58 protein-coding genes and 2 tRNA genes (2 of these 60 cut by a window edge) are annotated in these 57,671 nt (G+C 38.9%); 37 read left to right on the top strand and 23 right to left on the bottom strand.

Annotation, left to right across the window (positions count from 1 at the left end; translation table 11 throughout):
- Both BLV99_RS04175 and BLV99_RS04170 read left to right on the top strand, forming a co-directional pair.
- Positions 1-733, top strand: the 3' portion of a protein-coding gene (locus BLV99_RS04175) for a glutathione S-transferase family protein (protein WP_092687993.1). 32 nt of this gene lie to the left of the window's left edge; 733 of the gene's 765 nt are visible here — the last part of the coding sequence; its start codon lies off the left edge, out of view; the stop codon is at positions 731-733.
- A 143-nt stretch (positions 734-876) separates the two neighbouring features.
- Positions 877-1,347 (top strand): Lrp/AsnC family transcriptional regulator, encoded by a 471-nt coding sequence (locus BLV99_RS04170; RefSeq protein ID WP_086164124.1) that lies wholly within the window; start codon positions 877-879, stop codon positions 1,345-1,347.
- Between the two features lie 403 nt (positions 1,348-1,750).
- Here the strand turns inward: BLV99_RS04170 and BLV99_RS04160 are convergent, their stop codons facing one another.
- Positions 1,751-2,500, bottom strand: a complete 750-nt coding sequence (locus BLV99_RS04160) for a YebC/PmpR family DNA-binding transcriptional regulator (protein WP_092687987.1) — start codon at positions 2,498-2,500, stop codon at positions 1,751-1,753.
- A 113-nt stretch (positions 2,501-2,613) separates the two neighbouring features.
- Positions 2,614-3,177 (bottom strand): 1-acyl-sn-glycerol-3-phosphate acyltransferase, encoded by a 564-nt coding sequence (locus BLV99_RS04155; RefSeq protein WP_086183430.1) that lies wholly within the window; start codon positions 3,175-3,177, stop codon positions 2,614-2,616.
- A gap of 814 nt (positions 3,178-3,991) precedes the next feature.
- Here BLV99_RS04155 and BLV99_RS04150 point away from each other — a divergent pair.
- Positions 3,992-4,068: transfer RNA gene (locus tag BLV99_RS04150), tRNA-Ile, on the top strand.
- Positions 4,069-4,727: 659 nt separating this feature from the next.
- Positions 4,728-4,952 carry a hypothetical protein gene (locus BLV99_RS04145; RefSeq protein ID WP_092687984.1) on the top strand — a complete coding sequence of 75 codons (225 nt, stop codon included), beginning with the start codon at positions 4,728-4,730 and terminating at the stop codon, positions 4,950-4,952.
- 58 nt (positions 4,953-5,010) lie between these two features.
- On the opposite strand, the gene bioB is transcribed toward BLV99_RS04145, so the two are convergent.
- Together bioB and queG are read right to left on the bottom strand one after the other, a co-directional pair.
- Positions 5,011-6,000 (bottom strand): biotin synthase BioB, encoded by a 990-nt coding sequence (bioB, locus tag BLV99_RS04140; RefSeq protein ID WP_086183428.1) that lies wholly within the window; start codon positions 5,998-6,000, stop codon positions 5,011-5,013.
- A gap of 301 nt (positions 6,001-6,301) precedes the next feature.
- The gene (queG, locus tag BLV99_RS04135; protein ID WP_086183427.1) at positions 6,302-7,396 is read right to left on the bottom strand and encodes a tRNA epoxyqueuosine(34) reductase QueG; all 1,095 of its coding nucleotides are present in this window, start codon (positions 7,394-7,396) and stop codon (positions 6,302-6,304) included.
- Positions 7,397-7,418: 22 nt separating this feature from the next.
- Here queG and BLV99_RS04130 point away from each other — a divergent pair, with 22 nt between their 5' ends.
- From BLV99_RS04130 to BLV99_RS04120, 3 genes are read left to right on the top strand one after another with little or no spacing between them, the layout of a single operon-like run.
- The gene (locus BLV99_RS04130) at positions 7,419-8,909 is read left to right on the top strand and encodes an NAD(P)H-hydrate dehydratase (protein WP_092687981.1); all 1,491 of its coding nucleotides are present in this window, start codon (positions 7,419-7,421) and stop codon (positions 8,907-8,909) included.
- On the top strand, positions 8,902-9,177 hold the full coding sequence (locus BLV99_RS04125; protein ID WP_092687978.1) for an acylphosphatase: 276 nt from the start codon (positions 8,902-8,904) through the stop codon (positions 9,175-9,177). The genes BLV99_RS04130 and BLV99_RS04125 overlap by 8 nt, the downstream gene beginning before the upstream one ends.
- Before the next feature lie 36 nt (positions 9,178-9,213).
- Positions 9,214-9,552, top strand: a complete 339-nt coding sequence (locus BLV99_RS04120; protein WP_171259147.1) for a hypothetical protein — start codon at positions 9,214-9,216, stop codon at positions 9,550-9,552.
- On the opposite strand, the gene ruvC is transcribed toward BLV99_RS04120, so the two are convergent.
- Positions 9,553-10,098, bottom strand: a complete 546-nt coding sequence (gene ruvC, locus BLV99_RS04115; protein ID WP_086183423.1) for a crossover junction endodeoxyribonuclease RuvC — start codon at positions 10,096-10,098, stop codon at positions 9,553-9,555. It abuts the gene before it with no gap.
- Between the two features lie 122 nt (positions 10,099-10,220).
- On the opposite strand from ruvC, the gene BLV99_RS04110 reads away from it, so the two are divergent.
- Together BLV99_RS04110 and BLV99_RS04105 are read left to right on the top strand one after the other, a co-directional pair.
- Positions 10,221-10,799 (top strand): FxsA family protein, encoded by a 579-nt coding sequence (locus tag BLV99_RS04110; RefSeq protein WP_092687972.1) that lies wholly within the window; start codon positions 10,221-10,223, stop codon positions 10,797-10,799.
- A 131-nt stretch (positions 10,800-10,930) separates the two neighbouring features.
- Positions 10,931-11,566 carry a LysE family transporter gene (locus BLV99_RS04105; protein ID WP_092687969.1) on the top strand — a complete coding sequence of 212 codons (636 nt, stop codon included), beginning with the start codon at positions 10,931-10,933 and terminating at the stop codon, positions 11,564-11,566.
- Here the strand turns inward: BLV99_RS04105 and BLV99_RS04100 are convergent.
- Positions 11,563-11,751 (bottom strand): hypothetical protein, encoded by a 189-nt coding sequence (locus tag BLV99_RS04100; RefSeq protein WP_092687966.1) that lies wholly within the window; start codon positions 11,749-11,751, stop codon positions 11,563-11,565. The two genes, BLV99_RS04105 and BLV99_RS04100, sit on opposite strands and share 4 nt — an antisense overlap.
- Before the next feature lie 321 nt (positions 11,752-12,072).
- Here BLV99_RS04100 and BLV99_RS04095 point away from each other — a divergent pair, with 321 nt between their 5' ends.
- A complete protein-coding gene (locus tag BLV99_RS04095; protein ID WP_086164103.1) occupies positions 12,073-12,318 on the top strand; it encodes a hypothetical protein in 246 nt (81 codons plus the stop codon).
- Positions 12,319-12,370: 52 nt separating this feature from the next.
- On the opposite strand, the gene metK is transcribed toward BLV99_RS04095, so the two are convergent.
- Positions 12,371-13,537: a methionine adenosyltransferase gene (metK, locus tag BLV99_RS04090; protein WP_086183419.1), complete on the bottom strand. Its 1,167-nt coding sequence runs from the start codon at positions 13,535-13,537 to the stop codon at positions 12,371-12,373.
- A 799-nt stretch (positions 13,538-14,336) separates the two neighbouring features.
- On the opposite strand from metK, the gene tkt reads away from it, so the two are divergent.
- Both tkt and BLV99_RS04080 read left to right on the top strand, forming a co-directional pair.
- A complete protein-coding gene (gene tkt, locus BLV99_RS04085; RefSeq protein ID WP_092687963.1) occupies positions 14,337-16,325 on the top strand; it encodes a transketolase in 1,989 nt (662 codons plus the stop codon).
- Positions 16,326-16,489: 164 nt separating this feature from the next.
- The gene (locus BLV99_RS04080; protein WP_086183417.1) at positions 16,490-16,705 is read left to right on the top strand and encodes a hypothetical protein; all 216 of its coding nucleotides are present in this window, start codon (positions 16,490-16,492) and stop codon (positions 16,703-16,705) included.
- A 62-nt stretch (positions 16,706-16,767) separates the two neighbouring features.
- Here BLV99_RS04080 and BLV99_RS04075 read toward each other — a convergent pair whose 3' ends face one another.
- A complete protein-coding gene (locus BLV99_RS04075; RefSeq protein WP_092688063.1) occupies positions 16,768-17,175 on the bottom strand; it encodes an OsmC family protein in 408 nt (135 codons plus the stop codon).
- Positions 17,176-17,488: 313 nt separating this feature from the next.
- On the opposite strand from BLV99_RS04075, the gene BLV99_RS04070 reads away from it, so the two are divergent.
- Positions 17,489-18,067 (top strand): YceI family protein, encoded by a 579-nt coding sequence (locus BLV99_RS04070; RefSeq protein WP_092687960.1) that lies wholly within the window; start codon positions 17,489-17,491, stop codon positions 18,065-18,067.
- Positions 18,068-18,605: 538 nt separating this feature from the next.
- The gene (locus BLV99_RS04065; RefSeq protein ID WP_004651643.1) at positions 18,606-18,809 is read left to right on the top strand and encodes a hypothetical protein; all 204 of its coding nucleotides are present in this window, start codon (positions 18,606-18,608) and stop codon (positions 18,807-18,809) included.
- Positions 18,810-18,921: 112 nt separating this feature from the next.
- Here the strand turns inward: BLV99_RS04065 and BLV99_RS04060 are convergent, their stop codons facing one another.
- From BLV99_RS04060 to exaC, 3 genes are all read right to left on the bottom strand, one after another.
- Positions 18,922-19,542 carry a LysE family transporter gene (locus BLV99_RS04060; RefSeq protein WP_086183415.1) on the bottom strand — a complete coding sequence of 207 codons (621 nt, stop codon included), beginning with the start codon at positions 19,540-19,542 and terminating at the stop codon, positions 18,922-18,924.
- A 69-nt stretch (positions 19,543-19,611) separates the two neighbouring features.
- Positions 19,612-20,322: a glutamine amidotransferase gene (locus tag BLV99_RS04055; RefSeq protein WP_092687957.1), complete on the bottom strand. Its 711-nt coding sequence runs from the start codon at positions 20,320-20,322 to the stop codon at positions 19,612-19,614.
- A gap of 224 nt (positions 20,323-20,546) precedes the next feature.
- A complete protein-coding gene (exaC, locus tag BLV99_RS04050; protein WP_092687954.1) occupies positions 20,547-22,058 on the bottom strand; it encodes an acetaldehyde dehydrogenase ExaC in 1,512 nt (503 codons plus the stop codon).
- 203 nt (positions 22,059-22,261) lie between these two features.
- Here exaC and BLV99_RS04045 point away from each other — a divergent pair, with 203 nt between their 5' ends.
- A complete protein-coding gene (locus BLV99_RS04045) occupies positions 22,262-23,443 on the top strand; it encodes a helix-turn-helix domain-containing protein (RefSeq protein WP_086183412.1) in 1,182 nt (393 codons plus the stop codon).
- 22 nt (positions 23,444-23,465) lie between these two features.
- Here BLV99_RS04045 and BLV99_RS04040 read toward each other — a convergent pair whose 3' ends face one another.
- Together BLV99_RS04040 and mdh are read right to left on the bottom strand one after the other, a co-directional pair.
- Complete coding sequence (locus tag BLV99_RS04040) at positions 23,466-24,434, bottom strand: alpha/beta hydrolase (RefSeq protein ID WP_086183411.1); 969 nt, start codon at positions 24,432-24,434, stop codon at positions 23,466-23,468.
- Positions 24,435-24,592: 158 nt separating this feature from the next.
- A complete protein-coding gene (gene mdh / locus BLV99_RS04035) occupies positions 24,593-25,807 on the bottom strand; it encodes an iron-dependent methanol dehydrogenase (RefSeq protein ID WP_086164093.1) in 1,215 nt (404 codons plus the stop codon).
- 576 nt (positions 25,808-26,383) lie between these two features.
- Between mdh and BLV99_RS04030 the strand changes: the two genes are divergently transcribed.
- Positions 26,384-26,653 carry a hypothetical protein gene (locus BLV99_RS04030; protein WP_086164092.1) on the top strand — a complete coding sequence of 90 codons (270 nt, stop codon included), beginning with the start codon at positions 26,384-26,386 and terminating at the stop codon, positions 26,651-26,653.
- A 237-nt stretch (positions 26,654-26,890) separates the two neighbouring features.
- Here the strand turns inward: BLV99_RS04030 and BLV99_RS04025 are convergent, their stop codons facing one another.
- The 3 genes from BLV99_RS04025 to BLV99_RS04015 all read right to left on the bottom strand — a co-directional run bounded on the left by BLV99_RS04025 (position 26,891) and on the right by BLV99_RS04015 (position 30,731).
- Complete coding sequence (locus tag BLV99_RS04025) at positions 26,891-28,969, bottom strand: TonB-dependent receptor plug domain-containing protein (protein WP_092687951.1); 2,079 nt, start codon at positions 28,967-28,969, stop codon at positions 26,891-26,893.
- Between the two features lie 175 nt (positions 28,970-29,144).
- A complete protein-coding gene (locus tag BLV99_RS04020) occupies positions 29,145-30,140 on the bottom strand; it encodes an ABC transporter substrate-binding protein (RefSeq protein ID WP_092687948.1) in 996 nt (331 codons plus the stop codon).
- Positions 30,141-30,143: 3 nt separating this feature from the next.
- Positions 30,144-30,731, bottom strand: a complete 588-nt coding sequence (locus BLV99_RS04015) for an ANTAR domain-containing response regulator (protein WP_092687945.1) — start codon at positions 30,729-30,731, stop codon at positions 30,144-30,146.
- Positions 30,732-31,180: 449 nt separating this feature from the next.
- Here BLV99_RS04015 and BLV99_RS04010 point away from each other — a divergent pair, with 449 nt between their 5' ends.
- The 13 genes from BLV99_RS04010 (at position 31,181) to BLV99_RS03950 (ending at position 46,852) form a co-directional block, all read left to right on the top strand.
- Positions 31,181-32,533 (top strand): MFS transporter, encoded by a 1,353-nt coding sequence (locus BLV99_RS04010; RefSeq protein ID WP_086183407.1) that lies wholly within the window; start codon positions 31,181-31,183, stop codon positions 32,531-32,533.
- A 35-nt stretch (positions 32,534-32,568) separates the two neighbouring features.
- Entirely contained in the window at positions 32,569-35,115 is a 2,547-nt protein-coding gene (nirB, locus tag BLV99_RS04005) for a nitrite reductase large subunit NirB (protein WP_092687943.1), read from the top strand.
- 26 nt (positions 35,116-35,141) lie between these two features.
- Positions 35,142-36,761: a nitrite reductase small subunit NirD gene (nirD, locus tag BLV99_RS04000; protein ID WP_086183405.1), complete on the top strand. Its 1,620-nt coding sequence runs from the start codon at positions 35,142-35,144 to the stop codon at positions 36,759-36,761.
- A gap of 277 nt (positions 36,762-37,038) precedes the next feature.
- On the top strand, positions 37,039-39,819 hold the full coding sequence (locus BLV99_RS03995; RefSeq protein WP_092687940.1) for a nitrate reductase: 2,781 nt from the start codon (positions 37,039-37,041) through the stop codon (positions 39,817-39,819).
- Positions 39,816-40,442: a molybdenum cofactor guanylyltransferase gene (gene mobA, locus BLV99_RS03990; protein WP_086183403.1), complete on the top strand. Its 627-nt coding sequence runs from the start codon at positions 39,816-39,818 to the stop codon at positions 40,440-40,442. The genes BLV99_RS03995 and mobA overlap by 4 nt, the downstream gene beginning before the upstream one ends.
- 133 nt (positions 40,443-40,575) lie before the next feature.
- A complete protein-coding gene (moaA, locus tag BLV99_RS03985; protein WP_086183402.1) occupies positions 40,576-41,628 on the top strand; it encodes a GTP 3',8-cyclase MoaA in 1,053 nt (350 codons plus the stop codon).
- Position 41,629: 1 nt separating this feature from the next.
- Positions 41,630-41,881, top strand: a complete 252-nt coding sequence (locus BLV99_RS03980; protein ID WP_092687937.1) for a MoaD/ThiS family protein — start codon at positions 41,630-41,632, stop codon at positions 41,879-41,881.
- Position 41,882: 1 nt separating this feature from the next.
- Positions 41,883-42,395, top strand: coding sequence for a molybdenum cofactor biosynthesis protein MoaE (locus tag BLV99_RS03975; RefSeq protein WP_092687934.1), 513 nt, complete (start codon positions 41,883-41,885; stop codon positions 42,393-42,395).
- A gap of 85 nt (positions 42,396-42,480) precedes the next feature.
- Positions 42,481-43,404 (top strand): bifunctional molybdenum cofactor biosynthesis protein MoaC/MoaB, encoded by a 924-nt coding sequence (moaCB, locus tag BLV99_RS03970; RefSeq protein WP_092687931.1) that lies wholly within the window; start codon positions 42,481-42,483, stop codon positions 43,402-43,404.
- 8 nt (positions 43,405-43,412) lie between these two features.
- Positions 43,413-44,645: a molybdopterin molybdotransferase MoeA gene (locus BLV99_RS03965; RefSeq protein WP_092687928.1), complete on the top strand. Its 1,233-nt coding sequence runs from the start codon at positions 43,413-43,415 to the stop codon at positions 44,643-44,645.
- A gap of 75 nt (positions 44,646-44,720) precedes the next feature.
- Positions 44,721-45,479: a molybdate ABC transporter substrate-binding protein gene (gene modA, locus BLV99_RS03960; RefSeq protein WP_092687925.1), complete on the top strand. Its 759-nt coding sequence runs from the start codon at positions 44,721-44,723 to the stop codon at positions 45,477-45,479.
- A 46-nt stretch (positions 45,480-45,525) separates the two neighbouring features.
- Positions 45,526-46,209, top strand: coding sequence for a molybdate ABC transporter permease subunit (gene modB / locus BLV99_RS03955; protein ID WP_086183397.1), 684 nt, complete (start codon positions 45,526-45,528; stop codon positions 46,207-46,209).
- A gap of 1 nt (position 46,210) precedes the next feature.
- Positions 46,211-46,852: an ATP-binding cassette domain-containing protein gene (locus BLV99_RS03950; protein ID WP_092687922.1), complete on the top strand. Its 642-nt coding sequence runs from the start codon at positions 46,211-46,213 to the stop codon at positions 46,850-46,852.
- A 77-nt stretch (positions 46,853-46,929) separates the two neighbouring features.
- On the opposite strand, the gene BLV99_RS03945 is transcribed toward BLV99_RS03950, so the two are convergent.
- The 4 genes from BLV99_RS03945 to cysS all read right to left on the bottom strand — a co-directional run bounded on the left by BLV99_RS03945 (position 46,930) and on the right by cysS (position 49,859).
- Positions 46,930-47,316, bottom strand: a complete 387-nt coding sequence (locus tag BLV99_RS03945) for a carboxymuconolactone decarboxylase family protein (protein ID WP_086183395.1) — start codon at positions 47,314-47,316, stop codon at positions 46,930-46,932.
- Between the two features lie 193 nt (positions 47,317-47,509).
- Positions 47,510-47,959, bottom strand: a complete 450-nt coding sequence (locus BLV99_RS03940; RefSeq protein ID WP_086183394.1) for a universal stress protein — start codon at positions 47,957-47,959, stop codon at positions 47,510-47,512.
- A gap of 338 nt (positions 47,960-48,297) precedes the next feature.
- Positions 48,298-48,373, bottom strand: a tRNA-Gly gene (locus tag BLV99_RS03935).
- 64 nt (positions 48,374-48,437) lie between these two features.
- The gene (gene cysS / locus BLV99_RS03930) at positions 48,438-49,859 is read right to left on the bottom strand and encodes a cysteine--tRNA ligase (RefSeq protein ID WP_092687919.1); all 1,422 of its coding nucleotides are present in this window, start codon (positions 49,857-49,859) and stop codon (positions 48,438-48,440) included.
- Between the two features lie 216 nt (positions 49,860-50,075).
- Here cysS and BLV99_RS03925 point away from each other — a divergent pair, with 216 nt between their 5' ends.
- The 8 genes from BLV99_RS03925 (at position 50,076) to BLV99_RS03890 (ending at position 55,805) form a co-directional block, all read left to right on the top strand.
- On the top strand, positions 50,076-51,053 hold the full coding sequence (locus BLV99_RS03925) for a KpsF/GutQ family sugar-phosphate isomerase (RefSeq protein ID WP_086164073.1): 978 nt from the start codon (positions 50,076-50,078) through the stop codon (positions 51,051-51,053).
- Between the two features lie 3 nt (positions 51,054-51,056).
- The gene (locus tag BLV99_RS03920; RefSeq protein ID WP_004651676.1) at positions 51,057-51,596 is read left to right on the top strand and encodes a KdsC family phosphatase; all 540 of its coding nucleotides are present in this window, start codon (positions 51,057-51,059) and stop codon (positions 51,594-51,596) included.
- 40 nt (positions 51,597-51,636) lie between these two features.
- The gene (lptC, locus tag BLV99_RS03915; protein WP_086183390.1) at positions 51,637-52,185 is read left to right on the top strand and encodes an LPS export ABC transporter periplasmic protein LptC; all 549 of its coding nucleotides are present in this window, start codon (positions 51,637-51,639) and stop codon (positions 52,183-52,185) included.
- The gene (gene lptA / locus BLV99_RS03910) at positions 52,169-52,735 is read left to right on the top strand and encodes a lipopolysaccharide transport periplasmic protein LptA (protein ID WP_086183389.1); all 567 of its coding nucleotides are present in this window, start codon (positions 52,169-52,171) and stop codon (positions 52,733-52,735) included. Before lptC ends, lptA begins: the two co-directional genes overlap by 17 nt.
- A complete protein-coding gene (gene lptB / locus BLV99_RS03905) occupies positions 52,735-53,481 on the top strand; it encodes an LPS export ABC transporter ATP-binding protein (protein WP_086183388.1) in 747 nt (248 codons plus the stop codon). Before lptA ends, lptB begins: the two co-directional genes overlap by 1 nt.
- 138 nt (positions 53,482-53,619) lie before the next feature.
- Positions 53,620-54,219 carry an IMPACT family protein gene (locus BLV99_RS03900; protein ID WP_086183387.1) on the top strand — a complete coding sequence of 200 codons (600 nt, stop codon included), beginning with the start codon at positions 53,620-53,622 and terminating at the stop codon, positions 54,217-54,219.
- Positions 54,212-54,829, top strand: a complete 618-nt coding sequence (locus BLV99_RS03895; protein ID WP_086164069.1) for an acyltransferase — start codon at positions 54,212-54,214, stop codon at positions 54,827-54,829. Before BLV99_RS03900 ends, BLV99_RS03895 begins: the two co-directional genes overlap by 8 nt.
- A 133-nt stretch (positions 54,830-54,962) precedes the next feature.
- On the top strand, positions 54,963-55,805 hold the full coding sequence (locus BLV99_RS03890; protein ID WP_092687915.1) for a universal stress protein: 843 nt from the start codon (positions 54,963-54,965) through the stop codon (positions 55,803-55,805).
- A 143-nt stretch (positions 55,806-55,948) separates the two neighbouring features.
- On the opposite strand, the gene BLV99_RS03885 is transcribed toward BLV99_RS03890, so the two are convergent.
- From BLV99_RS03885 to fdxA, 3 genes are all read right to left on the bottom strand, one after another.
- On the bottom strand, positions 55,949-56,614 hold the full coding sequence (locus BLV99_RS03885; protein ID WP_092687912.1) for an O-methyltransferase: 666 nt from the start codon (positions 56,612-56,614) through the stop codon (positions 55,949-55,951).
- Positions 56,615-56,750: 136 nt separating this feature from the next.
- Positions 56,751-57,455, bottom strand: a complete 705-nt coding sequence (locus BLV99_RS03880) for a D-Ala-D-Ala carboxypeptidase family metallohydrolase (protein WP_086164066.1) — start codon at positions 57,453-57,455, stop codon at positions 56,751-56,753.
- Between the two features lie 144 nt (positions 57,456-57,599).
- A protein-coding gene (fdxA, locus tag BLV99_RS03875) for a ferredoxin FdxA (RefSeq protein WP_053580096.1) crosses the window boundary here: on the bottom strand, positions 57,600-57,671 show its final stretch. Its footprint extends 252 nt past the window's final position; 72 of the gene's 324 nt are visible here — the last part of the coding sequence; its start codon lies beyond the right edge, outside the window — the gene reads right to left on this strand; it ends in the stop codon at positions 57,600-57,602.

Below are 57,671 nucleotides of genomic sequence, written 5' to 3'. Positions count from 1 at the left end.
TTTTTGTGAGAAAGCTCGCTGGTTGCTCGATCATAAAGAGTTAGACTATGTTGCACATAATTTGATCCCTGGTGTGCATCGCGCATTTGCGCAATTAAAAACAGGGCAAAATCGCTTACCTATTTTACGTGACCAAGACCATTGGATTGCAGATTCGACCAAAATTGCATTGTATTTAGATGAGGTTTATCCAGAACATTCTTTACTCCGTTCTGATGTACAACAGCGTGATTTAGCGCTAGAAATTAATGAGCAAGCGGCAGAGCTTGGCATGCATGTTCGACGTTGGGGGTTAGCGCATACTTTAACTGAAAGTGCAGAATCGCTTGATATTATGATTGGGGAAAAAGGCTATTTACGTCAGTTTGAAAAATATTCAAAACCGATTATGAAGGCAATACTCTCAAGAGGCTATCAACTTAATTCGGATAAAGTGGCTGAATCAAAACAACGCATGGATATTTTAGTTGATATTTTAAATCAGCGTCTTATTGAAAATCATGGGCGTTATTTTGTTGGCGAGCGCCTCGGTTTGGCAGATATTGCAGTGTGTTCAATGCTTGCGCCGTTGTTAGAAATTGCAGGTACGCCGTGGGAAAAAGAACGTGGTGAAAATCTATCCGATGAGTTCATGCAATATAAGGCTTTTTTGACCAACTTACCTTTAGGGCAATATGTCTTGCGTATTTATCAAACGGAGCGTAATGCCCGTGTCGACTGGCGTGGCGTTTAATATTGTAAAATAAAATACCTTAATTTCTCACTTGTAGTCGAGAGAAGGGAGTAGGTGTTTATTTTTCCTAAAAATTATGTTGAAAATATTTCTAAAGACATCGTTTGCATTATCTCAAACATATAAACATCGTGGAGCTTATGATGGAACTGGATCGTTTTGATAAACAAATTCTTGAAATTTTAACCAATGAAGATCTTAATCTAAATGAGCTTTCTGAACGCATTAATCTTTCTGTAAGTTCGGTGCATCGTCGCATTAAGCATTTGATTGAAAATAATATCATCTCTGGATTAAAGCGTGATTTAAATTATAAAAAGCTAGGTTTTAGCCTGCATGTCCTATTACAGGTTTCCTTAAGTCGGCATGATACAGATACTTTTGCCAAGTTCTTGGAAGAGTTGGAAAATATTCCAGAAGTGATTAACGCATTTTTGGTGACAGGACAATCTGCGGATTTTATTGTGGAAGTGATTGCGCGTGATATGGAAAATTACAGTGAAATTTTACTCAAACGTATTGGTAAAATTGAACACGTTGTAGCACTACATTCTAGTTTTGTGATTAAAGAATATAATGTTTTTAACTGTAGTGGTTTGCTCAGCAAGCTATAAAGTTTAATGGTTTGGGACAGTGCAGCTTAGCCGCTTTGTTTATATGGGCTTAATCAGCATACTGATTTGGCTCATAGTAGATTTCATTTATGTTCAATTAGGACAACAGTCATCACATCGTTGTTTTGATTATTTGTTGCTGATTTCTCAATATATTTTTTGGTTATGGGGAACAATACCTTTATTTAAGCATTTTTCGATTTACAAAAAATGGGTATTGCGAATGATATTGGCATGTATTCTCTGGTTTTTTTGTCTGCTATTGACAGGTGCGTTGGTGTTGTTTGTGCATGTGTATATGATTAAGGCACCTTTATAAAAAGCATAAGCTTTCATAAAACATATAAAAAAACGCACGAATATGTGCGTTTTTTTATCACAGATTTAAAGCCAACTGATTAGATTAAGCATCCAATTGTTCTAAAACTTCATCTGAGAATTCAACATTGGTATACACGTTCTGAACATCATCAAGGTCTTCAAACATATCAATCATTTTTAAAATCATTTTTGCTTGATCAATGTCTGTAATTTCAGCTTTGGTTGATGGGTTCATCACCACTTCAGCATTATCAGATTTCAATCCTGCGGCAGTTAAGGCATCTTGAACATCACCGAAGCTTTCAGGTGTGGTGATAACTAAGATTTCATCTTCACTGACTTCAATGTCTTCAGCGCCAGCTTCTAAAGCCACGTCCATGATTTTATCTTCTAAAGAAACATCTTCAAAAGTAATTTCACCACGTTTCGTAAAGAGATATGCAACCGAACCTGCTGTACCCAAATTACCATTGGTTTTGGAAAAACAGTGACGTACATCAGGTACAGTACGGTTTAAGTTATCAGTCATTGTTTCAACAATAACGGCAACACCACCAACGCCATAACCTTCGTAAGTAACTTCTTTTAAATCGTCATTATCTTCACCACCCGCACCACGTTGAATGGCACGGTTAATCACATCACGTGTCATATTTACAGATAATGCTTTTTCAACTACAGCACGAAGACGCGGGTTACTTGCTGCATCGGGACCACCGAGCTTTGCAGCTGTGGTTAATTCACGAATATATTTGGTAAAAACTTTACCACGGCTAGCATCTTGTTTTGCTTTACGATGCTTAATGTTAGCCCACTTGGAATGACCCGCCATGCGAAATATGCTCCTTGTAGATTGGCTGTATGCCTAATCGAATGTGTTAAATTCTACCATAAGCCCTTTTTTCTTAGAAAGGGCTAGCTTTTGAGTTTTTAAACAAATAGAACTTAGTTTTTAGCTTCAGGAATAATAATATCCAAATCGACCTTATCTTTATAAAGTTGTTTTAACAGTGCTAAGTCATGGTTAATCTCTGTTGGGTATATTTTCCCTAAAATTCCACCTTGTTTAGTTTTTGAATTGGCATACATTAAAACAATAGGGACATTTGCTGCTTTAGCAATATGCCAAAATCCTGTACGAATTGGACGTCGCGCTTCACCAGGCTTTGCACGTGTGGCTTCTGGGGCAATCACCAAGTTGAATTTTTCATTTTGTTGAAAATGCTCAACCATAAGCGAAACAATATCTTGATTGGATTTACGATCGACTGCAATTCCTCCCAGTGCTTTTAATAATGGTTTCATTGGCCCTTTAAATAATTCTTTTTTAATTAGGGTATGAATTTTCATATCAAAAATTTGGAACAGAGCCAGAGAAAGCACTGCATCCAACATAGATGTATGTTCAAAGCCAACGATCACTTGTTTGTTTTCAAGTACATCTGGTTCTATATGATAGTTCCATCCCGCAATTTTAAATGCAGATTCACCAATAAATTTTTTTAACATAGAAGGAAATTAGGCAATATGAAAGTGGGCTAATTTCTGCTTGTTCTGATTTAGAGTCAAGAGCATATAAGCTTAAAATGACAAATAAATACATTTGTCTAGATATGTTTGGAAAATGGCGAGACTAATTGTTTTTATATATAAATGGGCATTAATTGATATTTAAAATAAATAAGATGATATAAATTAAGACTTAATTTTGATTGAAAATGACTATCCAGATCAAAAAATACCTATTAGACTTTTGTCGAAGATAAGAGCTTTTGAACAAATTGTTCAACTTTGGCATATGTTTAATGAGGAATGAAAAGAATGATGTATTTTTCAACTTTTCTATTGGCTTTTGGGCTATTTATGTTGGTGGTTGTATGGTCTTTAATCGAAATTTGTTTGGAATCTCGTAAAGAACGTAACTTTGGTTCGTAAGTAGATAAAAAGTTAATTTTTTAATCAGCATTGTTCTACTTTTATTCTTAAAGTGCTATTTTGCATCGTTGTTGAATTATTTTATTTAGACTTTATAGGTATAATTAAATAATTGCTCTATCCGTGATTAATTTCAATACTTGGGTGGCTGAGTTGGCATTTATGATCTGTTAAATACAATAAATTTTCTTGATTAATATCAATAATACCAAGACTTAGTCTTGGAGATATTATTTTGATTTGATCAAAATATAAACGTCAAAATAAAAGTGTGAAATAATTGTTGTGTTACTGTGCAAGTGGAAACAAAAATGCTTGTTTTTTGAAACAATTTTCGTTAGTATTGCCTCGCTTGAACTTGTTGATATATAACAAATTCAGCTTATAAGGGCCTATAGCTCAGTTGGTTAGAGCAGCGGACTCATAATCCGTTGGTCGACAGTTCAAGTCTGTCTGGGCCCACCAAATAAAACAACCACTTAGGTGTACTAATCCTAAGTGGTTTTTTAATGTCTGAATTTATGTAAGCACTATGTGCAAGTTTTTGGCCTATTTTGCACTGTTTTGTTTCTCATTTTGCACTACATAATTTTTCATGAATCTACTCAAGTATTTAGCCCAGATAATTTTATTACGTTCTGAATTTCATGAGTATTGAATGAAAAATAATCTGTATTTTGGCGTTAAAAGTGCTTTTATTTTGTAATTTACAATAATAATTATTGCAAGATTGTTTGCATGATCAAAAAAATATGTTAATAAATGGGTGTGGTTTTTTAATCACAGATACATTTTAGGATGAAATGTATTTTTAGTAAGCTAAATTAAAAAACAAGCAGAAGGAAATTTAAAAGATGCTTCAATTGCTACTGAGATTATTTTGTTTACATGTTTACGAAAATGAGCACATGGAAGAAATAGGAGAACATAGGGAATGAAGGATGAGTAAAGTTAATCAATAACTTTAATTTATAGTGATAGAAAGTGAGCTTTAAGCTCACTTTTTAGTTTTTTAGGAAATAAAAAATAGTAATAATGAACATCAGCTACGATCGCTTTGTGTAACAAAGCCTTTTATAAGCATAAAAGCAATAATCTTCACCTAGCCAGATAGAAATATGTCAATGAACAAAGATTTTAAAGCACAAACTTATATTGTCGATGAGTATTTGCCAGATACATTGACGTGGTTATGTCATCATCAAGATAGTTTTGATTCTTTCACTTATGATGCGATTACTCAAGAATTGCTGGTACATCATGCCAATGGAGTCGATAGTATTCGCAGAGGTGATTATTTGAATGCAAGCTATGGTATTTTAATTACGGCACATAACTTTGTAAAATAATTAAATCAATAAAAAAAGCCCACAAGGGGCTTTTTTAAAAACGGCAGGTATGAATAACTTAGCTTGCCATAGCATCTACAGATAATTCTTGAATACGCGGTTTGGCTTTTTCAGCAATCAAACCTAACTTATCAAATAATTGTTTATCTCGACCTTCACCTGCATTCGGGGTTGTTAACAGCTTTTCACCAGAGAAAAGAGAGTTCGCACCCGCCATAAATGCCAGAGCTTGATCAGAATCAGATAAAGATTCACGCCCAGCAGAAAGGCGAATATAGCTTTTTGGCATAATAATGCGTGCAACAGCAATCGTGCGAATCCATTCTGTTACATCCAGTTTTTCAACATCTGCAAGTGGCGTACCTTCAATTGGAACCAGCATATTGATAGGAACAGATTCAGGATGAATGGCTAAAGTTGCCAATTCATGTAATAAACCAATACGATCTTGCTTGGTTTCACCTAGACCGACAATTCCGCCACTACAGACTTTCATGCCAGCTTGACGGACAAAATCTAAAGTGTTTAAGCGATCATCAAAAGTGCGTGTAGTGATAATATTTGAATAATATTCACGTGATGTATCTAAATTGTGGTTGTAGTAATCCAAACCCGCTTCATTTAAGCGTTCAGCTTGTGATTGATTGAGCATGCCTAAAGTCATACAGGTTTCTAAGCCCAATGCTTTAACTTCGCTGACCATTTCTAATACATAAGGCATATCACGTTCGTGTGGATTACGCCAAGCAGCACCCATACAAAAACGTGAAGAACCAGAAGCTAATGCTTCTTTTGCTTCTTGAATAACTTTATCTACAGCTATGCGTTTTTCAGCTTCGAGTTTTGAATCGTAACGTGCTGACTGTGAGCAATATTTGCAATCTTCAGGACATTTACCTGTTTTGATTGAAAGCAGTGTGCTAACTTGGATTGTATTTGGATCAAAGTGTTCACGATGAATGCGCTGTGCTTCAAAAATTAAATCTAAAAAGGGCTGATTATATAAAGCCTGAATTTCTTCGCGTGACCAGTCATTACGTACATTCATTGGTGAAAATCCATAATCATCATTATTTATTATTTATCATACCTAATTTATATGAAATCTAAAGGCATAAAAAACCAAATATTATAGTATCTATCGATTGGTTTTTGTCAATATTGTAAATTATGAGATTGATAATTTAGTTACAAAGTAAGGCTATTTATTGTAAATATAGTCACAATATTTTTTAGTGTTATTTGTAAAGTTGTTGTGAACTGGATGCTATTTTTTTTCTACAGTGAAAACTTTGTTGATATCTAGAAAAGATTAAAACAAAGGAAGTGTCATTTGTTTTGTTTTGAATTTAACAAAATTTAGCCAGTTGTTCTTGAATTGCCCAATCAATATGGACTTGCACAATCTCATCATATTGTTCACGTGTTTGTTGCAATGTTGCAAGTATTTCATTAGAAAAAGGGGCATTACCTAAGCCAATCGCAATATTTCGCATAAAACTTTGATAACCCGTGCGTCGTAGTGGACTCCCTTCAGTGTTGGCTAAAAAGGTGGTCTCATCCCAATGCCATAAATCCAGTAAACTGCTCTGATCTAAATCGTGTCGTGGATTAAAATCTTCAATTGTGGCTTTTTTAGCAAAACTATTCCACGGACAAATCAGCTGACAGTCATCACAACCAAATACACGATTACCAATACCACGGCGTAATTCTTCGGGAATAATGCCCTGATATTCAATGGTTAAATAAGCAATACATTTACGTGCGTCGAGCATATAAGGCTCAACAATGGCTTGTGTTGGACAAATATCAATACACGCAGTACAAGAACCACAATGCTTGGTTGTGGGAGAGTCGAAAGGTAAATCCAGTGAGGTAAATAACTCTCCCAAGACAAAAAATGAACCAGATTTTTTGTGAATTAATAAGGTGTGTTTACCCGTCCAGCCCATACCTGCATTTTCTGCTAAAGACTTTTCAAAGATGGGGGCCGAGTCTGCAAAAGGGCGTGATTCAAAATCACCCACTTTTTCACGAATTTTGCTGGCTAATGTTTTTAAACGACCACGCATGACCTTGTGATAATCCCGACCACGGGCATAGCGCGCGATAATGGCTAAATTCGGTTCATCTGGGACATAGCGAGGTTTGGGTGTTTCCACCAAATAATTCATTCGTACACAAATAATGCTTTTGGTGCCGGGAACCAGTAAGGTTGGATCAGCACGTTTTTCTAAATTTTCTTCCAAAAACTTCATATCGCCATGATAACCCCGTTTTAGATATTCTTGAAAACGTGGCAATTCTTCTTGAGCATCTGGTTTGGCAATGACACAATCACTAAAGCCTAATTCCAAAGCTTGCGCTTTAATCCATGCTTTGAGTGTCTCAGGATCATTTTGATCTAAGGGGATTTTTTGTGACGGTGTAGATGAAGCCATAATTTATAAGAAGGAAAGAACAATGCATCAACAAGTTTATCATAGCCCTGTTTATGATAGCCAAAGTATTCAAGCATGGGAGCAACGCTGGTTTGCCAAACAAAACAGTTCTTATGCCTTAATGCAGCAAGTGGCTTGGATGATTACGCAGCGTTTAGTACCTATTTTAAAACAACGTCATATACAACAGATCACTCTGTGCTGTGGGCAAGGCAACAATGCAGGTGATGGCTATTTAACCGCAAAATATTTAAAACAATTTGGTTTTGATGTAGATATTTATGCAGCTGAATTAGGTGCATCAACCGATTTACATACGGCTTATCAAGAAGCGGTAGATGCAGAAATAAAAATTTATGCTGGTTTTGAATTTCAAAAACAATATGATTGTTATATCGATGCATTATTTGGGATTGGTTTAAACCGTGCATTAAGTGCAGATTGGCAAAAAATTATTCAGCATATCAATGTTCAAACGGGCTTGAAAATAGCCATTGATATTCCGAGCGGCTTGCATGCCAATACTGGTCAGCCCTTACCATGTGCGATTAAAGCCGATTACTCATATGTTGCCTTAGGGCTTAAAGCAGGATTGTTTACAGGACAAGGGAAAGAGTTTGCTGGTCAGGTGGAAGTCATTTCCCTAATTCCTCCAGATGTGGCATTAAAACCACTCGCGCAACTTTCTAAAACCGCCATTGCACTGCCACAACGTGAGGCTTTTGGTCATAAGGGGAGTTATGGTCATGTACTTTTGATTGGTGGACATGCCGATATGGGCGGTGCGGTGATGATGGCAGCCGAAGCAGCCTTTAGCGCTGGTGCGGGAAAAGTAACCATTGTTTGTCATGAGAAACATCACACAGCTATTTTAGCGCGCTCACCCAATATTATGCTGCGTGATATCAATGCTTTGACCAAGGCAGAGATTCAATTGTTATTAGATCATGTCGATGTAGTGAGTTTTGGCATGGGCTTGGGGCGTGATACGTGGTCAGAGCAACAATATTTAAAATGGTTTCCGAAAATAAATAGCACTGAACACTTGCAAGTGGTATTAGATGCGGATGCACTTTGGTTTTTAGCCAATCACCCTGAAGAATTAAAAGCAGATTCATATTTAACACCGCATCCCGGTGAAGCTGCAAAATTGTTAAATTGTTCGATTCAAGACATCGAAAATGATCGAATTGTGGCTATTTATGCATTAAAAGAAAAATATGCCGGACAATGGGTGCTGAAAGGTGCAGGAAGCCTGATTTTGGAAGATCAACTGTGGATTTGTACGGCGGGCAATGCGGGGATGGGAACCGGCGGTATGGGGGATGTATTGGCAGGGATGATTGCGAGTTTAAAAGCGCAATGGGGTCATCAAATTCAGCTGCATGAAATTGTCACTTTACATGCCTTAGCGGGTGATTGGTTAGCTGCAAAGGGGATGCGTGGGTTGCAGGCACATCATATGAATGAAGCTGTTTATCATGTGGTTAATATGCAGCATGCTTATGAATAAAGCCATTAAGCTCATTATTCGAGGTCGGGTTCAAGGTGTGGGCTATCGTCGTTGGTTTGAGCAGCAGGCTTTAGCACTCGCGTTAACAGGTTATGTTAAAAACCTAGATTCAGGTGAGGTTGAAGCTGTGATTGTTGGGCATTTTGATGTCCTTCAAGAGCTGATTTCACGGAGTTATGATGGGCCACCGCGTGCAGAAGTGGTTCAGGTGTTTCAGATTATTTTAGCTCATGAGCAAAATTTTGTCGGATTTAACATGTTGCGTTAACGCTCATTTTTATAACAATAAAAATACAAGGTGAACATGATGGATAAATATTGGGTCGTGGCGATAGTTGTCGTATTTTGTATTTTTCTGGTGATTTATACCCAACGTGCTAATGCAAGCCCAAGCAAAATATCGTTTAAGGACATGGTACAGAAAGAGTTTAGTCAATATCACGTGATTGAAAGAAGCCAAACCATTATGATTTGTGAGGTGAGTGATGATCATCAGCCAGATGAATTGGTTTTAATCCGAATTGATCCCAATCAGAAAAAGAATATGCGGAGTTTTGGCCGTAGGGTGACTTTCACTTACCCCAAGCAACCTTCACTACGGGAAATGCGCAAAGATTTTGCGCCTTATCTTCAAAATAGTTAATTAACGTCTTCTACTACTCGAACGGCTGCGACCTCGTGCCATGCCGCCTAGTGCATTTAACACCGCCATTTTACTCATACTGCCTGCGGCATGCGCATGGCAAATTGCAGCGGCTAAAGCATCGGCAGCATCTTGTTGCGGTTTAATGCTTAAATTTAAAATACGCATCACCATCATTTGAACTTGTTCTTTATCTGCGGCACCATAACCGACAACGGATTGTTTGATTTGCCGAGCTGTATATTCAGCCACTTGCACGTCAGAATTGACTAAAGCGGCAATCGCTGCGCCACGCGCTTGCCCCAGTTTAAGGGCAGAGTCGGGGTTTTGAGCCATAAACACTTGTTCGACCGCAGCTTCGGTTGGGCCATGAAATTTAACAATACGTTCAATCCCAGCAAAAATGCGTTTCAAGCGTTCAGGCATTTCAGGGGTTTCGGTACGAATGGTTCCAGCATCTACAAAAGTCAATTTTTGCCCATTTTTTTCGATAATACCGTAGCCAGTTAAGCGAGAACCCGGATCGATACCAATAATTAATGACATACAAAGACTTTAAAAATAGAATAATGCCCATATTGTTACATAAGCGTATCAAAAAAGCTTGATCCTGATTAAGCACTTGAATATTGCACCCTATTTATTTTGTTGAGATTAGATTAATTTTTATGAAATTATTTCTTATTGTTTTGGCTGGCTTAATTCTAGAAGTATTTGTCTGGATTGGCGTGGGTGACCTCGTCGGCAGTATGTGGTACGTATTTTTCTGGTTTATTGCTGCCTTTTTTATGGGTATGAATTTGATTCGTAAATATTCGGCTGGTTTAATGCCTCAGATGCAGCAAATGCGTATGGGGCAAATGACAGGTGATCCTGCGTTAACTTCAAATCTACCCAAAATTTTAGCAGGATTTTTCTTGCTCATTCCCGGTTTGATTACCGATGTTTTAGCAGTATTAATTTTGATTCCGAGTGTTCAAAATATTTTTAAAAATGTCATGATGAAAACGATGGCAAAACGTCAGCAAGCCATGATGGATAAAATGATGGGTGGCATGATGGGCGATATGAATGGTATGGGCGGAGGTGCTCAAGGTCAAAATCCATTTGCAGACTTAATGCGCCAAATGCAAGATATGCAACAACAAGGCGGTTCACAGCGTCAGGACTCGAGCATTATTGATGGTGAAGCACGTGAAATCACCCCTGATGTTCAAAAAATTGAAATGAAAGACGTCAATAAATAAATTTATCTATTTCTTTTGATAAGCCGAATTATGATGATTCGGCTTTTTTATTGGCTGAATTTAGGGCGAGGAGACATGCAAAAAATTGAACAAACGATATAATATGCGTTTTAAAAATCTTCCTGATTGTTATGTCATTGCTTTTGACCATTTGCGCCCTTCATTTTGTTGCACAGCTTAGTCCCGGCCCCGATATTTTATTGATTGCCAAAAGTTCAGCGTCAACTTCAAGGGCAAATATATTAAAAATTATTTTAGGTATTTCTGTGGGTATTGTGGTTTGGGTGGTTTTAACGCTGCTTGGTTTTACAGTACTGATTGAACAGTTTCCATGGATACAACACATTTTAATGCTTGTTGGAGGATTGTTTTTGGCTCGTATGGGCTGGGCAATGTTAACTGGCGGTTTGAAACAGCGTAAGCAAAGCTTAGGTTATGAAGACGTAGACGTGAGCGTATTGGATACGAAAAATTATTTTCTATTGGGGCTAATGACCAATTTAGCCAATCCTAAAACACTGATTTATTTTAGCAGCGTATTTTCTTTAGCTTTAAGTTCTGCCGCATCAGATCATTTAAAAACCCAGTTGGCGCTGATTATTCCAGTTCAAACGTTTATCGTGTTTACGGTTTTAATGCTGATTTTATCTATGCCTAAAATTAAACAGGCATATCAGCGCTCAGGTAGTTATATTGATATTATTTCAGGTGGACTGTTCCTGCTTTTTGCCCTTTGGTTGTGGTATGACGTGCTGGCACTGCTTTAGTTTTGTTGTGTAGAGTCATCATCCATTTGAGTAGATGGGGGAGTAACCGTGGTTATTTCCTCACTTTTTTTGACTTGAGAGTAACGATTTGGTTTCAAGGTTGTTTCAGTATTTTCTGAACCTTTATAGCTGCGACTACGGTTTGCACGTTCGCGTAAACCCCCTTTTTTAATCAGTTGCATCATCATAAACTCTAAATTATGGCCTGTTATTTTAACGAAAAAGGTAGAGCGAATGTGGGTTTTACAAGCTTAATCTTTAAATTTTGATGTACTTGATTGTGTTACAAACAATGTCGTGTCAGCTTATTATGCATTCATATTTTTTAATATAAATAAAGAGCTTATGTCGGAAATTTGGGGATATATTTTCAAAGGCTTTTTTAGCTATGGATAAACACTATTGTATCCATAGGCAGACTCACATACTATTTTATGGATATTACACATCATCATAAAGCATGATGGAAATATAAAAACAAAAATGCGTAATGTAGGAGCATCCTTATGCTATATCAATACCATTGTGCTTGTTGTAATCGGGTTGTTGAATCAACTGATAAGGAATGTATAAATTGCGGTTCGCATAATATTAGAAGTCCCTATGGTTTCTGGATTTTTTGTATTTTAACCTGCTTAGCAGCAGTGATTGTCTTTAAAGTCGTTCATATTTATTTAAAGGATCATCAGGAAACACCAGTTCAAACTTCATTATTAACGGTTTTACAACAAGGTGAAAAAAATAAGCAATGAATATTTTTGCAACAAAAAAAGCCCACATGATGTGGGCTTTTTTATAACAAAATTACAGTCCAGCAGATGCTTTAAGCGCTTCCACTTTATCTGTTTTTTCCCAAGTAAATGCAGTGTCTGAACCTTCACGGCCAAAGTGACCATAGGCAGCAGTTTGCTTATACATCGGTTGAATCAAGTCTAACATGCGGGTAATCCCGTATGGACGTAAGTCAAAATGTTCACGAACCAATTGAATAATCAGTTCTTCAGAAACTTTAGCTGTATTAAAAGTATTGATTGAAATTGAAGTTGGCTCTGCCACGCCAATAGCATAAGACACTTGAATTTCACATTTATCAGCAAGACCTGCTGCAACAATATTTTTTGCAACATAACGACCTGCATAAGCAGCAGAACGGTCAACTTTAGATGGATCTTTACCAGAGAAAGCACCGCCGCCATGACGCGCCATACCGCCGTAAGTATCGACAATAATTTTACGACCCGTTAAGCCACAGTCACCTACAGGACCACCAATCACAAACATCCCTGTTGGGTTGATGTGAAATTTAGTGCCTGCATGGAACATTTCAGCAGGAATCACTTTTTTCACAATTTCTTCAATCACGGCTTCTTTTAAAGCTGCTTGAGTAATTTCAGGATCGTGTTGGGTTGACAATACAACCGCATCTAAACGAACAGGCATGCCATTTTCATAGGCAAAAGTCACCTGACTTTTAGCATCTGGACGCAACCAAGGTAAACGACCATTACGGCGTAGTTCAGCTTGTTTTTCCATTAAGCGATGTGCATAAGAAATAGGAGCAGGCATTAAAACGTCAGTTTCGCGGCTTGCGTAACCAAACATTAAGCCTTGATCGCCAGCACCTTGATCTTCAGGTTTTTGACGGTCAACACCCTGAGCAATTTCAGGAGACTGTTTACCAATCATGTTGATGACAGCACAAGTTGAACCATCAAAACCGAGGTCAGAATGATGATAGCCAATGCCATTTACGGTTTGACGTACAATCGCTTCAAAGTCAACATTTGCTGTTGTTGTGATTTCACCCGCAAGTACTACAGCACCTGTTTTGACAAGCGTTTCACAAGCAACCCGTGCAAATGGGTCTTCTGTTAAGATTGCATCCAAAATAGCATCACTGATTTGGTCAGCCATTTTATCTGGATGACCTTCGCTTACAGATTCCGAGGTAAATACAGCGTACTCGCGCATAAGTCCTATCACAGTTAATTCAAAAGACGCAATATGTTACATCGAGTTAGACTTTTGGACCAGTTCCATACGACAAAAATGACTGAAATTATTTCAATTTCACGACTTTTTAATTGATATATGCATCTATAAAACTGATAAGCAAGCAAAATGAGCAGCTAAAGGTAACGTTGTACAGTTAAAAAAATTGAAATGTTGCATCGCTGAACTGATTAAAAATAATTTATTCTTGATGCGGGGGGGGCTTAAAAATAAAATGAATTTTAATTAATAGGTATTAATATCATGTACTTAGTAAAATAAAAAATTAAAGATAGAATTTAAAAGAATGGGGTTAAATAAATGTCATGGACAAAATTAGATCTAGTGAAGTATTTTAAATTTGAATATTTCATTTATTTTTTATAAAAGTGAATTTTATTCACGTTTGGTTTTTTATTATGCTGATCAAGTAAATAATATAAGCAAAAGGGTGTAAAAATATTTTAAACAGACAGGTCTGGTTGATTTTTCTACGACATATTTAAGTTTCATTGAACTGCATTAAAGGGAGCGTCATCTATTGAAGATGTCATCCATTCATTTTGAATAGGATGAATACTGGCTATTTTTTATCGTTTAATCAGCAAAACTGATGTGTAAATAAGCTATTCCTATATTAAAATAGCAACAGCCACGAATAAATGTTGAAATGTTGGCTATTAGGCTTTACCCCTTGCTGTTTTTTTAAGACAATACGCACAGCTTTGAATTTTCCTATTCATCATCTTTTTTAAACGATTTAGTTGGACTCTGACCTATGACAACCCCGCTTAACGAACGCCGTATTGCAAATGCAATTCGTGTATTGGCAATGGATGCTGTGCAAAAAGCAAATTCAGGACATCCAGGTGCTCCAATGGGGATGGCAGATATCGCTGATGTCGTATGGCGTGAATTTTTAAATCACAACCCAACCAACCCACAATGGCCGAACCGCGACCGTTTTGTATTGTCTAATGGTCATGGCTCAATGCTTCAATACGCATTGTTGCATTTAACGGGTTATGACCTTTCAATTGCAGACTTACAACAATTCCGTCAGTTGCATTCAAAAACTCCGGGTCACCCAGAATTAGGTTATGCACCAGGTATTGAAACCACAACTGGTCCTTTAGGTCAGGGTATTGCCAATGCAGTCGGTTTTGCGCTGGCTGAGAAAACATTAGCCGCTCAATTCAACAAAGATGACTTATCTGTTGTAGACCACTTCACTTACTGTTTCTTGGGTGATGGTTGTTTAATGGAAGGTGTTTCTCATGAAGCATGTTCATTAGCAGGGACTTTAGGTCTAGGCAAACTTGTTGCTTACTATGATGACAACGGCATTTCAATTGATGGCGAAGTAGAAGGTTGGTTCTCTGACGATACAGAACAACGCTTCTTGGCTTACGGTTGGCAAGTACTTAAAGTTGATGGTCATGATGCTGATGCATTACGTGCTGCAACTTTGGAAGCAAAAGCTGAAACTGGCAAACCAACACTGATCATCTGTAAAACGATTATTGGTTTAGGTTCACCAAATAAACAAGGTAAAGAAGATTGCCACGGTGCGCCTTTAGGGAATGACGAAATTGCATTAACGCGTCAAGCTTTAGGCTGGACTGAAGAAGCATTTGTTATTCCTGCTGATATTTATGCAGCATGGGATGCGAAAGACAAAGGTGCGAAATCTGAAGCTGCTTGGAATGAAACTTTTGCTGCTTATGCTGCAAAATATCCAACAGAAGCTGCTGAACTGAAACGCCGTGTAAGTGGTGATTTACCTGCTGATTTCGTGGCTCAAGCCGATGCTTATATTGCTGAAGTGAATGCAAAAGCTGAAACCATTGCAACACGTAAAGCCAGTCAAAATGCACTTCAAGCTTTTGGTCCATTACTTCCTGAAATTTTAGGTGGTTCTGCTGACTTGGCTGGTTCTAACCTGACCCTTTGGAAAGGTTGTGTCGGCGTTCAGGACAATCCTGCGGGTAACTACGTGCATTACGGTGTTCGTGAATTTGGTATGACTGCCATTGCCAACGGTGTTGCACTGCACGGTGGTTTTATTCCTTATGTAGCAACATTCCTGATGTTTATGGAATATGCACGTAATGCAGTACGTATGTCTGCATTGATGAAGCAACGTGTGATTCATGTATATACTCATGACTCAATTGGTCTAGGTGAAGATGGTCCGACGCATCAACCTGTAGAACAAATTGCTTCTTTACGTGGTACGCCAAACTTAAATACATGGCGTCCATGTGACACCGTTGAAGCTGCAATTTCTTGGAAATCTGCACTTGTACGTTCAGAAGGGCCAACAGCACTTATTTTCTCTCGTCAAAATTTACCATTCCAAGCACGTACTGATGCTCAAATTGCTGATGTTGCGAAAGGTGGTTATGTATTGGCTAAAGAAAAAGGCGAATTAAAAGCAATCATCATTGCAACGGGTTCTGAAGTTTCATTGGCGATGGAAGCCTATGCACAGCTTGAAGGTGTGCGTGTGGTATCTATGCCATGTGCTGAAGAATTTGTTAAACAAGATGCAGCTTACCGTGAAGCGGTTCTCCCTGCCAACATCCGTGCACGTGTTGCTGTTGAAGCTGCGCATGTCGATTACTGGTGGAAATTTGTCGGTCTTGATGGTCGTGTAATTGGTATGACCACATATGGCGAATCTGCACCTGCAAAAGACTTGTATCAACACTTTGGTATCACCACTGATGCGGTTGTTGCAGCGGTAAAAGAAATCACAGCTTAATTGAAAAAAAATTAGCTTGTTAAAAACGCTCCAATTGGAGCGTTTTTATTGAGATGAATTTTTAACGATATTGTTCTAGTAGTTTGTACCAATAAGTATATAGTGATGCCATTCATTGAGTATTCATTTTGAGATGGCATTTATTCAGCATAAGTGAGGAAAATATGAGCCTTTATAACCAGATTAATGACGAAATTACCCTAATGGACGCTGGCGAGCAGAAGTGGATTGGTCAAGACATTCCACTTGAATCTATGATGGCAGTCGTGTTGATGTTGAAAGACTTGGATGAAGAGAAAGTCATTAAAGTTCGTCGACAAAACCATGAAAAACATACGGGTCTTAAGCAGGTTGATCGTGTGTTGGTTGAGAAGTTATAAAAGATTAAGCATCTTTAAAAAAGCCCCTTTTGGGGCTTTTATTATTTCAGACAGTGCATTTGCTAAGTTGTTAATTCAGTCTGAATCTGAATATTTGAAGTCAATAATTTGTGGACAGGGCAATTTTCAGCGACTTTCAATAATCGTTTATGTTGGTCTTCAGTGAAATCGCCTTTTAGGGTAATTTTACGCACAATATTGTTTTGGCCTGCTTCTTGTTCTGCATTTGGATTTAAAGCCAAATCGACCTGTACATGTTCGAGTTTAATATTTTTGTGATCTGCATACATTTGTAACGTGACTGTTGTGCAAGCGCCTAAAGCCGAAAGTAAAAGTTGTATGGGGTTTGGTGCGCTATCTTGTCCACCTTTTTCTGTTGGTTCATCGACATACCAGAGATGACCTGATGGATCTGTGAGTGTAACGCGATAGGGTGTGGTTGTACTTTGAGCTTGTGCACTATGGATCATTAGAATTACAGCTTCTTTTTTGAAAGAGATATTGTTATACAATCCTTTATATCGTGTTAAGACTGTTTGTTTTTTGTATTCCATCATTTTTAAAGGCTGAATAAAAGATTGAAAATAAGGCTGCTATGTCCGTTAGAACACAAGTAATAAAATATTTTTTAATATTATCAATAGCTTATTAGTATTTTATTTTAAATCTTTAAGCTAAATAAAGAGATTGTTCTATTCTTGCAACATATCGTTTTATCTATATCAGTGAATTAAGATGGGAAACGTATACACTAACAATCATTCTGAAGCGAGATAAAAACACATGAATTTTAAAGCAATAACTTTAGGTTTGGCTGTAGCATCCGTTGCAACTTTGTCGTTGGCAAAACCAGTTGCATATCAAATTGATCCAACCCATACAGCAACTGTATTTTCTTGGAATCATTTTGGCTTTTCTACACCATCTGCAAACTTTAGCGACATTCAAGGTACAATTAACGTCGATAATGCAAAACCTGCAAATTCATCTGTTAATGTGACTATTCCTTTATCGAGTTTAAATACGAATGTAAAAGCATTGGATGAGCATTTGCAGAAAGCAGATTTCTTTGATGCTGCAAAATATCCAAACATCACTTTTAAAAGCACCAACGTTCAGGCTGTAGGCAAGAACAAATACAAAATTACTGGTAACCTGACAGTGAAAGATGTGACTAAGCCTGTTGTGCTGGATGCTGTATTGAATAAGCAAGGCGTACATCCAATGACCAAAGTTGAGTCTATTGGTTTCAATGCAACAACATCATTTGATCGTTCTGCATTTGGTGTAGGCGCATATGTACCGAATGTCGGTGATAAAATTACGGTAAATATCACCACTGAAGCGTCAGTTAAAAAATAAATAAGGATTACACAACCACTTGCAGTAATTTTGCTGCAAGTGGTTTTATCAGGGATAGTACGTTGTTTTTAATTTTCACTAGAATCAGAAAAAATCTACACCACATTTACACCAAATCTGCATCAAGCTATAAAGCTTCCCAAACCTATTCATTATGACGCACTACCGTCATTTATTCTCAGCAAAGATACTTAACTCCTCGTAGCATATCAAAAGAGTGTGAATAATCAGCTGGATTAACATGATTAGACTGAAGCACTGTTCATGCTCAAGAGAAAAGAAATTAAACCAAATTGTTCATTTAGCATGTTATGCAAAAATATCATCAAGAAAAAGGTCGGTATTTAAAATCAGGTGATGTAGCAAAGAAAATGTCAGAAAACTTAAATTAAATATTTAGTATATTTTATATTTTTCAATAACTTATCATAAAATTATTTTTTATTTAAAAGTGAGCTACTTGGTCTTACCATATAACAAAAATTAAGCATAAGGTATATACTTAAAGGCACTGTTAGAATCCTATGTGAGCAAAAAAATGCCTCAAAATTTTGTAATTAGATTCGTTAGTGTTCTTGCCTTTGTTTTAGTATTAGCTGCACTTGTTATTCATTTTTTATTTTCAGGGGAAACAACCGTTGTATTATGGATCTTCACCTTTCCTATTATTCTTGCCGTGCCTATTTTAATATCGGTGTTTTTGGCTAAAGATCAGGAATTGGGCGTTTCTGTACATGAATAAAAGTTTAAAATGATATCAGCTTTAATTTAAGCTGATTAAGTTGAATGGCACCCTTTAAATTGGACATTTTTAGTCTTATTTGAAGGGTGCTTTTTTTAAGAAGATGAATATTTTAATCACGATTTAAAATGAGATAACAGCCAAAGCTAATAAAAATTCCGCCAGTGAGTCCGTCAATCCATTTACTTAAGCGTTGGTAGGCAGCATTCATTTTATGCCATGAAAATAAATAAGCGACTAAGGCAAACCAAATTAAGCTTTCAAGCCAGATTAAGGCGAGTAATGAGCTTTGTGTGGTTAAAGGCATGTCTGCATTAATGGCCAAGGAAAAAACACTACTAAAATAGACCAATGCTTTAGGATTCGCCATATTGGTGAAAAAGCCCTGTAACAATAAAGTGATCTTGGATTTTGGTATAGCGGTTGAAAGTTGTTGTACCGATGCTTGTTTATTGAAGGCTGATTTAAATAATTGTATTCCCAGATAGAACAGGTAGAGTCCACCTAAAATCACCAGTGCTTGCTGTAACCATGCAATTTTTTGGAACAGGAAGTGTAAGCCACTGATGGCACAAATAGCCCATACTAAAATGCTTAAGGAGATACCTAAGGCTGCAAACATCGCATGTGATCTGGATTGACGAATGGCACTTTGACTGACAAAGAAAAAATCTGGCCCCGGACTTAGCAGGGCAAAGAAATGAATAAGGGCAATACCAAGGAAAAGTGTCATCGTATGGTCTTATCGTGGGAGATGACACTTTTATAAAGATGAACACAGGAATTGTACAGTTTATTTTGCTTAAAGTTGCATGAGATACTGTTGAATGATTTTCCCTGAAACTTGTTCTAGTGCAGAGGCATACTGTTGGTTATCTGCCCGAAGCGCTGTGATGTCGATATTGGCATGTCGCAATTCACAGGTATGACCAATTAACCATTTTTCTAAGCTGTCCGCAGCAACTTCTAAATGGAATTGTAATGCGAGAATATGCTTGCCAAGAGTAAATGCCTGATTGGGGTACAGATCAGAACTGGCTAATAAAGTTGCGTTTTCAGGTAAATCAAAAGTGTCGCCGTGCCAATGCAGTACAGGTGTATCTATTAAAGCAGAAAGCAAATTGTTCTCTGTATGTGAAAGATGCAGTGTACTCCAACCAATTTCCTTTTGATGTCCTGCATAGACTTTGGCACCTAAGGCATGTGCAATGAGTTGAGCACCTAAACAGATTCCGATTGTAGGCAAATTCTGCTTTAAACGCTCTTTAAGTAAGTCTATTTCCTTTTGTAGGAAAGGATAGTCATCCGACTCATAAACCCCGATTGGCCCACCTAGAATAATCGTTAAGCCTTTATGCCCAAATGCTTGAGTTAAGTCATCTACCCCAGCTTCAAAATAACGTACCCGATAGCCTAATTGATAAAAGACATCTTCAAGAGCGCCTAAATCTTCAAAGGCAAGGTGTTGAATGGCATAAATGGTGTCTGGAAAGTCTGGAGATGTTGTTGTCATGTGATTATTCAAAAGATTGAGAATAATAGAAATCTAACTTGAATAAAGAGAAAAAAGAAGATTTTAATGTAAATAGTTTGATGAATATTTGCAGTTTCCAATTCGAGCTTAGACACAGTCGCTCATTTGGTCTAGAATCAAAATAAACATATCTGTGAGGATGAGGGTCATAAAATGAAAAAAGCGAACCGAAGTTCGCTTTTTGATGCTTTATGCAGATAGTTTTAGAAGAAACCCATTGCCTTCGTTGAATAACTTACCAGTAAGTTCTTGGTTTGTTGGTAATGATCGAGCATCATTTTATGATTTTCACGACCAATCCCTGATTTTTTATAACCACCAAATGCCGCATGAGCAGGGTAAATGTGGTAGCAGTTTGTCCATACACGACCCGCTTCGATCGCACGACCAGCACGGTAAGCCGTATGCGTAGAACGTGACCAAACACCTGCCCCTAAACCATAAATGGTGTCATTGGCAATTTTAATCGCTTCATCATAATCTTTGAAGGTTGCCACAGAAAGTACAGGACCAAAAATTTCTTCTTGGAAGATTTTCATGCTGTTATCGCCTTTAAAGATGGTCGGTTCAATATAGAAACCTTGACCCACTTCTTGACGGTCACCTCCACCTGTAAGCACTTGAGCACCTTCAGCGCGACCTGTTGCGATACAACCTAAAATTTTCTCTTGTTGTTCCTGAGAAGCCTGAGCACCAATCATGGTATCAGTATCAAGTGGGTGTCCAGTCTTAATACGTTTTACACGTTCAACTGCCATTTCAAGGAATTTATCGGCAATGCTTTCTTGAACCAGTGCACGTGAAGGGCAAGTACAAACTTCACCTTGGTTTAAGGCAAACATTGCAAAACCTTCGAGTGCTTTGTCTAGGAATTCGTCATCTTTATCCATAATATCTTCAAAGAAGATGTTTGGAGATTTACCACCCAATTCAAGCGTTACAGGAATAATGTTTTCAGTCGCATATTGCATAATTTGCTGACCAACGGCTGTTGAACCAGTAAATGCAATTTTAGCAATACGCGGATTGGTTGCCAGAGGGCGACCCACTTCAACACCGTAACCATTCACGATATTCAACACGCCAGCAGGGAGTAAATCTTGAATGAGTTCGACCAAAACAAGAATACTGGCAGGTGTTTGTTCAGCAGGTTTTAAAACAATACAGTTACCCGCAGCCAATGCTGGTGCAAGTTTCCACGTCGCCATTAAAATAGGGAAGTTCCACGGGATAATTTGCCCGACAACACCTAAAGGCTCATGAAAATGGTAAGCAATGGTATCTTCATCAATTTCTGAAATACCGCCTTCTTGCGCACGAATACAGCCAGCAAAGTAGCGGAAATGGTCAATGGCTAAAGGAATATCAGCAGCTAAGGTTTCACGTACAGGTTTACCATTGTCCCAAGTTTCAGCAACAGCCAAAAGCTCCAAATTGGCTTCCAAACGGTCTGCAATTTTTAACAGCATATTAGAGCGTGTGGTAGCAGAAGACTTGCTCCATTGTGCTTTGGCGTTATGTGCAGCATCAAGTGCAAGTTCAATATCCTCAACACTTGAACGTGGAATTTTAGTGAATACTTTACCGTCGACAGGAGAGATGTTGTCAAAGTATTCACCTTTCACTGGTGCTACCCATTGTCCACCAATAAAGTTTTCATATTGGGCTTTAAATTGAACTTTTGAACCAGATTGATTAGGATCGACGTAACGCATATGTATCTTCCTTTGCTTATTTTAGTGTTTAAAGCTGCATCTACAGCTTTGGTATAAGGTACTTTTGCACATTATTTGATTAGCATACTCTGAACAAGGTTGGAGAAAGGTTGGATACAAGAAGGTTTACAATCTTTTTCATTGATCATAAAAGAATAGGTATTACAGTGGATGTAAATCATGAATTGTTGAGAGAATAAGGAATGATGACAAAACAGAATTTAACGCAAAAAAGACAGAAGATTGATCAGTTTAGACAAAGTAGTAGTCTGTCTCCATTGCATGCCGAACAGTTGGGAGAAAGTATTGTCAGTTCTTGGCAACGTTCAACATCTGCCGAAATTCCCAAAGATCGTTCAGCTGCGCCATTGGTTCATTTACAAAAAGAAACTTATCCCACTGCTTTGGAACATGCACTGCGACATTGTGCCCAAGATTTAAAGCATATTGCGGAACAATCTTCAATGGTGCTGGCTGTTGGGGATATCGGTAGTACCATTATTTGGACGGCTTCAAGCCCACAAATGCAAAGTGCAGCAGAGAGTGTACATTTTATTGAAGGCGGACAATGGCGCGAAGAGTTGGTGGGTACTAATGCTTTGGCTTTGTCATTAAAAACTCAGCAATCTAGCTGTGTATTTTCTAATGAACATTTTATGTCGTCCATTCATGATTGGGTCTGTTATGCTGCCCCGATTATTGATCCCTATTCGAGACAAGTGTTAGGCGTGATTGATTTATCAACGCTATGGCAAAAGCATAATAGTTTGGGCTTACTTGCAGCAGAGCGTTGCGCATCGATTATTCAATCCGCTTTAATGGAGCATCAAAAACAGCAATTGTTTATTCGTGCTTTTTCCGTGCCACAAATATTGTTCAATGGCAAAATTTTGGTGCTGACACCGCGTCAAATTGAAATTTTAACGATTTTAGCGTTATGTCCTCAAGGTCTAAGTTTAGATACCCTACATCAGGCTTTGTATGGTGAAAGAAAAGTCAGTGTGGGCACTTTAAAGGCGGAAATGTCACAATTACGCGATATTTTAGGTGGCATGCTGGGTTCAAGGCCTTATCGTTTGCTGGCCCATGTAGAAGCTGACTTTTTACTGACAGAACAATCCTTAGATGCAGGCTATATCGATTCTGCGTTAAAACTATGCACGGGCGTGTTCTTAGCAAAAACGGAAAGTCCTTTTTTATGTGCATGGCGTGACTGCTTAGAGTCGCGTTTAAGTAATGCTATTTTTAAAGCCAATGAAACCGATGTCCTGCTGAAACATGTGGCTCGTTTTCCAGAAGCGATTGATGCCGTAGAGCGTTTAATTGAACTAATGCCAAAAACGCATCCTGTGCATCAAACCTTACTGAAATATAAAGATGATTAATCCTTAAAAGGATAAACCAAATTTACAGACCTTTTTGTTTTAGCCATGCAAAGAGCTGTTGATAGACATTTTCGCGTACAGATTTTTCCGATAAAACCAAGTCATGTAAGCCATTGTGTATTTTACTGATGGTGACATCACCTTTAATTTTTTTGGCATATTTTTCAATGTGTTTTACATTCAAAATCACATCACTGGTTTGAGCATCTTTATGCCATTTTTTCGGGTTTTTGGTTTGATGTGAATGCATCACCAAAGCAGGTACATTTAGCTTGATGCCCTGATGGATTTCTTTTTGTGCTTCAAAAATTGCTCGTACAAAACTCAGTCGAACCATCGGATAAGATGCTTGCTTCCATTCCAGATTAAAGTCCCATTCACCATGCATGCTTTTGTGTAAACTTGCTCCATACCATTTATTTAGTTCACTTGGAAATTTTAAATCGGGGCAAATTTTACCCACGCGACTTAAATTGGGAACCCCTAATTTCTTCTTGATCGGGTGCATATTGAAGTCGTAAAAGGGGCTGTTGAGCCATAGTGCTTTAATGAGCGGATGATCAGGATGATGCGCCGCATATAAAGTTGTGGTTAATCCACCAGTAGAGTGTCCACACAGCAGTACAGCATCGTGTCTTTCCGCAGCAATGATATCGAGTGCTTCAGTGATTTCAGCATTATATTCAGCAATGTCACGTACGTTATAGTATTTTTGATGCGGCAGATGAGAACGACCATATTTGCGTAAGTCGAGTGCATAAAAGTCAAAACCATGTTGGTTAAATTGTTCCGCCATTTCAGTTTGAAAAAAGTAATCAATAAAGCCATGAATATATAAAACGGCTTTTGAGGTAGCGTGTTCGGCTTTTTTACGAACTAAGGTTGCGGTGACTTGCCCTTCATAATCATCGGGGAAATTTAAGGTGGCTTGTTCGTAACCTGAACCCAGTACATCAGGTTGATAAAGTGGTTCGGTGATTTGTTTTGTCATTATTCTGCTCAGTTGGAATTATGGATTTTCTATTATCCTTCATGATGAGCTTGAATTTGTCAAATGGAAATAAGATGAAAAAACAACCTATATTCTTGCTCTTTCGTAAAGAGGGAATATAGGTTGTTCAATAGCTAAGTCAAAAAGGGAGAGAAAACTTACACCGCTGCTTTAAAAATATCGACCACTGGAGCATTTGCCTTTAACGCTGCTTTAAAGATACTTACCACTTGAGCATGTGTTGCTTTGCGTGGGTTGGTTAACATGCAGGCATCTTTTTGTGCATTTTCAGACATTACACTAAGATCTTGCTCTTTCACGCCCAGTTCCGACAAACTTGAAGGAATACCAATTGATGCTGATAATTCACGAATTGCATCGATGGCTGCATAAGCTGCTTCTGTTACAGTCAGCCCAGCAGTATTGACACCCATTAATTGTGCAATTTTGGCATAACGATCAGGACAAGCAATGAGGTTAAATTCACAGACATGCGGAAGTAAAATGGCATTACATACACCGTGAGGCAGATTGTAGAAACCACCCAATTGATGTGCCATGGCATGTACATAACCTAAAGATGCATTGTTGAATGCCATTCCAGCTAAATATTGTGCATAGCTCATTGCATCACGTGCTTCAAGGTTTTCACCATTGGCAACAGCAGGGCTTAGCCATTCACTAATCATGGTAATGGCTTTTTCAGCACAAGCATCGGTAATTGGCGTTGCAGCAGTTGATACATAAGCTTCAACGGCATGAGTCAGTGCATCCATACCTGTCGCTGCTGTCAGCGCTGCTGGTTTTGCAACCATTAGCTTAGGATCATCAATTGCAATAAGCGGGGTACAACGCCAATCGACAATTGCCATTTTTACATGGGTGTCAGTATTGGTGATAATACAGAAACGTGTCATTTCTGAAGCTGTACCTGCCGTAGTATTGATGGCAATGAGCGGTGTCATTGCAACGGTACTTTTATCAATGCCTTCGTAGTCACGGATATGACCACCACCAGCAGTCACTAAGCCAATACCTTTGGCACAGTCATGCGATGAACCGCCACCTAAAGACACAATAAAGTCACAACCTTGTTCATTATAAGCTTGAACACCATTGTGTACGTTAATATCCGTTGGGTTAGGTTCTGCGCCTGGGAAGATGTGGTAGTCAACGCCTGCTTCTTTTAGGTAGGCAGCAATGGTGTCAGCAACCCCAAATTTGAACAGACCTGCATCTGTAACAATGAGCGCTTTTTTTGCACCTAAATTTTGTGCTTTAGCACCAATTTCTTTGGCACAACCTGGACCAAAAAGAGAAACACAAGGAATATAAAAACCGTTCGTTTGATCTGCAATATTTTTAAAAGCCATGGTGCGATTCCTTCTACCATTCATTATGTTATCGGTGACCCTCACCGTAATTTGAGTATCAAATGAACAGAAAAATAATCCTACCTACCAAACACCTACCATTAAAGAAATGCTGATTGTAAATATATTTTTGAATGATAACTCAATCAGAAAATAGAGATTTATTAGACTTGTAGGAATATGAAAGTTGTTATTTATTAGGATAATTTTTATTGATTTCAAGCATGATCAATATACCAAGCGAGTGAAAAACAAATCACATCATGCTTTGAGCCCATGATCGAAAATCATAAATTTATCATGACTGTTTTAAAAGCCTACTTTCTTTTTATGTTATTCTTAGCGCAGCTCAATTTTGATTAAAATGAGTGATTAAAAAAATGAGGGACTGGAATTATTTATAAAGGATAAAAATTTTAGCGTGATTGATGATTTAAAAAATCAATGCTTTAAAGATAATAGAAAATTTGAAGATGTAATATAAGTAGCTACATTTTTTAATGAATTGACCACAATTCGTAGAATAAATAATATTACATAGGTCTGATTTTTATATTAAATTAGTAAGGGGTAGGTATGGACGTTGCACATAATAAAGATGCAATATTATTGTATGGAATACATAAAGTTTTACTCAATGAATGGGATCCTTTAGGAATTGGTCGCAATCCTTCAATGCGAGATGAGTATGAAGATTATTTGCCCAAAATTTTTAAAATGATTCGCGATCATTCAAGTGAGTCTGAAATTTTTGAATATTTATGGTGGGTAGAACATAAAGTCATGGAACAAAAAGGCAATAAGCAACATACCTTACGTATTGCGAGTTTACTTAAAAAATTGTAAATGAAATATAAGTACATATTTATCTTAGATTAAGTCGGTAGTTTTTTGCATTAATCATGCATGTTTTAAGCTAAAAAATATTATATCCAACATACGAATATTAATTTTTTGAATAAAATGAAGCCCATTCATTTGATGTTTTTTAATTAAATCTCACCATTGATTCTTTTTAAACAGTGTTAAAAAATACACATGTATTGATGATAAAAACCGGTGCATTCACACCGGTTTTAATATTTAAAATTTCTTTTCTAGAGTGATTAAAACACTTGGAATCGCTTGGTTGATTCGTGACTCATACAGACTACCATCAGTTTGATAGGTTAAGCGTTCTTTATAATCGGTACTTAAAATATTCCGTGCATTCAGTGTGGTCGCCCAACCATCGGTAAAGCGTTTGGTGATACTGATATCCATATTTACCCGTTCATTGCTGGTGCGATCATAGGGTTGATTATCTAAAGCACGGGTAAATTCAGGCACATAGTTCAAATTGACACTGGTTGCAAGCTGCCAAGGCTGATAGTTATAGGATAAGCCTGCACTTGCGGTATATGGCGCAACATCACTGACTAAGCGTTGTTGATGGTTTTCATCTTCAACTTTGGCGCGTACAGTAGAGAGTTGTCCATTCAACATGAATGAATTTCCCCGTTTTGTTTGTTTTAAGGCATAACGACCCGAAATTTCAACGCCATAAGTGGTGGCATTATCTTGGTTCTGTGGACGCTCTACAAAACGTGAACCTTCCTGACGAATGACTTTTTCGATGTAGTCTTCAATTTCACGTTGATATGCCGTGATATTGATACCACCTGATGGCGTGTTGTAGCCTAAAGTCGATTCAAATGCGGTAATTTTTTCAGGGCGTAAATTAGGGTTACCACCACGATCTGGGTTGTTGAGGCTACCCGCATCACTATCGGTAGAAACCGAAACGGTGGGTAATAAACGATCTGTTTTAGGACTCAGGAAGGCTTGGCTAATATTGGTTTGTAATGACCATGTATCATTAAAGTCAAAACGGTGCGCCAAGACAGGGCTTAAGTGATGATCACTATATTCAACTAAACCTGAACGGTTGATCCATTCTTGACGAGCGCCCAAAGTTACCGTTTGGCGGTCAGTAAACTTCCAACTGCCTTCAGCATATAGCGCATAGAGTTGTTCATCTAAATTTTGACTCACATTGCTATCGAGTTCATTGGCACGTGCATCTAGACCAAATTTAAGCTGTTGCGTTTCATTGAACTTTCGAACGCCGTCATAGCCAATACCGTATTCATTAATGCGTTCATCGGTATAGCTGTTCAATAGGGACGATTGGGTCGATTCAGTTTCATTCTGTTGTTCAACGGATAGACGAAGCTTATCTGAATTGCCTTGGTCTTTACGTTCGTAACGTGTGTTTAAGCGGATACTGTCATTTTGATCATTTTGAATTTGGTCGCCACGGACACCCTCACTTTCATTGTTGCGATAGAATAATTCAGCAACCAAATTTTGTTGATCATCTAATTCATACTCAAGGCGGGGTGACAACATTTGCGACTTACGTTGCGTAATTCGTTTTTGTTCACGTGTCTGAGTACTGGTTTGGGTCTGGGTGATAGAGGTGCTGTCATTCCACATTTGATTGGCAGAAAGACTATACAACCATGGACTATCACGACCATCGAGTTGAACACTAATATTTTTACGTTCTTCTTCTTTTTGATCTGATTTTGCCAAACCATATCCGACACGGGCATTACCGCTTAAACGTGTATTATTAAGCGGTTGTTTTAAAATAATATTAATGACTGCTGACGATGCGACAGAGGCTTGAGCCACACTCGGTTGTTTGGTAATTTCAATTCGTTCAATCATGTCGGGCGTTAAGCTGTCAACAATCGACATTCCGCCACGTGGCCCCCCTTGAACCGCTTCACCATTAATTAAAAATACTGGTGCGCCGCCACCACGAAAACGCATACCTGAAGCACCACCGCCCCCGCGTGGACCTTGTCCAGGTGTTGGCATCTGAAAACCCGCTGCGCGACGTAAAGCATCATTGACGGATTGATCACCAAATTGCAGCATTTCCTCACGTGTGACAATGGTTTTCGCCACTGCACTGATGTCAGGATCTTTCGCTGTGTTGGGTGTCGCTGCAAATTTTAATGTTGCCAATGTTTGTACGGGTTGAGTTTGAGTGGGCGCACTGTCTGTTGTGCTTGTTTCTGTAATGTTATTAGCAGCCCATGTTGGGGACATAAAGGTGAATAATGCACAACTTAATGCACTTAATTTCCAACGCGCTTGTATGCGTTTCATTATTCGACGTTCCGTATGTAATTTTGCGTAAGATAACGTACAAATGTGAAGAAAATTTGTGGAAAATGGCGAAACAAAAGATAAAACGTAATTTTTATGCGTAAATATGCTCAAAATAAATCATTTAGCCCCAGTACTTGGTTGTGATTAATTGTCCTAAGGCAATGATAAAATTTTAAGCTTGAAAAGATAAAATACAGTTTTGGCTCATTTGTTCGATATGTGTTTCATCGATAATCAGTCTGTCCCATTTCACCATTTGCTGAATCAGCCATTTAAAATCTTCAAGTTTGGGTTGCGGTGACTCATCTACAAAATTACGGATAATATTTTGAATAGAATGGAATTTTTGTACATGAACGGTGTTAGAACATTGGAATTGAACAATGTTGAAGTCCATCAGCATTTGCCAAACTTCAGTATAGTCATCTAAATATTTCAGTTCTTGTTGCGCTTTTTGAATGGCTTGGGTTAATGCGCGGTGTGTATTGGGGTGCTGTAATGCCCAATCAACGGTGACGGCCAAAACTTTATCGGCAACTTTCGGCATAATGTCTTGGCTAGATGCCACAATTTGGCTGACACCGAATAACTCACCTTGCGTATTCCAAGGTTCACCCACACAGAAACCGTCAATCACATGATTGCTTAAAGCCTCAACCATATAGGGAGGGGGAAGTGTCACCAATTTCATATTTTGTGCAACATCAAAATCGACCAGCGCTAACCATTCTCTTAAGCAATAATGATGAATCGACTGTTTAAACACATGTGCCAATTGGATGGGTTTTTGTTCTAGTATGGCTGTGACTATTTTTTGTGCCGATTCTTGCATATTGTCTTGTGTTGTAATATTGAGGTCAAAGCATAATTTTTGACTCAAACTAATAAATGCACGATTTTGGCTTAAGACTAAAGCGGTTTGTAAGGGAATACCGAGTTGGTCTTCACCCAAAGCTGCGGCAGGAAGCATGGCAGATAGACAATGTGCCGCATCTAAAAAGCCAAACGCCAACCGATCTCTTAAACTTGCCCAAGAGGCTTCTTTGACGAGCGATACATCTAAGCCAACTTCATCAAAAAAACCACGCTGCTTTGCCCAAAGAATGGCAACACAATCGAGCAGAGGAATGTAGCCGATTTGGATTTGAGTTTTTTCTAAATCTGTCATGGCCTAGTCCTTTAATTGGTTCTGTAACAATTCTTGAGCATCTAATAAACGCCGTGCCATTTCGCCCATCGTCATGCGATGACTCATGGCATTTTTTCGTAGCAATTGAAAGGCTTGATCTTCAGTTAAGGTATGCAATTGCATGAGTAACACTTTGGCTTTCTCTACATCTTTACGGTCTGCCAGTTTATTTTTGGTGTCTTCTAAAGCACCCAGTAATTTTTTATGTTTTTTAAATTGTTCAATCGAAATTTCTAAAATACTTTCTAGTTTGGTTGGGTCAATACCATCCACAATATACGCAGTGACACCTGCATTGATGGCACTTTTGATGGTGTCTTTATGGCTGTTTTTGGTAAATAGCACCGTGGGTAAATCAAATTGGCTAACGCAACTTTCTATAATGTCGCGGTGAGGGTGGTCCATATCCAATAAAATGACATCGGCATGCAATTGTTCTAAACGGAACATACTTAAATGATCGATTGTGAGACAGGCGACCACATCGAAATGATGTTCGATCAGGGATGCTTTTATATAATTGGCACGTTCTTGATTGTCATCAATGAGTGCGATTTTGAGTTTTGGCATATTGGTCAAATATCATCAGGTAAAACCTGAAAGGAAAGTTATTTAAAATATATAGCAATTAAAATGCCAAAGTTGTGAAACTTATGTTAATTCAATAAAAATCATACATAAAACCAGTGTGTAATCTAATAGCGCACTGTCTTGATGCAAAAATGCGCTACAAGGAAGCACAATGACAAGCTCTGTTCTTCGATCCGTTGTCATTAAGATAAAGTATTGAACCAACTGTTGGGAATGAAAAGTAATAAATTTAATATAAAAATTGATAAAAAACAAAATTTTAAAATATTTTATAACATGTTGGCATAGTCATTGCATAATCTCTTTTGAGTCAAAGAAGACTCTAAAAATTTGTAAGACGGCCAACGATGTCCGTTCTGATCGAATCTGGTATGCAGCAATCCGCATAGTAGATAAACCAATACGTTCAGTTCAGGAAGGAGAAGGCTATGTCTTCAAATTTAAATGCTAAAAAAGCAACAAAAATAAATATTTTTAACTTCAGTAGTGCAGCAATGAGAGCCTTCCATATGAGTTGGCTCGCTTTTTTTGTCTGCTTCTTTGCATGGTTTGCCTGTGCACCACTGATGCCAGTAATCGCTGGTGAGTTCCATTTAACCAAAGACCAAATTGCGAACATTAATATTGCCGCTGTTGCAATTACCATTTTAGTTCGTCTGATTGTTGGGCCGCTGTGTGATAAATATGGTCCACGCAAAACTTATACGGCTTTACTGATTATCGGCAGTATTCCAGTCTTTGGTGTGGCATCTGCCAACAGTTACGAATCCTTTTTATTCTTCCGCTTACTTATTGGTGCCATTGGTGCCAGCTTTGTGATTACTCAATATCACACCAGTATTATGTTTGCACCAAATGTAGTGGGAACGGCCAATGCTGCATCAGCAGGTTGGGGAAATGCAGGGGGTGGTGCAACACAAGCATTGATGCCGTTAATGCTTGCTGCCTTAGTGATGTTCGGTGTTGAACAAGCGATGGGTTGGAGAATTGCACTGATTGTACCGGGTCTGATGATGCTGATTGTGGGTGCAATGTATTGGAAATTTACCCAAGACTGTCCACAAGGCAACTTTAAAGAACTTCGTGCACAAGGCATTCAAGTCGGTAGCGATAAAAAAGGTGGCATGGCAATTCTAATGCACGCTGCACGTAACTACCGCGTTTGGATTCTATTTGGTGCTTATGCTGCATGTTTCGGGATCGAAATTTTTATTCATAACATCGTGGCGATGTACTACGTCGAACACTTTAGCTTTGGACTAAAAGAGGCAGGTTTAGCCGCAGGGATCTTTGGTTTGTTGGCACTGTTTGCCCGTGCTTTAGGTGGAATTGTCTCAGACAAAGTTGCGACTAAAAAAGGTCTAGATGGTCGTACCAAAGTATTGTTTGGCATGATCCTGATGGAAGGTCTGTTCTTAATCTTATTCTCACAAATGAATACCGCAGTTCTGGCAATTCTGGTCATGACCGTATTTGCACTCTTTACCCATATGGCATGTGGTGCAACTTATGCACTGGTTCCATTCATTGATCGTGATGCCTTAGGTGGTGTTGCAGGCATCATTGGGGCAGGGGGTAACGTGGGTGCAGTGGCAGCAGGTTTCTTACTCAAAGGTATGCTCGATATTCAAACTTGTCTCATGTTCTTGGGCGGCTTGGTGGTGATTGCAGCGAGTTTTGTTCTGATGATCCGTTTCTCGGTAGAACATAAAGAAAAAGAGCAAAAGTTGTTTGAAGCTGCGGTGCTTGAACGTAACAGTATGGCTGAAGCTCAACAATAAGCTAAAAAGTTAAAAAGGAATTGAGGAGAAAGTATATGAAATTGGTAATGATTGGTCATGGCATGGTGGGGCACAAATTCATTGAATCTGTATTGGAACATGCAGGGGATGAAGTTGAAATTACCATCTTAGCGGAAGAACCTCGTTTAGCGTATGATCGTGTACATTTAACTGAATACTTCTCAGGAAAATCAGCTAAAGATCTAACCCTTTGCCGTTCAGATTTTGCGGATGCTTATGGAATTGATCTACGCTTAAATACCAAAGCAACTGAAGTTGATACTTTAAATAAAACAATTACCACCAATCATGGTGATGTGATTGCTTATGACAAATTGATATTGGCGACAGGTTCATATGCTTTTGTTCCTCCAATTCCGGGTAATGAGCGTGAAAACTGTTTTGTCTATCGCAGCATTGAAGACTTAGATGCCATTCGTGCTGCAAGCTTAAATGCAAAAACAGGTGTGGTGATTGGTGGTGGTTTACTGGGTCTTGAAGCTGCGAAAGCATTACGTGATTTAAATCTTGAAACCCATGTGGTGGAATTTGCACCTCGTTTAATGGCGGTTCAAATTGATGATTTAGGCGGTAAGGTTTTACGCGCAAAAATTGAAAATTTAGGCGTAAAAGTTCATACCCAAAAAGCTACGCAATGTATTGAAGCGGGTAGCAATACCACGCATGTGATGAAGTTTGGCGATGGCTCTGAACTTGAAACTGATATTGTCTTGTTCTCTGCGGGTATTCGCCCACGTGATGAATTAGCGCGTCAAAGTGGACTGGCGATTGGTGAACGTGGCGGAATCGTGATTAATGATTACTGCCAAACCTCAAATACAGACATTTATGCGATTGGTGAATGTGCGCTTTGGCAAAATAAAATTTATGGCCTAGTGGCACCAGGCTATGACATGGCACGTATTGCTGCAAAGCATGTCATGGATCAGAGCTGTAACGAGTTTACCGGTGCGGATATGAGCACCAAACTTAAACTCATGGGGGTTGATGTTGCATCGGTCGGTGATGCACATGCCATGACGCCAAATGCACTGAGTTATTTCTATGCAGATGAAGCTGCCATGGTCTATAAAAAGATTGTGGTCAATAGTGACAAAACCAAGTTGTTGGGTGCTGTTTTGGTCGGTTGTGCCAAAGAATATAACGACTTATTACAGATGATGTTGAATGGACTGGCTGTTCCAGAACAACCAGAAAGCTTGATTATGCCGGGCTTTGAACAATCTTCAGCAAAATCGGGTGGTAGCGGTGTCGACTTATTGCCAGATAGCGCAACCATTTGTTCATGTAATAACGTCTCTAAAGCAGATATCTGCCAAGCGATCAATGAGGGTTCAACATCGCTTGGTGCTTTAAAAAAATGTACCAAAGCCGCAACGGCTTGTGGTGGTTGTGCACCTTTAGTGACACAAGTGTTGAAGTCTGAATTACAACGTCAAGGCGTAACCGTCAACAACCATTTATGTGAACACTTTGCCTATTCACGCCAAGAGCTGTATCACTTGGTTCGTATCAATGAAATTAAAACCTTTGATGATTTGATTGGGCAGCATGGTCATGGTTTAGGCTGTGATATCTGTAAACCAACTGTGGCGAATATTTTAGCCTCTTGTTGGAATGATTTTGTACTCAAACCAAGTCATGCTGGATTACAAGACAGTAATGATTATTACCTTGGTAACATTCAAAAAGATGGTTCTTACTCTATTGTGCCACGTATTGCAGGAGGTGAAATTACCCCTGAAGGTTTAATCACCATTGGTCAGGTTGCGAAAGATTATGGTTTATATACCAAAATCACGGGTGGACAACGTATTGATTTATTTGGCGCACAAGTCCATCAACTGCCTGAAATTTGGGAAAAATTGATTAATGCTGGTTTTGAATCTGGGCATGCTTACGGTAAATCTTTACGTACCGTTAAATCATGTGTTGGTAGCACATGGTGCCGTTACGGTGTCGATGATTCAATGGGTTTAGCCATCTTCTTAGAAAATCGCTATAAGGGTTTACGTTCTCCACACAAACTCAAAATGGCGGTCTCTGGTTGTACTCGTGAGTGTGCCGAAGCGCAAAGCAAAGATGTTGGTGTCATTGCCACTGAAAAAGGCTGGAATCTGTATGTTTGCGGTAATGGTGGGATGAAACCACGTCATGCTGAACTGCTTGCTTCTGACCTTGATACTGAAACTTTAATTCGCTATATCGACCGATTCTATATGTTCTACATCCAAACAGCAGATCGTTTGCAACGTACTTCGGTATGGCGTGACAATCTCGAAGGTGGGTTGGATTACCTGAAAGCCGTGGTGGTTGAAGATTCTTTGGGACTTGCGACTGAATTAGAACGCCGTATGGATCATGTGGTCGGAACTTATCAAGACGAATGGCGTACTGCGATTGAAGATCCTGAAGTGCGTAAACGTTTTAAAACCTTTATTAATGCAAAAGCTGAACAACAGAATGATCCGCATATTCAGTTTGCTGCTGAACGTGGGCAAATTCGCCCAAAAACCACAGTGGAACGTGATCCAAGCCGTATTCCTGTAGTAGAAGCTTAAGCATTTGTGATTAAAGGAGAATAAATATGACGATTTTAAAAGAAATGAATGCGACAGATGAATTGGACTGGATTGAAATTTGTCATTTAGATGACATCACGCCGAATACTGGTGTTGGTGCAATGATTGATGAGCAGCAAATTGCCTTATTCCGTGTCGGTCATGAAAAACGTGTTTACGCCTTAAGTAATCAAGACCCTTTCAGTCAAGCCTTTGTTATGTCACGCGGGATTTTGGGTGATTTGCAAGGTGAACGTGTGGTGGCATCGCCTATTTATAAGCAGCATTTCAGTTTAGCCACAGGACGCTGCTTGGAAGACAAAAATCAAAAATTGTTGGTGTTTCCAAGCAAAATTGAAGAGGGTCGTGTTTTTGTTAGCCCAACGGCACAAAAAACCTATATTACCAATAATGGTACTTCGCAAGAAAAGATGAAATTGGTCTTGGTTGGGAATGGTTTAGCAGGGATGCGCTGCCTCGAAGATTTACTGGATATGGCACCAGATCGCTATGAAGTGACTGTGATTGGTGAGGAACCGTGGGGTAACTACAACCGTATTATGCTTTCACCAGTGTTATCTGGTGATAAAAGCATTGAAGATATTATGCTGCATTCACATGCATGGTATAGCGATAAAGGGATTCACTTTATTGCTGGTGATGCTGCGGTGAAAATTGACCGTCCACGTAAGCAAGTCTATACAGAAAAAGGTTTGGTGGTGGATTATGACCGATTAATTCTTGCGACAGGTTCTAAGCCATTTATTCCACCGATTAAAGGTTCAGATTTAAAAGGTGTATTGAGTTTCCGTGATATTTATGACGTGAACAGCATGCTAGAGTATTGTAAAAACAAGAAAAATGCGGTGGTGATTGGTGGCGGCTTACTCGGGCTTGAAGCGGCGTATGGGTTAAAACAACGCGGCATGAACGTCACTGTGTTGCATTTGATGGATCGTATTATGGATCGTCAACTGGATGCACGAGCAAGTGCTTTACTGAAACAAAGTATCGAAGCCAAAGGTATTCCAGTATTGACTGAAGCCAATACAGAAGAACTGATTGGTCAAGATGGTCATGTGAGCCAACTGCGCTTAAAAGATGGCACTGTATTAGATGCCGATTTTGTGGTGTTTGCAGTCGGGATTCGTCCAAATATGACACTGGCACAAAGTGCAGGTTTACGTTGTAACCGTGGCGTGATGGTGAATGACACCATGCAAACCTTTGACCCGAGCATTTATGCGGTGGGTGAATGTATTGAGCATCGTAATCAAACTTTTGGCTTGGTTGAACCACTGTGGGGACAAGCGTTTATTTGTGCCTCACATTTGGCTGAACATGGTAGCTTAACCTTTAAAGCACCGACCGTTCCAACACAGCTTAAAGTCAGTGGTTGTGATGTGTTTTCCGCAGGTAACTTTGAACCCGCTGATGATTATGAAGATATTATTTTGAATGATGAAAAACGTCATATTTACAAACGTATTATTATTCAAAAAGATAAAGTAATTGGTGCAGTATTGTTTGGGGATACCGAAGATGGCGCATGGTATGCAGAGTTAATTGCAGATCAAACACCTATTTCTTCGATTCGCAATAAATTGTTATTTGGTAAAGATTTTGCATTAAAACAAGCAGGTTGATTATTGAATGTCAGCCAGTTAAAGGTAATTTAATGATTAGTTGTTTATAAATCTCTCCTAACCCCTCTTTAAGAAAGAGGGGAACAATCTAAAATCCAAATTGTTATTAAGTTTTAGATACTCCCTCCTTTTTAAAGGAGGGTTGGGGAGGATTAAAAAAATGCGAAGCGATCGTTATGGAATAGTTGCTATGTAGGATGAATTCAATTCATGCCACTTTGAGTATCAAATATCCATAGCTAATTTAAGTAGAAGTAAAGTAGATGTGGGAGCATAAATGAACAATATTCCCGTTGTGGAACTTGAAAGCTCCACAGAATTATTGACGAAAACGACAAATACCACCTGTCCTTATTGTGGCGTAGGTTGTGGTGTGACTGCAACCGTACAGGAGACAGCATTAGGTCAAAAAGTGACTGTTGAAGGCGATATTACCCATCCTTCTAATTACGGTAAGTTGTGTATTAAAGGCAGTAATTTAGCCGATACGATTGGTTTGGAAAGCCGTGTACTTGAGCCGATGATGGGGCGCAAGGCAAATCGTCAGGCAGCAACTTGGGACACGGCTATTTCGAGCATTGCCAATAAATTTCAACAATGTATAGATCAATATGGTCGTGACAGCATTGCCTTTTATGTGTCAGGTCAGTTGCTGACTGAAGACTATTATGTGGTGAATAAATTTGTCAAAGGCTATTTGGGTACGGCCAATATAGACACCAATTCACGTCTTTGTATGTCGTCGGCAGTTGCTGCACATAAACGTGCTTTTGGGGAAGATATTGTCTCTGCAAGTTATGAAGATTTTGAACATACCGACATGGTGGTGTTGGTAGGTTCAAATACTGCATGGTGTCACCCAGTATTGTATCAACGCATCATGAAAGCCAAAGAACAACGCGATTTGTTCGTGGTCGTGGTTGACCCGCGTTTTACCAGTACCTGCGAAGCAGCTGACTTACATTTACCCATTTTACCAGGGCAAGATGTTGCCTTGTTTAATGGTTTATTGCAGTATCTATCGAAAAATGGTCATGCCGATCAAGCGTTTATTGCTGCTCATACCCAAGGTTTAGCGCAAGCACTGGCACAGAGTGAGAGTGAATCTCTCATTGAAAATGTGGCGACACGCACAGGAATTTCTGTCGAAAAATTGCAGACTTTCTATGAAAAATTTGCCAACACTTCAAAAGTGATGACGCTGTTTTCAATGGGGGTGAATCAATCTTCGCAAGGGGTGAATAAAGCCAATAGCATTACCAATTGCCATTTGTTAACGGGAAAAATAGGCAAATTGGGTGCTGCACCATTTTCGATGACAGGACAGCCCAATGCCATGGGCGGGCGTGAAGTGGGTGGGCTGGCGAATATGTTGGCGGCACATTTAGAATTGGAAAATGAAACCCATCAACAGTTGGTGCAAAACTTTTGGCACAGTCCCCATATTGCCAAGCAAGCTGGCTTTAAAGCAGTTGATTTATTTCATGCAGTTGAAAGTGGCAAAATTAAAGCCATTTGGATTATGGCAACCAATCCTGTGGTCAGTTTACCCGATGCTGATCAAGTGAAACGTGCTTTAGAGCAATGTGAATTTGTGGTGGTTTCTGATATTTGCCAAGAGACGGACACCACGCAATATGCTGATGTCTTATTACCTGCACTAGGTTGGGGCGAAAAAGAGGGTACGGTCACCAATTCTGAGCGTCGCATTTCCAGACAACGTGCCTTTTTAGCTGAGCCAAGTGAGGCAAAGGCGGATTGGTGGGCCATTAGTCAGGTAGCGAAAAAATTAGGTTTTGATGGTTTTGATTTTAAAAATAGCCATGACATTTTCTTAGAGCATGCACGACTTTCAGCTCAGCAAAATTCAGATTTAGAACAGCGCAGTGAAACACCGAATTTTCGTTATTTTAATTTAAACGGTTTAACGGATTTAACCGCAACTGAATATGACGAACTAAAGCCTGTGCAATGGCCGGTATGGACTAAACAGCAGCCAGAGGGCGCGGTGGCACGACTGTATGCAACGGGGCAATTTAGCCATGCCGATGCTAAAGCTAAATTTATTGCCATTACCGCAATCAATCCTGTTAATTCAGTTTGTAAAGAATTTCCTTTGGTTTTAAATACGGGGCGGATTCGTGATCAATGGCACACCATGAGCCGAACAGGTTTATCTGCCAATTTAAGTACCCATCGTGCAGAGCCGTATTGTGAAATTCACCCACAAGATGCGTTGAAATATGGCGTTAAAGATGGTGAATTGCTTGAAGTGAAATCGAAATGGGGCAATTGCGTATTACGCGCAACGGTCAGTGATGATATTCGCCGTGGACAAGTCTTTGCACCGATTCACTGGAATGACCAAGTGGCATCCGATGCCCGTATTGGTAAAGTGGTGAATCCTGTTGTGGATGCCATTTCAGGTGAACCTGAGTTTAAGCATACGCCTGTGATCATCCATCCATTTTATAGCCAATGGCAAGGCGTGTTTTATGTGCGTCAAGGCTTTGAAAAAATTGTGCAATCGTCAATTGAAAGCACAGTATGGTGGACTAAAATTATAACGGCCAAAGCCACGCGATATGAAGTGGCAGATCGTAAAAAATTTACCCAGACCACAGAACATTTAAAAGAGCTATTACCATTTCAGGATGAAAGTTTTGAATGGCTGAATATTGAAGACCAGACTGCGCATATTAGTCATAGTGTGGTACTCAAAGATGGTCATTTGATTGCCAGTTTATATATTGCACCTAAAGCGTTATTGCCAGATCGTGACTGGGTGGCAAGCTTATTTAAACGTGAACGATTAAGTGCTATGCACCGTAAGGCATTGCTTGCAGGGCAGCCGATGTCGATGGCAAATAATGAAGGGCCGTTGGTTTGTAGCTGCTTTAAAGTCGGTAAAAACCGCATTATTGAAACCATTAAAAGCAAAAATATTACCGATGAGAAACAAGTCACAGCCTGTTTAAAAGCTGGGGGCAATTGTGGTTCATGTTTACCTGAAATTCGTGGCTTGATCAAAGCCTGTCAAACGGAGGCAGTTGAATGAAAAATGGCATTAAAAAGTCAATTTATCCCGATACGGACTTGGTGATTTTGGCTGGTGGGCAGGCTCGACGTATGAATGGTCTGAATAAGTTATTACAAAAATTTGATGACCAAATACAACTGATTAAAATCCATCAACAGCTTAAATCTGATGTTGCACAAGTATGGATCAACAGCCATCGGGATTATTCGATTTATCAAAAGATTATTCCCAGTATTCATTGCTATCAGGATGATGAAAATGGTTTTTTAGGCCCATTGATGGGAATGAAAAGCGCATGGTCACATGTACAAGCAGACTATGTGCTGTTTGTACCCTGTGATGTGACCTACATTCCCCCAAAAATCATTTTTAAATTACATCTGGCTTTGGCTAAAAATAGTTTGGCAGAAGTTGCTTATGCGGAAATAAATGGCAAAGCACTGTACCCATTTTGCTTGGTTAAACGCAGCAGTTTGGCGCACCTGAGTGATTGTCTTGAGCAAAAACAGCGCAGTTTAAGGCATTGTTTTGCAGAATTGCACGCTCAAGTGGCACATTTTACCAACCATGCCTTATTTTTTCACAGTATTAACTCACCCGATGAGCTGCAACAGCATCAACAAATTAAATTTCTACATTAAAGCGCGATATTTTACCTTTGGCACAAAGTTGGAACACTTATTGCAGATCTAATAATAATAAGATTGGGCGATTTAAAGCTTTTGCACAATATTTGTGCAGTAACCACCTAATGCCTGAAGATGGATGTTCAACATGAATATGATGACACAACTTAAAAGCAATGCATTATTTGTCGATCAATTTGGTCGTGGTAAGCGAAAACTGCGCATTTCAGTGACTGATCGCTGTAATTTTAAGTGTGTCTACTGTATGCCTGAACACCCAGAATGGATGAAAAAACACGATTTACTTAGCTTTGAAGAGCTTTATCAGTTTTGTGACTTTATGGTGCGCCGTGGTATTGAATTTATTCGTATTACGGGTGGTGAGCCGCTCATGCGTCAGGGCGTGGTACATTTTGTTGCACAACTACAAAACTTAAAGCAGTTCGGGCTAAAACGGATTTCCATGACCACCAATGCGCATTATTTAAAACAATATGCAGAGGCGTTAAAGCAAGCAGGTCTAGATGACCTGAACATTAGTTTAGACAGTTTGGATGCGAGCCAATTTAAACATTTAACTCAAAAAGACTTGGCACCTGTACTTGAAGGAATTCAAGCTGCTCAAGCGGTAGGACTCCCAATAAAAATTAATACTGTACTAATGCATGGGATGAATGAAAATCAAATTTTGCCTTTGGCGCGTTGGTCAGTTCAGCAGCAAATTGTTTTACGTTTTATTGAGTTTATGCCGCTAGACGGTGATCGAAAATGGTCAACTGAACATGTGGTGAGTGAGCAACAAATTTTAGAAACTTTAGCCACTGAATTTACAGTGACTAAGCAAGGACATGGTTCGGCTCAGACCACTTCAGATCCCGCAAGACAGCATTTTATTGATGGTCATCCAATAGGCATTATTTCCACCATTACCAACTCGTTTTGTGGAACATGTGATCGAGTGCGTTTAACTGCACAAGGCGAATTTTATAATTGTCTCTTTGCTCCGCAAGGGTTGAAGTTAAAAACACAAATTAAAGCACTGACCTTAAAAACAGCGTCAAGTGAAGTGAATTTACACGATGCTTTATTTACCTATATCTGGCACAAAGAACAGGGTTATCACGCGATAGAACAGCGCTTGAAAAATCAAAGTTTAGATAAAAGCAGTCGAAAAATTAGTATGCACATGATTGGAGGTTAAGATGTCACAAATCAAAATCAAAATTGAAGCCTTCGGTGCGGTAGAGCGACAGTTACCGCAAGATTTAGAAATCATATGCAGCCTAAACAGCACAATCACGGATGTCTTGGCTCAAGTTGGACAAGCATATCCAGCTGCTTTAGCGATGATCGAGCGTTGTGCTTGTGCTATGGGTGAGGACATTATTTCACGTCAGACCGAACTTCACTTGGACAGTACCTTAGTGCTACTTTCACCCGTAGCAGGAGGTTAAGATGAAAGAGTTAAAACAATTTTCACGAATTCAGGATACTGCGTTAACTTTAGAAAGTTTTGATCAAATTCAGCATTTTCCTGAATGTGGTGGTATTGGTGTTTTTATTGGTACGGTGCGTAATCATCATGAAGGCAAAGCGGTGAAGACGCTGAAATATACAGCGTATGCACCTGTGTCGGAAAAAATGATTCGTCAAATAGAACAAGAAATTCAAGCCAAATATACGGTGTCCTATGTACGAGTTATTCACCGTATTGGCGCTTTAGACATTGGTGAAAAAGCCATTATTGCGATTGCTTATGCGGCACATCGTCGTGAAGCCTTTGCCGCTTGTGAAGAAGCAGTAGAGCGCGTGAAACATGAAGTGCCCGTTTGGAAAGAAGAATTCTATATGGATGGCAGCAGTCAGTATGTTGAAGGCTGTTGTATTCGTAAGGATGATGTAGATGAGCCACATTCACATCATCATGCAGTCAACACATATGAACATGATCAACATTGTCATCATTAAATTGAGAATGATTTAATAATTTATCATCCTTTATTTAAGCCCCAAAACTTAATTTTACTGTAAAAATAAATGATAGGAACATGCAATGAAAAATGTTGGGATGAAAGCAGAGAGTTATCGTACTGCAGTGGCAACAGGTATTTTGCATGCTCCGCCACATTGCATTGAACTTTTGCGTAATGGCAATACGGAAAAAGGCGATGCGCTTAAAACTGCACGGATTGCGGGTATTCTAGCAGCGAAACGTACCGATGAGCTGATTCCATTGTGTCATCCACTACCGATTTACCGTGCCGATGTAGACTTTGAACTCTTTGAAAATTATGTGGAAATTATTGCCACAGTTGAAACCATTGGCCCGACTGGCGTAGAAATGGAAGCATTAACTGCGGTCAGCCTTGCGGGCTTAACTTTGTACGACATGTTAAAACCGCATTGTGAACCCGAAGATTTATCTTTGGATCAATGTAAATTACAAAAGAAAAAAGGCGGTAAGTCTCACTTTACTCGTGTGTTAAAAGAAAGTTTGTCAGCATCTATTATTGTGTTATCCGATACCGTAGCGGCAGGGAAGAAACCAGATACAGCAGGACAAAATGTCTTAGAAATTTTACAAGAAGCCAATTTTAGTCAGATTGCTTATCAAGTGATTCCAGACAGTCCAGAACAATTATTGGCACTGATTGAACAGCAAAAAAATCATTATCCGCTGATCTTAACCGTGGGTGGGACAGGCTTAGGCCCGAAAGATTTAACCGTAGAAACTATTCAGCCTTTATTAAAACGGGAAATACCGGGGCTAATGGAAGCCTCACGTAGTTTTGGACAAAAACGTACGCCTTATGCGGCTTTAAGCCGTGGTGTTGCGGGGTATATCGGTCATAGCTTGGTACTGACTTTACCGGGCAGCCGACAAGGCGCTCAAGAATCTTTGGTTGCGATCCTTCCTGCCTTAGTACATTTATTTGATGTGCAAAAAAATATCCCGCATCAAGGTGGCTATCAATGAGTAGCAGCATGTCAGCATGCGGAGCAGAACAGGGCTTGATTACCGTCGATCAGGCTTTGGCGTTAATTTTGGATAACGCTCAAGTTTTAGTGGCGGAACAGCTCACTTTAGATCAAGCTTTAAATCGCTATTTAGCTGAAGATGTTTATTCTCAAATTAATTTGCCGTTATTTTCCCAAAGTGCAGTGGACGGTTATGCGCTGTGTGCACCATCGACAATTGAGCCGAAGAGTTCATTTGAATTGGTTGGAGAGATTCAGGCAGGTCATGGCTCTGAGTTACAGTTAAAACAAGGACAGGCAGCGCGGATTTTCACCGGTGCCAAAATTCCTGTGGGTACGACCACCGTAGCGCGTCAAGAAATTGTAAGCGTTATTGATTCATCTAATATTGAAATTACAGAGAGCTTAAAAGCCCATAGCGATATTCGAGATGTTGGGGAAGAAATTTCTATAGGTGAATTACTGGCAAGTCAAGGGCAGCAACTGTCTGTGGGGGCAATTGCATCTTTAAGCATGGCAGGTGTTCAAACGGTTCAGGTTTTTCAATATCCCAAAGTAGCGGTGGTGATTACGGGTGATGAGGTGGCAGTTTCAGTTGAGGATTTTGCATCGGGTAAAATTTTTGATGCCAATGCACCCTTAATTAAAGCGTGGTTTCAGCAGCAATCGCAACAGGTCGAAATTTTTCATGTGGCAGATACTGAACATGCCGTTACAGCATTAATTCAAACGCTCTCTCAAGATTATGACCTTATTTTAACCACAGGCGGGGTATCGGTTGGCGATTATGATTTTATTCGACCCGTCACGTTAGCTTTAGGTTTTGAGCAAATTTTCTGGAAAGTCAAACAAAAACCAGGCAAACCTATCTTCTTTGCGACTTTAGCGAGAGCGGATCATTCGGCTTGTTATTTACTCGGATTGCCGGGTAATCCTGCCGCTGTTTATATGGGGATGCAAATTTATACTTCGACTTTGCTGAATGCGTTACAAGGTCAAAAGCAGCCGCCGAACTGGTTTAGTGCAGTACTAACACATGATTTGAAAATGGATGCACGAGAACGCTTTTTAAGGATGTCCGCCAGTTTTGAGCAGTCTGTCCTTAAGGTTAAAAGTTTGTCTAAACAACAATCACATATGCTGAGTAATTTAATGCAAGCCAATTGTTTAGTGCGAATACCTGCGGGGAAAAGTATGTTTGAAGGTCAAATTGTGCAAGGTATTTTTATTCACTCGTGATTTGACCATTACTCGCTTAAATTTATTCAATCAGTCATTGATCAAATCACGCCATATTTAAAATGAGGGGAAGCAATGAAAAACTTAATTATTGGTACAGTACTCATTGGTGTATGCGGTACGCTTCAGGCAGAAACAGTTAAGGTTTATGCTGCTGCAAGCTTGACCAATGCCATCACCGATATTGCCGCACTTTATGAAAAACAATATCCAAAAACGGATATAGTTGCTGTTTTTGGCGCATCATCTGCTTTGGCAAAACAAGTAGAAGCAGGGGCAAATAGTGATATTTTTTTCTCTGCGGATTTAGATTGGATGAATTATTTGATTAAAAAACAGATCATTACTGAAAATAAAGCCCAACCTTTGTTGTTTAATCAATTGGTTTTAATTAGCCCGAAAAATTTACACATTCCATTTAAAGCCCAACCGAGTTTTAATTTCGCCCAATCGTTTAAAGGACATTTATGTACAGGGCAAATGGAGTCTGTTCCTGTAGGAAAATATGCGAAACAAAGCCTACTGAAGTTGAATTGGTTAGATGCTTTAAAAGGCCGTATGGTGGGCACAGATGATGTGCGTTCGGCTCTGGCTTTTGTAGAGCGAGGTGAATGTGAAGTTGGTATTGTCTATAAAACTGATGCTTTAATTAGTCAAAAAGTGAAAATTATTGGTACCTTCCCAAGTCAATCACATAGTCCGATTGTGTATCCACTGGCATTGACTAAACAAGGTGAAAAAAATAAAGAAGCCGTTCAATTTGAAAAGTTTGTGAAACACAGTGCACAAGCCAAAACGGTCTTCCAGACATATGGTTTTAGTTTGAAACCCTAAGTAAATGATTCAGTACGTGACTAAGTAAATGAATGGGGGAGTGAGCATGTTCAGTCCAGAGGAACTTAGTGCACTTTATTTATCTGCCAAAGTTGCAGGCTTTGCCACATTATTTTGCTTACCTTTTGCAGTTGCATTGGCGTGGTTACTTGCACGGCATGAATTTCGGCTCAAATTTATCGTTGAAGCATTATTGCAATTGCCCATGGTTTTGCCCCCCGTCGTTTTGGGTTATTTGCTTCTGGTCTTATTTGGTAATCAGGGATTAATTGGCAAATATTTAAATGCATTCGGTCTTCAACTGGCATTTAATTGGAAAGGTGCGGTGTTGGCCTCGATGATTGTGGCATTTCCCTTGATGGTACAACCCATACGTTTATCCTTTCAGTTGATGAATCAACAGCTCGAACAAATTGCGGGTTCATTAGGCGCAGCACCGTGGAAAGTGTTTTTGAGTATTAATTTACCGTTGGCTATTCCTGGAATAGTGATTGGCAGTATTTTATGTTTTAGTCGAAGTTTGGGTGAGTTTGGCGCAACCATCACTTTTGTCGGTAATATCCCCGATGAAACTAGGACTATTCCGATAGCAATTTATTCATTGCTACAACAACCCAATGGTGAAGAGATGGCAATGCGACTGGTGGCATTGTCTTTGATTTTGGCATTTAGCGCTTTAATTGCCAATTATTTTATTTTGCAAAAGTATCAACAAAAATTAGGAGCGTGATATGTTGAAGTGTAATTTTCAATATCAACATGCTGATTTTATGTTGAATGTTAAACTGGAAATGCAACAACAGCTTTTAGGGATTGTTGGTGCATCTGGCTGTGGTAAAAGTACTCTATTAAAAAATATTGTGGGTTTATTAAAGCCGACACATGGGACAATTCAGTTTAATCAGCAGATTTTATTCGATAGCCAGCAAAAAATTCATGTACCGATGCATCAACGAAAAATTGCATTAATTTTTCAAAATGCATTGCTGTTTCCACATATGAATGTGCAGCAAAATCTTTGTTATGCAGAAAAATTAATTCCCCAATCTGAACGGAAATTTCAGTTTAATGAAATCATTGCGTTGCTCGAACTGACACACTTATGTCAACGTAAAGCACATCAACTTTCTGGTGGAGAGGCACAACGCGTGTCGATTGGGCGGGCATTGTTATCTTCCCCTCATTTATTGCTTTTAGATGAGCCATTAACGGGGTTGGATCATCAGCTAAAACAGCAAATTTTACCATTTTTAACGCGAATTAAAGATGAGTTAGATTTACCCATGATTTATGTGACGCATCATTTGGAAGAGTTGAAATATTTAAAAGCTGATATTTTGCAGTTAGATCAAGGGCAATTGCAGCATAGGTAAACCCGCAAAGATCTAATCATGCAATAAAAATAGCCTAAGCCTTATACCTAAACTATTTTTATACATTTCAAACCCTATTATTCAGATTTTTGATATTCATTAATCACTTCAAGCGCAGCACGAAAAGCTTCCTGCGTGGCTGGTGCACCGCAGTAAGGCAGACTATGAAGGAGCACTTCTTGAATTTCTTCTACAGTCGCGCCGTTATTCAATGCACCGCGGACATGACCTTTAAGTTCTGTCGGGCTTTTTTGAGCAGTTAAGAAAGCAATGGTAATCAGTGAACGATACTTACGCGGCAGCACGCCTTCACGTTGCCAAGTTGAACCCCACGCATGTTCATTAATCCAGTCTTGTAAGGGTTGAGTGAAGGGCACCGTATTATCTTGTGCGCGTTTCACGAAAGATTCGCCCATAACTTCAGTACGAACTTTTAAACCATTTTCGAAGTCTTGTTGTGACATATTTTTACTCTGGTCATGTCGATAAAAAACTGATCAAAGTTTATGCTTTAATAGCGTTAATGTGAATTGATTTATAATCTTAATTTAATTGAATTTTTTGAGTAAGCTACGTTTAAGTTACCAAATATTAAAAGCTCATCTAAGAAGTAAAGTCAGCTCACATAAAGTGAGCTGGGGAACTGTGCATAAAATATTATTTTGTGTGTTTCATCACAAGTACGGGAACATGACTAGAAGTCAGTATGTCTTGTGCAATACTGCCAATGAGCACCTTTTTTAAACCTGTACGACCATGTGAACCGACCACAATTAAGTCAACATTTAACTCATCCGCAAGTTTGGAAATACCATCACTTGGGGAATGACTACTAATGAGCTTCGTCTCTGTTTCAATACCGTAGTCAGTAAATTTTTGCTTTAGCTCAGCCAGAATGTTTTTGGCATGCGCTTTTGCTGCCAGATAATAATCCGTTATGCCCGGTACATTTTTATAAAAACTAACGCTGGTTAAAGGGTCGAGTACAACAACACTGGCTATGGTGACTTTACTGCTTAATGCTTTGGCTAAAATAATCACTTGCTCAGCAGTCGCAATAGCAGTTGGGGAATCATCAACAGCAAGTAAGATGTGTTGGTAATTCATGACACTTTCCTCTTGTTTCAAGATTCTTTACCTAGCTCAAGATTAACATAGTGAACATGCAGTAATAAAAAAGGATAAAAATATATCGTTTTGGCTTTAATCACATTATCTGTATAGGGTCAGTTTTTACTTGCTTGTTTAAGCAGATGAAGAAATATGTGGTTTCAAAGTCTTTGAGTTGTCGAATAATTTGTTTTTAGGGCAAGGTGATTGCTGTATTGGGGGCTTTAAAGTTTAGCCCATCATGGTTTGATGATGAATGTCATTTAAGATAGAAAGATAATCGGGGTTAGGGATGAAAAAAAGCCCTTATCAATGATAAGGGCTTTTTCGTATTTTGGAGCGGGAAAAGAGACTCGAACTCTCGACCCCAACCTTGGCAAGGTTATGCTCTACCAACTGAGCTATTCCCGCTTTATGGAGTGCATTATAGAGCGTTTTATAAAACTGTCAACTCTCTATAAATTTGATTGTTTAATTAATCAGCACGACGCCAAATGGTACCTTGACGGGTATCTTCCAAAACAATGCCTTGATCAAGTAAAGACTGACGAATCTCATCGGCTTTGGCAAATTCTTTGGCTTTTTTTGCATCAACACGTTGTTGAATTAAATCTGTAATTTGTTCTTCAGACAAACCTAAAGCATCTTGACCAATATCAGATTTTAAGAATTCATCTACATTGTATTGAACCAAACCAAGAATATTAGTGAGGTGACGTAATGTTGAATAGTAAACAGTGGCTTGTTCAGCATTTTCATCTTTTACTGCACGGTTGAGTTCTTTGTTAATTTCAAACAAGACCGCAATCGCTTCGGATGTATTAAAGTCATCACGCATAGCGGCATTAAAGCGTTCAACCAAAGTTTCGTCTAAAGCTTCAGTGGTTTTTTCAGCATAAACTTGTTGATATGCTTTAAATGAATGATAAAAACGAGAAAGGGTATTTTTTGCTTCTTTTAATGCAAAGTCTGAAAAGTTGACTGGGCTTCTATAGTGAGAAGACACAATAAAGTAACGAATCACTTCAGGGTGGAATTTCTCCATCACATCACGAATGGTAAAAAAGTTGCCTAAAGACTTAGACATTTTTTCGCCATCGACATTAATAAAGCCGACATGCATCCAGTAATTGACATATTGTTCATCTGTAGAAGCTTCAGATTGCGCAATTTCATTTTCATGATGTGGGAACATCAAGTCTGAACCGCCACCGTGAATATCAAAATGGTTGCCTAGGCAGCAGGTCGACATGGCAGAACATTCAATATGCCAACCCGGGCGACCATTGCCCCAAGGCGAAGCCCAAGACGGTTCATTCTCTTTGGCATGTTTCCAAAGTACAAAGTCAAAAGGATGTTTCTTTTCAACTTCGACATCGACACGTTCAGATGCACCTGCTTGCATATCTTCCAGTTTACGACCTGACAAACGACCATATTTGGCAAATTTTTCCACTTGGAAATATACATCGCCATTATTTGAAGGATAAGCCGTACCTTTATTGACTAAATTACCAATCATGTTTTGCATTTGATCAATATAGTCAGTGGCGCGTGGTGCTTCATCAGGTGCAGCACAACCAAGATTTGCAGCATCTTCATTCATGGCTTGAATAAAGCGATCTGTCAGTGCAGTAATGCTTTCGCCATTTTCATTGGCGCGTTGAATAATTTTATCGTCAATGTCGGTAATATTACGAACGTATTTAACGCTCCAACCTTGACTGCGCAAGAAACGAATAATGTAGTCAAATGCAACCATGACTCGAGCATGTCCAATATGACAGTAATCGTATACAGTCATACCACACACATACATGTCGATATGTCCTTCAACACGTGGAACAAATTCAACTTTTTTACGTTGCTCTGAGTTGTATAGAACAAATGGTTGCATAGCTCTTCAAAATAGGTCAATTAAATGGTAGCTCATCTTAACCTAAGCATTATTTTTCATAAAGTTTTATACGCTTTTTTTATAAGCTTGTGAAAAGTTGTACATTTAGAAACGTGAGATTTGCATAGATATGATAAAATTGCGAAAATTATTTTTGCTTGATTAGAGTCACTCTTTAAATAGAGTTAAGGTAAACCTACATTGAACCCAAAAAATATGCCGAACCAAATAGACTTCCAAAAAGTTGCATTAGAAACTTTGCGTATAGAAGAAAAAGCCCTAGAAATATTAGCGACACAAATTGATGAACGTTTTAGCCACGCTTGTGAAATTATTTTGCAGTGCCGAGGGCGTTTAGTCATTACGGGAATGGGTAAGTCGGGGCATATTGGTCGTAAAATGGCAGCAACCTTTGCTTCAACAGGTACGCCATCATTCTTTATGCATCCGGGTGAAGCGGGGCATGGTGACTTGGGTATGCTGGTGTATGGTGATGTACTCATTGCCATTTCAAACTCGGGCAAGAGCGATGAAATTATGATGCTCATGCCATTGATTAAGCGTTTAGAAATTCCTTTAATTACCATCAGTGGCGATGATAAAGGGCCAATGCCGCAAAATGCCGATGTGGCTTTAACTTTGGGTAATATTCAAGAAGCTTGCCCACTAGGTTTAGCGCCAACGTCAAGTACCACTGCAACCTTGGCTTTAGGTGATGCACTGGCGGTTGCTTTATTGGATGCACGTGGTTTTACTGCGGATGATTTTGCGATGTCACATCCAGCGGGAGCTTTAGGAAAACGGCTATTACTTCATGTTAAGCATTTGATGCATACAGGTGAAGAATTGCCGAAAGTATCTCCAGATACACCAATGAATCAAGTTTTATACGAAATTTCAAATAAACGTCTAGGTTTAACCACAATTGTGGATCAAAATAATGTTCTGCTGGGTATTTTTACCGACGGAGATTTACGTCGTTTAATTGATAAACAGCAAGGTTTTGATGTGAATTTGGCTGTTTCAGAAGTCATGATGAAGAATCCTTTAACGATTTCGCAAGAAGCTCGTGCAGTTGAAGCTTTAGAGCGAATGAATGAAAAGAAAATCAATCAATTTGTTGTTGTTGATGATGTCAATCAAGTCATTGGTGTCATTAGTATGCATGACTTGATTCAAGCTGGGGTAAATTAATAAATGGCATCTTATATTTTATTGGAACAAGCGCGTCATGTTGAAGCTTTGGTTCTTGATGTCGATGGTATTTTAAGTGATGGTTTTGTGACACTCACCAATACAGGTGATGAAATTAAATCATTTGATATCCGTGATGGTTTAGGCATGAAACTTGTGCAACAAGCAGGTGTTAAAGTCATTATCATCACTGGACGTAAAAGTAATATTGTTGAAAAACGGATGTCTGACTTAGGTGTAGACTTGGTTTTTCAAGGTCGTGAAGACAAAGGTATCGCATTACGCGAAGCATGTGCACAATTGAATATTGCACCAGAAGACTGTTTATATATGGGTGATGATTGGCCAGATCTTTCTGCATTTGCGATTGCGGGCATGAAAGTTACCGTTCCAAATGGTCATGTGGAAGTACGTCGCCGTGCCGACCTTGTGACTCAGGCCATGGGTGGTCGTGGTGCAGTGCGTGAAATCTGCGATATGATTTTGATGGCTAAAGGCGCGTATGACGTTTTCCTTGAAAAATATACCTCTGTCCCACATTAATAGTTAAGTAATTCATTTAATTTGAGTTAAGACCACACTTATGGATACAAAAGTTTTATACGTAACTGCTATAGCAATTGCAGCTATAAGTGGTGGTTACTACTATTATAGCGGTAAGGGTAATAAACTTGAGGTTGATTCAGCAAGGAGTATGACTTATTCCGCTGAAAAAATTAATCTGACTCAAACCGATGATAATGGTCATTTGTCTGTGCGTGCTCGAGTCGATCGTCTTGAGCAAGACATGCAAAAACAAACATCAAAACTCACAAATTTGAATGCTTCAATATATAAAGATGGCGCTGTAGATGCTACTTTTTATGCCAAAGTTGCAAATGGTTATGACGATAATGAACGCATTGTCTTGTCGGGTGATGTGTTGGCGGTTAAGCTGATGCAACAAGGTAAAATGCAGTTCCAAACGACAGAGTTAACGGGATATCCTAAAACTCGAGAAATTGAAACCAATAAACAAGTCATTGTGCAATCTCCACAAGCTGAGTTTGTGAGCCAAGGTTTGAAAGCCAATTTAAATAACGGTCAATACGAATTTTTTAATATTCGAGGAAAATATGAACCAAAATCTTAAGCTTACATTTTCTAAAACCTTGTTTAAGCAAGCAGCTTTAGTCGGTTTGGTTGTATTATCATCGGCAACCGCATTTGCAATCCCTGCTGACCGAAATCAGCCCATTTCATTGATCGCTGACCGTGCAACGTATAATGAAAAAACAGGTATTACCACCTATACAGGTAATGTCATCATTGAACAAGGCACCATGAAATTACAAGCAGCTTCGATTGTTGCGACTTTAAATGCAAAAAGAGAAATTAGTACGATTACTGCGACAGGTGGCCCTGCTCGGTTTCAACAGCAAGTAGATGTGAACAAAGGCTTAGCCAAAGGGCAGGCACAAAAGATTATTTATAATGCTGAAACGGGCATTATTACCTTATCTGGAAGCGCATTGTTACAACAAAATGGTGCGAGTATTCGTGGTAATACATTGAAATATAGTATGAATAAAGGTGATGTCGAAGCTACAGGTACGCCAAATAGCTCAGGTTCATCTTCAGGTCGTGTTCAAATTGTTATTCCACCATCGGGCGCAAAATCTTTCCCAGGAGCACGTGATTAATGGATCAATTGCTCAATCAACCACAAACGCTTTGTATTAAACATCTTGCAAAAAACTATAGTAAAAGATGGGTGGTTAAAGATGTTTCTTTTCAAATGCAAAGTGGGCAGATTGTTGGGTTACTTGGGCCAAATGGTGCAGGTAAAACCACAAGTTTCTATATGGTGGTTGGTTTAGTTCGTATGGACAAAGGCGAGATTCATTTGGATGATCTTGATTTGTCTGATTTAGCCATGCATGAACGTGCCCGTAAAGGCATTGGTTATTTGCCGCAGGAAGCCTCGATTTTTAGAAAATTAACCATTTCTGAAAATATTATGGCCATTTTAGAAACGCGTAAAGATTTAAATAAACAGCAGCGTCAGCAACGCTTAAATGAATTGTTGGCTGATTTTAAAATCACCCATATTAAAGATTCATTGGGTATGAGTGTGTCTGGTGGTGAACGTCGCCGTGCCGAAATCGCACGTGCTTTGGCTGCTGACCCTAAGTTTATGTTGCTTGATGAACCTTTTGCTGGGGTAGATCCTATTTCTGTAGGAGATATTAAAGATATTATTCGGACATTAAAGGATCGCGGTATAGGGGTTCTCATTACAGATCATAATGTACGAGAAACCTTAGCCATTTGTGAACGTGCTTATATTGTCAGTGAGGGTGCCGTAATTGCGGAAGGAACACCACAAGAAATTTTAGAAAATGAGACGGTACGCCAAGTTTATTTGGGTGACGACTTTACCGTTTAATCAAGCCCTCATAAGCATGCTGTAAATGCATATACCAAATCACTTTCAAAAAACCGTCTTTTCATAGGCGGTTTTTTGTCTCTAAAAATCGCTGAAAACAGGCTATACTGCTGTAGTGTTGTCATTAACTTAAGATTTATGCCATTTACCATTGCCTCAGAAGTTACTTTTGAAGAAGAGATTAAAAAAAGTCGCTTTCAAGCTCTTGCTGTTCCTGTAGCAAATGAACAAGATGTCAAAGACTTTTTAGAAATGAGCAAGGATGTTAGTACCACACATCAATGTTGGGCATGGAAAATTGGCCATAATGTCCGCTTTAATGATGATGGCGAGCCGTCAGGAACTGCGGGCAGACCTATTCTTGCAACCATTGAAGGGAACGAATTAAGCAATATTCTGGTTTTAGTGAATCGTTGGTATGGTGGCGTTAAACTGGGCACAGGGGGCTTAGTTCGAGCCTATGGCGGTTGTGCTGGGCAGTGTTTATTATTGGCTGAAAAAATTGAGCTGATTGAAAAGAAAAAAGTCAGCTTTAGCTGCCAGTTTAATGAATGGGCAATCTTTCAATACGAACTGAATCAACAACAGATCGAATTTCAACAAGACTATACTGCAACAGGGGTATACGTTGTAGCTTTGCTACAAATTCATCAAATTGAACCTTTGTCCTTAAAAATTCAAGATGTGACACGTGGTCGTGAACAATTAAAAATGCTAGAAGAGCCGCAGCATGACTGAACAAGACCCATTATTGAAATATCGTGAACAGCATAAACATCGTTTGAATTATATGCCGTGGCTGTATTGGTCATTAAAACCTAAAAATCGGGGTTGGGCTGAAGCATGGCAAAAAGAATATCAAGCCTACTTAATGCAAATGGAAACAGTGGAAATTGGTGAAAATTGTTTTATTTCGCCACTGGCCCATATTTTTGCAGAACCCGGACGTAAAATTATTATTGGGGATAATACTTTTATTGCCGCAGATTGTACTTTGCACGGCCCCTTAGAAATAGGGAGCGAAGTCGCAATTAACCATCACTGTATTCTGGATGGTGGGCGCATGGGTATTAAGCTGCATGATCAAGTTCGTATCGCGGCGTATTGCCATTTATATGCATTTGATCATGGTATGGAACTTGAGCAACCTATTTATCAACAACCTGTACGTTCGCAGGGGATCGAGATTGGTCAGGATGTTTGGTTAGGCGCACATGTCGGAGTTAAGGATGGTGTAACGATTCATGCCCACGCTGTTGTTGGCATGAATAGTATGGTGACCAAAAATATTGAACAGTCGGCTATTGTGGCAGGCAATCCTGCAAAATTTATTCGTTATCGTGATTAAGACAATTCATACAATTAAGATCTTTACATATCAACAGTTTGATTACATAAAAGCATGCACAGTCACGTATAGTTATGCTAAGTTAAAATAACAAATAGACTTAAAGCCTTCATGGGCGAAAAGCGAGGCGAAAATGAAACGTGTAATCGCATGTATTGATTCTTCCCCATGCGTGAATGCAGTTGCTGAAGCCGCGGCATGGGTTGCGAAGCAGACACAACGTGAACTGGTGTTATTACAGGTTTTAGATTATTACCCCGCAAGTTATCATTTGGGGGAAATTAGTGGTGTGATTGGTTTTGAAAGTAATGCAATGTTGTTGAAAGAACTGGCAGAACTTGAACAAAAACAAAGTGAACTCGCACTGGATTATAGTAATAATTTGTTGAACCATATTTCTGAAATGATTCAGCAAAAGTACGAGATCACCGCCTCACATATTCAAGAAAAAGGCGACTTTTTAGAGCAAAGTTTTAATGTGCTTAAAGATGATGACATCGCCATTATTGGTCGAGTTGGTGAGCGCGCTGCAGAACGAAATAAGCCTATCGGAAGTAATGTTGAGAACTTCATTCGGGGCGCGAATTGTACTGTTATGACGGTTGGAGAAAACTTTAAACCACCTACACGTTTTATTTTTGCCTATGAATATTCGCCAACCTGTGTCAATTTGATGAAGCGCGTAGCACAAAGTGATTTATTAAAATTGTTACAGTGTCATTTACTGTATGTTGGAGATCATCCAGAAGTATTAAAGGAACCTGCACAGTATTTGGCTGATGCTGGGTTTGATGTGGTGATAGAATATCGTTATGGTGATGTAGCTGAAAATATACTTGAATATCAAAATGAACATGGGATACAGTTGATACTACTCGGTGCGTTTAGTCACAGTAAAATTCGTCAATTCTTTTTGGGAAGTGTTGCAACCAGTATATTCCGAAATTCACTTGTCCCGTTGTTGGTCGTAAAATAGATAAAATATTGCTTTAAAAGCAGTGATCAATAATTAAACATAGTTATCCGCATAACTTGTGGATAACTATATGGACAGTGTTTGTAAATATATAATAAATAAATAAAAAAACAGTTAGGCTGTTTTTTGATCTGTGTGTCAAATTATTTCACTATAGCTAAAGCAAAGCCATCATGCCCCTTACTTCCGACCGTTTGTAGGGCAGTAGAAGATAAAATTCGAGGATGGTTCTGTAAAGCGGAAAACATGTCACGAATACCTTCAATACTTGGCTTATGATTCTCAGCATTGATAATGTCACCTGCACGGATGACATTATCCAGCACAATAATGGTTCCTGAATGAGACAAGTTTAAGCTTAATTCTAAATATTCTGGGTAACTTTGTTTGTCGGCATCAATAAAAATAAAATCGAAAGGTTCAAAGTCATTGGGTAAGGCTTTTAGGATATCCGCAGCACGTCCAACTTTAAGCTCTATGGTTGGCGGAAGTTTTGCATGATCAATATTTTCTTGAGCCAATGCTGCATGAGTATCTCGACCTTCAATGGTTAAGACATAACCATCTTTCGGTAGGGCGCGTGCAAGCCACATTGTGCTATAAGCTGCAAAAGTACCAAGTTCCAGTACGCGCTTACAGTTGTTCATTTGAATGAGCATTTGCAGCAGCATGCCTTGATTCGGGGCAACTGCAAGGTGATCTGGAAAACCTTTATCTTCAGTATGTTTTAAGGTTTGTAGAAGAATCGGGTCTTCTGGAATTAAATGTGAATCGATGTAGGCATCAATCTCTGTCCACATTTGTTGCATAGCTTTGTCACCATGGTTGCGATGCAAGCATTTTAAACTTTTCCATTCAGAGTGCAATTTTTCGTTTACGATTTATAAAGACATTAGCAATAAAAAAGAGATCTTGAAGATCTCTTTTTTATTTGAATCGATTTTTTTAGTAATTACACATCGATGAGTAACGTGAAAGGTCAGGCCCCCAAGTTCGATAACCTTGGGTATCAATATGGATTTGACCTGAAGCATATAGTCCAAGTCCCATATTTAGACTTTGACCATGTTGTGCCCAAAATTGACACAATTTAAATTTGGTATTTTCAACAAATGCGTAATCTTCAGCTTGAGGATATGCAGGGCCAATGCGGAAGTCGATCGCAGAGTTAAATAAATGACGTGATGAATTTGCACCACCAGCACACTGATTCAGTGGTAAATCACGGTACACGGAAGTCACTTCAAAATCAGTTAATACTTTTGCTGCCACTAAATATTTAAATACACGCAATGTTGAAATTTGGTTATTCCACAATTCTCGGTTTGGAATCATATATTGGGAACGAGCACATTTTTGCCAATCACGCGCAGTACGCATAAGTTCAAAACTTGGGATAATATTACCAACCCCATTACGTTCAAGAAAGGTTTCATATTCACGTACTTGACGTAAATTCTCACCTATAGCAACCCATGCGTTATAAGCATAAGGAACGGTTTTCGGTGGAATTGGACGTTCAATAATAATACGTTCTTGTGGAATGAAGATCCGTTTCCCATCGGGTGTTTTCTGATGAGATGTGGTACATCCAATCATGACAAGTGGAACTAAGCTTAAGCCTAGTAATCCCTTTAGAAAATGCTTCATTATAGAAATCAAATATTTATAAACACTCGCTCTATTTTAATCTAATTTGAAGGATAAAATTTGAAAATATTGCAATCAAATGTGTGTTTTAAGTATAAAAAAAGACCAGCAATTGCTGATCTTTTTTTTGGTCTAAAAATACTGTTATTTTTCCAAGTATTGCAACTTGTCTGTTTTACCATTCCATTCTTCACGGTCAGCAGGTTGGTCGCCAAT

The sequence above is a fragment of the Acinetobacter kyonggiensis genome, assembly GCF_900107285.1.
GTDB lineage: Bacteria > Pseudomonadota > Gammaproteobacteria > Pseudomonadales > Moraxellaceae > Acinetobacter > Acinetobacter kyonggiensis.
Note: the sequence above shows the minus strand (reverse complement) of the source record. Positions and strands in the feature narration are given on the sequence as shown.

Bases quoted from the DNA above. Each gene is read 5' to 3' on its own strand.
- BLV99_RS04145 (WP_092687984.1), top strand. From the start codon at position 4,728: ATGAACAAAGATTTTAAAGCACAAACTTATATTGTCGATGAGTATTTG.
- lptB (WP_086183388.1), top strand. From the start codon at position 52,735: ATGGATCAATTGCTCAATCAACCACAAACGCTTTGTATTAAACATCTT.
- nirB (WP_092687943.1), top strand. From the start codon at position 32,569: ATGAAATTGGTAATGATTGGTCATGGCATGGTGGGGCACAAATTCATT.
- BLV99_RS03895 (WP_086164069.1), top strand. From the start codon at position 54,212: ATGACTGAACAAGACCCATTATTGAAATATCGTGAACAGCATAAACAT.
- mdh (WP_086164093.1), bottom strand. From the start codon at position 25,807: ATGGCTTTTAAAAATATTGCAGATCAAACGAACGGTTTTTATATTCCT.
- queG (WP_086183427.1), bottom strand. From the start codon at position 7,396: ATGGCTTCATCTACACCGTCACAAAAAATCCCCTTAGATCAAAATGAT.
- cysS (WP_092687919.1), bottom strand. From the start codon at position 49,859: ATGCAACCATTTGTTCTATACAACTCAGAGCAACGTAAAAAAGTTGAA.
- lptC (WP_086183390.1), top strand. From the start codon at position 51,637: ATGGATACAAAAGTTTTATACGTAACTGCTATAGCAATTGCAGCTATA.
- BLV99_RS03900 (WP_086183387.1), top strand. From the start codon at position 53,620: ATGCCATTTACCATTGCCTCAGAAGTTACTTTTGAAGAAGAGATTAAA.
- BLV99_RS04070 (WP_092687960.1), top strand. From the start codon at position 17,489: ATGAATTTTAAAGCAATAACTTTAGGTTTGGCTGTAGCATCCGTTGCA.
- BLV99_RS03945 (WP_086183395.1), bottom strand. From the start codon at position 47,316: ATGTCACAACAAGACTTCGAAAATGGTTTAAAAGTTCGTACTGAAGTT.
- BLV99_RS04080 (WP_086183417.1), top strand. From the start codon at position 16,490: ATGAGCCTTTATAACCAGATTAATGACGAAATTACCCTAATGGACGCT.
- bioB (WP_086183428.1), bottom strand. From the start codon at position 6,000: ATGAATGTACGTAATGACTGGTCACGCGAAGAAATTCAGGCTTTATAT.
- exaC (WP_092687954.1), bottom strand. From the start codon at position 22,058: ATGCGTTACGTCGATCCTAATCAATCTGGTTCAAAAGTTCAATTTAAA.
- BLV99_RS04120 (WP_171259147.1), top strand. From the start codon at position 9,214: ATGATGGATAAATATTGGGTCGTGGCGATAGTTGTCGTATTTTGTATT.
- BLV99_RS04040 (WP_086183411.1), bottom strand. From the start codon at position 24,434: ATGACAAAACAAATCACCGAACCACTTTATCAACCTGATGTACTGGGT.
- BLV99_RS04155 (WP_086183430.1), bottom strand. From the start codon at position 3,177: ATGTTAAAAAAATTTATTGGTGAATCTGCATTTAAAATTGCGGGATGG.
- BLV99_RS04075 (WP_092688063.1), bottom strand. From the start codon at position 17,175: ATGATCCATAGTGCACAAGCTCAAAGTACAACCACACCCTATCGCGTT.
- BLV99_RS04055 (WP_092687957.1), bottom strand. From the start codon at position 20,322: ATGACAACAACATCTCCAGACTTTCCAGACACCATTTATGCCATTCAA.
- mobA (WP_086183403.1), top strand. From the start codon at position 39,816: ATGAAAAATGGCATTAAAAAGTCAATTTATCCCGATACGGACTTGGTG.
- BLV99_RS04015 (WP_092687945.1), bottom strand. From the start codon at position 30,731: ATGCCAAAACTCAAAATCGCACTCATTGATGACAATCAAGAACGTGCC.
- BLV99_RS03925 (WP_086164073.1), top strand. From the start codon at position 50,076: ATGCCGAACCAAATAGACTTCCAAAAAGTTGCATTAGAAACTTTGCGT.
- metK (WP_086183419.1), bottom strand. From the start codon at position 13,537: ATGCGCGAGTACGCTGTATTTACCTCGGAATCTGTAAGCGAAGGTCAT.
- BLV99_RS04100 (WP_092687966.1), bottom strand. From the start codon at position 11,751: ATGATGCAACTGATTAAAAAAGGGGGTTTACGCGAACGTGCAAACCGT.
- BLV99_RS04170 (WP_086164124.1), top strand. From the start codon at position 877: ATGGAACTGGATCGTTTTGATAAACAAATTCTTGAAATTTTAACCAAT.
- BLV99_RS04045 (WP_086183412.1), top strand. From the start codon at position 22,262: ATGATGACAAAACAGAATTTAACGCAAAAAAGACAGAAGATTGATCAG.
- ruvC (WP_086183423.1), bottom strand. From the start codon at position 10,098: ATGTCATTAATTATTGGTATCGATCCGGGTTCTCGCTTAACTGGCTAC.
- tkt (WP_092687963.1), top strand. From the start codon at position 14,337: ATGACAACCCCGCTTAACGAACGCCGTATTGCAAATGCAATTCGTGTA.
- BLV99_RS03880 (WP_086164066.1), bottom strand. From the start codon at position 57,455: ATGAAGCATTTTCTAAAGGGATTACTAGGCTTAAGCTTAGTTCCACTT.
- BLV99_RS04110 (WP_092687972.1), top strand. From the start codon at position 10,221: ATGAAATTATTTCTTATTGTTTTGGCTGGCTTAATTCTAGAAGTATTT.
- BLV99_RS04095 (WP_086164103.1), top strand. From the start codon at position 12,073: ATGCTATATCAATACCATTGTGCTTGTTGTAATCGGGTTGTTGAATCA.
- modB (WP_086183397.1), top strand. From the start codon at position 45,526: ATGTTCAGTCCAGAGGAACTTAGTGCACTTTATTTATCTGCCAAAGTT.
- BLV99_RS04030 (WP_086164092.1), top strand. From the start codon at position 26,384: ATGGACGTTGCACATAATAAAGATGCAATATTATTGTATGGAATACAT.
- BLV99_RS04020 (WP_092687948.1), bottom strand. From the start codon at position 30,140: ATGACAGATTTAGAAAAAACTCAAATCCAAATCGGCTACATTCCTCTG.
- BLV99_RS03890 (WP_092687915.1), top strand. From the start codon at position 54,963: ATGAAACGTGTAATCGCATGTATTGATTCTTCCCCATGCGTGAATGCA.
- BLV99_RS04130 (WP_092687981.1), top strand. From the start codon at position 7,419: ATGCATCAACAAGTTTATCATAGCCCTGTTTATGATAGCCAAAGTATT.
- BLV99_RS04065 (WP_004651643.1), top strand. From the start codon at position 18,606: ATGCCTCAAAATTTTGTAATTAGATTCGTTAGTGTTCTTGCCTTTGTT.
- BLV99_RS04160 (WP_092687987.1), bottom strand. From the start codon at position 2,500: ATGGCGGGTCATTCCAAGTGGGCTAACATTAAGCATCGTAAAGCAAAA.
- BLV99_RS03975 (WP_092687934.1), top strand. From the start codon at position 41,883: ATGAAAGAGTTAAAACAATTTTCACGAATTCAGGATACTGCGTTAACT.
- BLV99_RS04025 (WP_092687951.1), bottom strand. From the start codon at position 28,969: ATGAAACGCATACAAGCGCGTTGGAAATTAAGTGCATTAAGTTGTGCA.
- BLV99_RS03950 (WP_092687922.1), top strand. From the start codon at position 46,211: ATGTTGAAGTGTAATTTTCAATATCAACATGCTGATTTTATGTTGAAT.
- moaA (WP_086183402.1), top strand. From the start codon at position 40,576: ATGAATATGATGACACAACTTAAAAGCAATGCATTATTTGTCGATCAA.
- BLV99_RS03980 (WP_092687937.1), top strand. From the start codon at position 41,630: ATGTCACAAATCAAAATCAAAATTGAAGCCTTCGGTGCGGTAGAGCGA.
- modA (WP_092687925.1), top strand. From the start codon at position 44,721: ATGAAAAACTTAATTATTGGTACAGTACTCATTGGTGTATGCGGTACG.
- BLV99_RS04060 (WP_086183415.1), bottom strand. From the start codon at position 19,542: ATGACACTTTTCCTTGGTATTGCCCTTATTCATTTCTTTGCCCTGCTA.
- BLV99_RS03995 (WP_092687940.1), top strand. From the start codon at position 37,039: ATGAACAATATTCCCGTTGTGGAACTTGAAAGCTCCACAGAATTATTG.
- BLV99_RS03940 (WP_086183394.1), bottom strand. From the start codon at position 47,959: ATGAATTACCAACACATCTTACTTGCTGTTGATGATTCCCCAACTGCT.
- BLV99_RS04125 (WP_092687978.1), top strand. From the start codon at position 8,902: ATGAATAAAGCCATTAAGCTCATTATTCGAGGTCGGGTTCAAGGTGTG.
- lptA (WP_086183389.1), top strand. From the start codon at position 52,169: ATGAACCAAAATCTTAAGCTTACATTTTCTAAAACCTTGTTTAAGCAA.
- BLV99_RS03965 (WP_092687928.1), top strand. From the start codon at position 43,413: ATGTCAGCATGCGGAGCAGAACAGGGCTTGATTACCGTCGATCAGGCT.
- BLV99_RS03920 (WP_004651676.1), top strand. From the start codon at position 51,057: ATGGCATCTTATATTTTATTGGAACAAGCGCGTCATGTTGAAGCTTTG.
- BLV99_RS04105 (WP_092687969.1), top strand. From the start codon at position 10,931: ATGTCATTGCTTTTGACCATTTGCGCCCTTCATTTTGTTGCACAGCTT.
- BLV99_RS03885 (WP_092687912.1), bottom strand. From the start codon at position 56,614: ATGCAACAAATGTGGACAGAGATTGATGCCTACATCGATTCACATTTA.
- nirD (WP_086183405.1), top strand. From the start codon at position 35,142: ATGACGATTTTAAAAGAAATGAATGCGACAGATGAATTGGACTGGATT.
- BLV99_RS04010 (WP_086183407.1), top strand. From the start codon at position 31,181: ATGTCTTCAAATTTAAATGCTAAAAAAGCAACAAAAATAAATATTTTT.
- moaCB (WP_092687931.1), top strand. From the start codon at position 42,481: ATGAAAAATGTTGGGATGAAAGCAGAGAGTTATCGTACTGCAGTGGCA.